Genomic DNA, 53,601 nt, shown 5'->3' with positions numbered 1-53,601 from the left:
TGCGCAGCTGCTGCTCGCGCACCGATGCACCCAACTGCATGCCTTTGAAGGGCGAAATCACCGCGCTCGAAATCCTGGTGCGGCTGGCGATGATGTCGAGCAGGCCCGGCAGCACCGCGCAACCGCCGGCCAGCCAGATCTGGTCGATGCGGGTGTACGGGGTCGAGGTGAAGAAGAACTGGATCGCGCGCGTGACTTCCAGCGCGGCATTCTCCAGGAAAGGCGCCAGCAGATCGGCGCCGTAGTTGTCCGGCAGGTCGCCGGCCTTCTTGCGCGCTTCCGCCTCCTCGAAGGACAGGCCGTAGGCGCGCACGATATCCTGCGTCAGCTGGATCCCGCCGAAGGGCTGCTCGCGTTCGTAGATGGTCTCGCCGTTCTGCAGCACCGAGATGTGGGTGGCCTGGGCGCCGATCTGGAAGAGGGCCACGATCTGGCCTTCGGGCGCAGCGCCCGCCTCGATGATCGCACGCTGGGCCGCGCTGCGCGCCGCATACGATTCGATGTCCATCACGGTGGCCGTGAGGCCGGCCGCTTCCGCGATCGCGACCCGGTCCTCGACCTTCTCGCGGCGCGCCGCCGCCAGCATCACTTCCATGTCTTCCGGCGAATTCGGGGCCGCGCCGATGACGTCGAAGTCCAGGCTGACCTCGTCCAGCGCGAATGGGATGTACTGGCTGGCTTCCGATTCCACCTGCACTTCGAGCTGGTCTTCGGCCAGGCCGGCGGGCAGGATGATTTTCTTGGTGATGACGGCGGCCGGCGGCATGCCGAGTGCGACATGCTTGATCCTGGTGCCGCTCTTTTTCCAGACGCGCAGCACCGCTTCCGACACTGCTTCGATGTTTTCGATATTGCCGTCGACGACAGTGCCGCGCGGCAGCGGCTCGGATGCATAGCGCTCCAGCCGCACTTCGCCTTTGCCGGCATCCGCCAGCTCCACCAGGCGCACGCCGGACGTACTGATGTCGATCCCGATCAACGGCGGGTTGGACTGTCCGAACAAGGAACCTAGACTGATCACGAGCGTTGCTCCCTCTTTTACGACTGCTGCGTTCCTCGGAACGGCTTGTTGAACGCCCGGGCGGGGAATGTTTTATTTGAAGAATTAGCCACTTACTGCAGCTAATTTATGTAGACGCTTAAGGCACTGCGTTAAATCGTAGCAATAAGGATGACCACAGACAAGAAATTTCTGCACAGGAACATATTTGTCCGAAGCGGGAAAGAGACACTTCGTGTTAGGCGCTTTTCCGCTGTGATAGCTCAATCTTGACGCTCTTTACACACCTGTTATCGACTTGACCAGTCGTGTTTCCGGATCGCCCCTGCCTTATAATGAATCCGGTCAACACAGCGAACCATTCATGCGCATGAAAGCATCTTCGAACGGGGCGCCGCCCCCGCCGTCCCAGCCGTCTTCAAACAAGCACAGCCCGAAGCGAATCATCCTCACCCTGCTCGCCGCCCTGTCCGGGCTGGCCGTGTGCGGGGTGCTGGTGGTCGTGTTCGCGCTGGCGATGGCCTACCCCAACCTGCCCGCCCTGGATACCCTGACCGACTACCGGCCGAAAATGCCGCTGCGGATCTTCACCGCCGATAACGTCCTGATCGGCGAATTCGGCGAGGAGCGCCGGACCCTGGTGCACTTCAAGGACATTCCGGACGTGATGAAGAAGGCCGTGCTGGCGATCGAAGACACCGGCTTTTACGAGCACGGCGGCGTCGATTACTGGGGCATCCTGCGTGCCGCCCTGCACAACGCCACTGGCGGTGCGCGCCAGGGTGCGTCGACCATTACCCAGCAGGTCGCGCGCAACTTCTTCCTGTCCTCGGAGCAGACCCTCAAGCGCAAGGCCTACGAGGCGCTGCTGGCCTGGAAGATCGAGAAAAACCTCAGCAAGGACCAGATCCTCGAGGTCTACATGAACCAGATCTACCTGGGCCAGCGCGCCTTCGGCTTTTCGTCGGCGGCGCAGATCTACTTCGGCAAGGACCTGCGCGATATCACCGTGGCGGAAGCGGCCATGCTGGCCGGCCTGCCGAAGGCGCCCTCGGCCTACAACCCGGTGGTGAATCCGAAGCGCGCGCGCCAGCGCCAGCAGTACATCCTGCTGCGCATGCACCAGCTGGGCTACATCACCGACGCGCAATACGAGACCGCGAAGAACGAGGAACTCAAGATCAAGATGGACAGCACGGCCTTCGGCGTGCATGCCGAGTACGTGGCCGAGATGGCGCGCCAGCTGGTCTACGAGCAGTTCAAGGAAGACACCTACACGCGCGGCCTGAACGTGTTCACCACCATCACCAAGGCCGACCAGGACGCCGCCTACCTGGCGCTGCGCCGCGGCGTGATGGACTACGAGCGCCGCCACGCCTACCGCGGCCCGGAAAAATACATCGAGATCCCGTCCGGCAAGGGCGAGGCCGACGAGGCGATCGAGGCCGAGCTGGCCGAGCATCCGGATTCGAACGACATCGTCGCCGCCATCGTGCTGCAGGCCTCGCCCACGCTGGTGACGGCGGTGTTGGCCTCCGGCGAGGAGATCAGGATTTCCGGCGCCGGCCTGGCCTTCGCCCAGGGCTGGCTGTCGCCGAAAGCGGCCGAGACCCGCCGTGTGCGCCGCGGCGCCGTGATCCGCGTGACCCAGGATGGCGGCTCGAGCTGGAGCATCACCCAGATGCCGGAAGTGGAATCGGCCTTCGTCGCGGTGAGCCCGGACGACGGCGCGATCCAGGCCCTGGTGGGCGGCTTCGACTTCAACCGCAGCAAGTTCAACCACGTCACGCAAGCGTGGCGCCAGCCAGGTTCCTCGTTCAAGCCCTTCATCTATTCGGCTGCGCTGGAGCGCGGCTTCTCGCCGGCGACCCTGATCAACGACGCTCCGATCTCCTTCGACGCCGGCTCCACCGGCGGCCAGGCCTGGGAGCCGAAGAACTACGACGGCAAGTACGAAGGCCCGATGACGATGCGGCGCGGCCTGACCAAGTCGAAGAACATGATCTCGATCCGCATCCTGAACAAGATCGGCGCCCGCTACGGCCAGGAATACGCGACCCGCTTCGGCTTCGACGCGGAAAAGAATCCGCCCTACCTGACCCTGGCGCTGGGCGCCGGCGCCACCACGCCGCTGCAGATGGCCGGCGCCTATTCGGTGTTCGCCAACGGCGGCTACCGGGTGATGCCTTACCTGATCTCGAAGGTGACGGACGCGGACGGCAAGGTGCTGTCGGAAGCGCGCCCGGAACGCGCCGGCGTCGACGCGAACCGCGTGATCGACGAGCGCAACGCCTGGCTGATGGACAGCATGCTGCGCGACGTGGCGCGCTACGGCACCGCCGCCAAGGCCCAGGCGACCCTGAAGCGGCCCGACATCGCCGGCAAGACCGGCACCACCAACGACTCGATCGACGCCTGGTTTGCCGGCTACCAGCCGCACCTGGTCGGCATCGCCTGGATGGGCTACGACCAGCCGCGCAACCTGGGCAACCGGGAAACCGGCGGCGGCCTGGCGCTGCCGATCTGGATCGGCTTCATGCAGAAAGCATTGAAGAACGTGCCGGTCGAGGACCGTCCGGCGCCTGCCGGCCTGGTGCAGTACGGCGACGAGTTCTATTACATGGAGAACCCGCCGGGCACCGGCGTGCAGTCGCTCGACGTCGGGGTACCCGCGCCCGCTACGGAGCAGAAAGCGCGCGATGCCGTCCGAAACGAGTTATTCTGACGAAACTGACGAAATCGAGCGGAAGGCAATCCATGAGTAACCAGAACACCTCCAGCACGGCATTCATCTCGACCGGCATTCCCGGTCTCGATAATGTGCTTGGCGGCGGCCTGACCCGGGACAGGCTGTACCTGGTTGAAGGCGACCCGGGGGCCGGCAAGACCACGCTGGCGCTGCAGTTCCTGGCGGAGGGCGCGGCGCGCGGCGAGACCGTGCTGTACATCACCCTGGCCGAGACCGAAGTCGAATTGCGCGCGGTGGCGCAGGCGCACGGCATGTCGCTGGAAGGCGTGACGGTGCAGGAAGTGATCCCGGACGAAAGCCTGCTCGACCCGAGCGAGCAGTACACGGTGCTGCATCCATCGGAAGTTGAACTGGGCGAAACCAATAACCTGATCCTCAAGCTGGTCGAGAAGCTCAATCCGAGCCGGGTCGTGCTCGACTCCCTGTCCGAGCTGCAGCTGCTGTCGGGGAGCCCTTTGCGCTACCGGCGCCACGTGCTGGCGCTCAAGCAGTATTTCGCCAAGCGTTCGTGCACCGCTATCCTGCTGGATGACAAGACCTCGGTGCAGGGCGACCAGCAGGTGCGCAGCGTCGCCCATTGCGTGATCTCGCTCCAGCACACCGATTCCGAATATGGCGCCGAGCGGCGCCTGGTGCGGATCCTGAAATACCGGGGCGTGGCTTTCCGCCGCGGCCCCCACGATTATTCGATCCTGACCGGCGGCCTGACCGTCTATCCACGCATCGTGGCCGCCGAAACGCGCGAATTGAAGCGGCGAGCCCAGATTGGCAGCGGCCTGCCGGCACTGGACAAGCTGCTGGGCGGCGGCATCGAGGAGGGGTCCAGCACCCTCGTGTCCGGCCCGCCGGGCACCGGCAAGTCCAGCGTGGCGATCCAGTTCGTGAAGGCGATGACCGACCGCGGCCAGCGCGCCGCCATCTTCCTGTTCGAGGAATCCTTCAATACCCTGCTGAACCGTAGCGAAGGCATCGGCATGGATCTGCATACGCCCTACGAAGCCGGTCTGCTGAAAGTCCACCAGATCGACCCCGCGGAAATGTCGCCAGGTGAATTCAGCCACGCCGTGTGCGGCGCCGCGGACGACGGTGCGCGCGTGATCGTGATCGACAGCCTGAACGGTTACATGAATGCCATGCCGGAAGCCGGCTTCCTGGCCACGCACTTGCACGAGATCCTGACCTACCTGGGCCAGCGCGGCGTGGTGACCTTCCTGGTCGGCGTCCAGCAGGGCATCGTCGGCAGCACCATGTCGACCGGGATGGATGTCAGCTACCTGGCGGACAATGTCCTGATCCTGCGTTATTTCGAAGCCCAGGGTGCGGTCCAGAAAGCCGTTTCCGTGTTCAAGAAGCGCGGCAGCGTCCACGAGACCACCCTGCGGCACTTCGAGATCACGCCGCGCGGCCTCACCGTTGGCCCGGTGCTCAGCAACTTCCAGGGCATCCTGACCGGCGTACCGACCATCCTCGATGCCGACAAAGAACCGGCCATCCCGATATCCGCTGCGTGATGTCCGAGGTTCACCTGGAATACCGCATCCTGATTCATGCGCCGGTAGGCAAGGACGCGAGGCTGGTCGCCGAACTGTTCGGACGCGCCGGCATCGACTGCTTCGTCTGCACCCAGCTTGGCCAGCTGATGGAAGAACTCGGGCGCGGCGCCGGCGCGCTGCTGGTCGCCGACGAAGCGATCACGCCGGAGTTCGTGCGCGCGGTGGGCCATTACATCGAACACCAGCATGGCTGGTCCGACTTGCCCCTGCTGGTCATGAGCCGGCGTGAAGCCGCCTCGACGGGCCTGCAGCACCGCTACCTGGAACTGGGCAACGTCTCGCTGCTGGAGCGCCCGGCGCAGGGCGTGACCCTGGTGAGTGCGGCGCAGTCGGCCCTGCGCGCCCGCCGGCGCCAATACGCGATGCGCGAAGTCGACCAGCGCAAGGACGAATTCCTGGCCATGCTGGGGCACGAGCTGCGCAATCCACTGGCGCCGATTCGCGCCGCCTCCGACCTGCTGCGCCTTCCCTCGCTGGACCGCGACAAGATCCAGCAGACCAGCGAGATCATCTCGCGCCAGGTGAAGCACATGACGGGCCTGATCGACGACCTGCTCGACCTGTCGCGCGTCTCGCGCGGCCTGGTCACGCTGAGCGAGACCCTGCTCGACGCCAGTCAGATCGTCACCGGCGCCGTCGAGCAGGTGCGGCCGCTGGTCGACGCGCGCCGGCACCGCGTCACCATCCAGATGCCGCACGAAGCAGCCTTCGTGCACGGCGACCAGAAGCGCCTGGTTCAGATCGTCGCGAATGTGCTGAACAACGCCGCCAAGTACACGCCCGAGGGCGGGGAGATCGTGGTGGCGCTGTTCGTGGATGAGGACACCGTCAGCTACACCGTCAGCGACAACGGCATCGGCATGGCGCCGCAGATGATCGAGCACGTGTTCGACATGTTCGCCCAGGCCGAGCGTTCGTCCGACCGGTCGCAGGGCGGGCTCGGGATCGGCCTGGCGCTGGTGAAAAACCTGGTGGCGCTGCACGGCGGCCGGGTCGCGGCCTACAGCGAGGGCATCGGCAAGGGCAGCCGCTTCACGGTCACCCTGCCGCGCGCCGAGGCCCCTGGCCGGGCCGCGGTCCCGGAACAGCAGGACCTGGCGCCGGCGCAAGCGCAGGGGCTGCGCCTGCTGGTGGTCGACGACAACGACGATGCCGGCCAGATGCTCGGCCTCTACCTGGAAGCTGCCGGCTACCGGGTGACGGTGGTGCAGAGCGCGCGCGCCGCGCTGGAGACCGCGCGGACGGACCCGCCCGATGCCTGCCTGCTGGATATCGGGCTGCCCGACATGGACGGCAACGAACTGGCGCGGCAATTGCGGCAGCTGCCGCCGCTGCGGGCGGCGACCCTGGTCGCGATCACCGGCTACGGCCAGGACGCGGACCGCGCCAGGACCGCGCAAGCCGGTTTCGACCACCACTTCGTCAAGCCGGTGGATATGCAGGCTTTATTGGAAGTGCTGGCCGGCCAAGGTGGGCACAGGGTGCCCACGCCGATCGTTAGCGGAGTTTGACCGGCGCCCCGCCCTGCTGGGTGGCGTAATCGGACAGCGAGGTAAACAGCTCGCTGTCGTCGCGGGTGTTGCGCCATTCATCGCCGACGCGCTTGTAGTGGAAGCCGCCGGCGCGCGCCGCCACCCACATCTCCTGCAGCGGCGCCTGGCTGTTGACGATGATTTTCGAACCGTTGTCGACGAATTCGATTTCGAGCACGTTGCCGCTGCGCTTGCATTCGACGTCGACCACGTCCTGCTCGAACAAGCGGTCGAAGGCCAGTTCGATCTCGTTCAGGGTGGCGTCGGCCAGGTCCAAAAATTCGGTTTCGGTCATGCTACACTCCAAGGTCTGCTAATCAAACCGTGATTCTAATCGTGAAGTCCCCATTTGCGCTCCCGGCCGCCGGTATTGCCCTCGCCGCCCTGCTGTCCGCCTGCGGCCAGCCCGGCCCGCTCTACATGCCCAAGCCGCCGGCGCGTGCCGCTGCCGCCACCGCGCCCGCCGCGCCCGCCGCGCCGGCGGCTCCGGTGACGACCGCCTCGCCGCCCGCGCCGGCAGCCGGCATGAGCACGCCGCCTGCGGGATCGAACGCCAACAACACGCAAGCTCCGCAATCCCCTTCTCCCGCCACCCAACAGTAATCATGTCGCATTTCTCGTACCAAGACGGCGTCCTGCACGCCGAAAGCGTTCCCCTGCCCGCCATCGCCCGGCAGTTCGGCAGCCCGACCTACGTCTATTCGAAGGCCCAGCTGCTGCAGAACTTCCGCGGCTATGCAAAGCCCAGCCAGGGACGTGACGCCCTGGTCTGCTATGCGATGAAGGCCAACTCGAACCTGGCCATCCTCGACATCCTGGCGCGCGAAGGCGCGGGCTTCGACATCGTCTCGGGCGGCGAACTGCTGCGCGTGATCGCCGCCGGCGGCGACCCCGGCAAGGTGATCTTCTCGGGCGTGGGCAAGACCGTGGCCGAGATCGAGCTGGCGCTGGAGAAGGGCATCCTCTGCTTCAACGTCGAGTCGATCCCGGAACTGCACCGCATCAACGACGTGGCCGGCCGCCTCGGCAAGCGCGCGCCGGTGTCGCTGCGCGTGAACCCGAACGTCGACCCGAAGACCCATCCCTACATCGCCACCGGCCTGAAGGCCAGCAAGTTCGGCGTGGCCTTCTCGGACGCCCTGGCCACCTACCGCAACGCCGCCGCCCTGCCGCATCTGGACGTGGTCGGCATCGACTGCCACATTGGCTCGCAGCTGCTGGACGACGCCCCGCTGCTCGAAGCCCTGGACAAACTGATCGAGTTGATCGACACCCTGGCGGCCGAGGGCATCCTGCTGCACCATCTGGACGTCGGCGGCGGCCTGGGCATCGACTACGGCACCGGCGACCACGCCCCGGTGGCGATCGGCGACTACGTGTCGCGCGTGTTCGCGCGCGTGGACGCCTGGCGCGCCGAGAAGTACGAGGGCAAGCCGATCAAGGTGATCTTCGAACCGGGCCGCTCGATCGTCGGCAACACCGGCGTGCTGCTGATGTCGGTGGAGTTCCTGAAGCCGGGCGAGGAAAAGAATTTCTGCGTGGTCGACGCGGCGATGAACGACATGGCGCGCCCGGCCCTGTACCAGGCCTGGATGGACGTCAAGCCGGTGCAGCAGCGCGAAGGCGCCACCGTGAAATACGACCTGGTGGGCCCGATCTGCGAATCCGGCGACTGGCTGGCGCGCGACCGCGACCTGACGGTGGAACCGGGCGACCTGCTGGCCATGATGACCGGCGGCGCCTACGGCTTCACGATGGCCTCCAACTACAACACCCGCGGCCGCGCCGCCGAGGTGCTGGTCGACGGCGACAAGGTCCACCTGATCCGCCGCCGCGAGAATCCGGCCGAGCTGTTCGAGCTGGAATCGGTCGTCAAGTAAAACCACGTCGTCCCCGCGCAGGCGGGGACCCAAGGTCAATCTTTCGAGCCGGGCGTGATCGACTTGCTGACCTTGCCCTGCTCGTCCAGCATCCGGATCTCGGCCTTGCCGTCCGCCGACACCAGCAGCATCAGCGCCGCCCGCCGCGGTGACCGCGTCCGCCGCCCCAGCCATGTCCGCCACGCCAGCCGCGTCCGCCGTAATGGCCGTAGCCACCGCCGCGGTAGCGGTGCTCGTAGTAGCCGAAGCTGAGCGACAACGGCGGTCCGACATAGGTCGGGTAACCGTAGGCGTAAGGGCCGTAATAATAGGGGGCGCTGGACACCGGCGCCCCGTCGTAGGCCGCATACGGCGGCGGTGCGTACACGCAGCCCGCAAGGAGTCCGCCTGCAGCCAGCGAAAGAATCAGGCGTTTCGCCGCGCCTTGTCTGTAAAGTTCCATGTCGACGTCCTCATCTGCCGCCTGCTTTGATTCTAGGCGAGGAGTCGCCGATTGCAATCGCATTTACTTTTCTGCGCGCTTGCATGAGTGCTAAGCTAGTCCGATCCTTTTTCGAAGGCAGCCCATGCAAGCACTCGATCCTTCCGACAGCCCATCCCTGCCCGCGCTGAGCCTGCCCGGGGTCGGCAGCCGGCGCATCCTGGTCGGCCTGGTGCAGGGCCTGCTGCTCTACCTGCTCTACCGCGCCGGCAAGGAGCAGGCCTGGCCTGCCACCGTTTCGCTGCTGTTCGTGCCGCTGGTGCTGGCAGCCCTGATCGTGCCCGTGATCCTGGTGTCGGGCCTGGGCCACATGCCGCGCCGGCAGTTGCTCCTGTGGGGCGGCGCCGCCCTGCTGCTGCTGGCCGGCCTCGGCTGCTACGACGCCTGGCGCGTGGCCGACCTGCCCTTGCCGCCGACCAGGCAGGATGGTCCCTTCCCGCCCTCGTCCGGCATCTACCGCTCCCTGTATCCCTCGCCGCCGCTGGTGTCCTTCGCCATGGCCGGCTTCTTCATCGCCCACACCCTGGTGCTGGCCGCCGTGCGCGACAAGCGCCGCATCGCCGCCTACGCCACCTATTTCGACATCGCCTGGAAGCACGGCGTGCAGCTGGCCTTCAGCGGCCTGTTCACCGGCGTGACCTGGCTGGTGCTGGCCCTGGGCTCGCAGCTGTTCGAACTGGTGAAGCTGACTTTTCTTACCGAACTGATCCGTGAGGAATGGTTCGCGATTCCCGTCACCGCCTTCGCGTTCTCCTGTGCAATGCACCTGACCGACGTGCGCCCGGCCATCGTGCGCGGCATCCGCAGCCTGCTGCTGGTGCTGCTGTCCTGGCTGCTGCCCGTGATCGTGCTGCTGGTCGGCGGCTTCCTGCTGGCCCTGCCCTTCACGGGCCTGGAGCCGCTGTGGGCGACCCGCCGTGCGGCGGCGGTGCTGCTGGTCGCCGCCGCCGGCCTGGTCGTGCTGATCAATGCGGCCTGGCAGAACGGCGAGGACGGCAAGGCGGTCGCGCGCGTGGTGCGGGTGGCCGCGCGCGCAGCAAGCCTGCTGCTGGCGCCGCTCGTCCTCATCGCCGTGTACGCCCTGAGCCTGCGCGTGCGCGACTACGGCTGGACCGGCGACCGGGTCAGCGCCGCGGCCTGCATGCTGGTCGCCGCCTGCTATGCGGCCGGCTATTTCCGCGCCGCCCTGCGTCCCGGCTGGCTACCCGCGCTGGCGTCGGTGAATACCGGTACCGCCTTCGTCGTGCTCGGCCTGTTGGTGCTCCTGTTTTCGCCTTTGCTCGATCCGGCCCGGGTCTCGGTGTCCAGCCAGGCCGCGCGCCTGGCGTCCGGCAAGGTGCAGGCGGAGCGCTTCGACTTCGCCTTCCTGCGCTTCGACGGCGAACGCTACGGGCGCGCCGCGCTGGACCGCATCGAGCGCGAGGCCGCTGGAGCGCAGGCGGCGCTGGTGCGGCGCCGGATCGCCATCGTGCGCAACATGAAAAGCCGCTGGAACCGCATTGCGCCGGCGGCGCAGCCGGCCGACCTGGGTGCGAACCTGCTCCTGCGCCAGCCCGGCGCGCGGCTGCCCGACAGCTTCCTGCGCACCGACTGGGCGCTGAAGGACGATCCCTTCCTGTATCCGGATTGCCTGCGCGAGCCGGGCAAGCACTGCGATGCCTTCCAGCTGGACGTGAACGGCGACGGCAAGCCGGAAGTCTTCCTCAGCACCCGCAACGAAGTCGCCGGCGCCGTGCCGAATACCGTCGTGCTGGCCGAGGACGCCCAGGGACAGTGGACCGCGCTGGCCCGCGTGATGCTGCCGCGGGTCGATTGCCAGGCCTTGCGCGAGGCTCTGGCGGCCGGCAAGGTCGCGACCGCGCCGCCGGCCCTGGCCGACATCGAGATCGGCGGCGCGCGTGCGCGCTTGCAGCCGGTGGCGCCTGGCTACGGCTGCATCTCCCGCAAGCGCTAAGCGGCGCTTTGGCTACAGCGTAGTAAGCGACGTATGCAGTCCCCGACGGCTGCGTGCAGTTCGGGCGGCTGGCGGATCTCGAAATCGAAGGGCATGCCGGCCAGCTGGCGCGCGAACCAGTCCAGCTCGTCGGACTGGGCATGGAGCACCACGCCCTCCGCGGTTTCCTCGAGCACCCCGGCCTCGGCGAACAGGTGGGCCCGTACCGAGGCCGCATCGGTTTTCAGCAGCACCTCGATCGTGATCGCGCGCGGCAGGGTGGCCACCGCCTGCACCACATGGGCCATCGTATCGAAGCCTGGCGGGCGCTCGAACTGCTCCGCCAGCGGCTCCACCTCGACCACCCTGTCCAGCCGGAAGGTGCGCAGCGCCTGCCGCAGATGGCACATGCCGGCCGCGTACCAGCGCCCGTGGCGCAGGGCCAGGCCGTAGGGATCGAAGCGGCGCAGCGATACGTCGCCGCGCTGGTCCCGGTAGCGCAGCAGCACCTGGCGGCAAGCCTGGGCGGCGCCGGTCAGCGCCACCAGCGCCTGGTTGTTGTCCGGCGCAATCGTGCGCGCCGCGTCCAGTTTCACCGTCTCGTCGACCGCGCGCACGCGCCGCTTCAGGCCATCCGGCATCACGCGCTCCAGCTTGGCCTGGGCGCTGGCCACCGCCGGCGCCGCCTCGGCCAGGCCCAGTCCGCGCGCGGCGAGCAGGCCGAGCGAAAGCGCCAGGGTCTCGTCCTCGGTGAACATCATCGGCGGCAGTTTGAAACCCGGCATCAGGGCGTAACCGCCCGCCGGCCCGCGCTCGGCCGTGATCGGAATGCCGATGTCTTCCAGCTTGCCGATGTAGCGCCGCAGGGTGCGGCGGTCCACGCCCAGGCGCGGCGCCAGCTCGGCGCCGCTCATTCGGCCATGGGTCTGCAGCAGCTCCAGCAAGGCGAGGACGCGGGTGGTCGGTCGGTACATAGGACCGATTATGACCTATATAGCGCTTACGCTGCCATTTTGACCATGGAGACCGACGTGAACGCAACTGCAACGCTGTGGCTGTATTTTGTCCTTGTATTCGGCATCATCGCCCTGCCCGGGCTCGACATGGCCTATGTGCTGGCCAATGCGCTGACCGGCGGCCGCGGCGCGGGCCTGGCCGCGGTGGCGGGCATCGTCGCCGGCGGCATCTGCCACATCGCGATGGGCGCGCTCGGCGTGGCGGCCATCGTGCGCCTCTGGCCAGCGCTCTTCAACCTGCTGCTGGTCGCCGGCGCAGCCTACATCGCCTGGATCGGCTGGCAGCTGACGCGCGCGGGCGCGACCACGCTCAAGGTGCGCCTGGATGCGCCAGCGCGGCCGCCGGCCTCGGTATTCCTGAAAGGGATGCTGACCTGCCTGCTCAATCCCAAGGCCTATGTGTTCATGCTGGCGGTGTTCCCGCAATTCCTGAAACCGGCGCAGGGGCCGATCTGGGCCCAGGCCACGGCGCTCGGCCTGATCACGGCCGGCACCCAGGCCGGCGTGTATGGCGGCGTGGCCCTGCTGGCGCAGCGCGCCGGCGGCTCGCTCGGGGCCAGCGGCCTGGCCACGCGTGCAGTCGGCATGCTGCTGGTCGGCACCGGCGTGCTTACTGTCGTCCAGGGGTGGCAGGCATGAGCCGCCGTCTGCTGAACGGCGCCGCGCTGGCCTGCGCGCTGTCCATGTCGCCCGTCACCGCGGCCCTCGCAAGCGACTGCTGTCCGGTCGTCGAACTGCGCCAGTACACCATGTATCCCGGCAAGCGCGACGAGCTCATCTCGCTGTTCGAGGAACGCTTCGTCGAAAGCCAGGAAGCCGTCGGCATGCGCATCGCCGCCACCTTCCGCGACCTGGCCGGCCCGAACCGCTTCGTCTGGGTGCGCGGGTTTACGGACATGCAGGCGCGCCACGAGGCCCTCACCGCTTTTTATTACGGGCCCGTATGGCAGGCGAACCGCGAGCGGGCCAATGCCACGCTGGAGGACAACGACAACGTGCTGCTGCTGAAGCCCGCCTTTGCCGGCAGCGGCTTCGTGCTCGATGGCCTTGCGCGGCCCGCCCTGGGTGCAAGCGCCGGCGGCCGGCTGGTGGTGGCCACCATCCACTATCTGCGGGCAGATACCCTGCCCGGCTTCGCCGCTGCCTTCAGGCGCGACATGGCGCCGCTGCTGGAACGAAGCGGCGCGCGCATCCTCGCGCAGTATGTGTCGGAGAAAAGCCGGAACACCTTCGCGCGTTTGCCGGTGCGCGAGAAGGAATACGTGTTCGTGAGCTTTGCCGCCTTCGACGATGCAGATGCCTATGTCAGGCAGCAGCGGGCGCTGGCGGCGGATGAAAGCTGGCGCGGTGTGCTGGCCGCGCATGCTGCGGAGATGGCGCGGGCGCCGGAGACCTTGTTGTTGGAGCCGACCGGGCGTTCGCTGGTGCGCTGAAAGACCAGCCTTTGCCTAGGCAGGCCGGGTGTCGACGGCCTGCCTGCGTGGCCAATGGCCCCACAGGACGCCGAACAGGCAGGCCAGCAGGATGAATCCCCACTCCATGCCATGTTCGCCCGGGCCGGTGACATACCAGCCATGCGGGCGATGGAAATGGACGATGCCGAAGCTGACGATGACGATGTGGCCGAGGCAGGCAGGAACGACGGCGCGGCCGGCGATGAGCGCCACGCTGCATAGCGTCTGCAGGAGCAGCACCAGCCAGGCCAGTGCGCCTCCCATTGGATAGCCCAGGCTGCTGAGGTAGCCGCCGAAGCCAGGCGCGACATCGGCATAGTGGAAGTAGCCATGCAGGGGATGCATGAGGATGATCAGGGCGACGCCGATCCTCACGATGGCCAGCCCCTGGCCGGCATTGCCCGGCGTTGCTTCGAACCATTTATTCAGCATGAATCAACACCAATCCTTATCCGGCCGCATCTTGAGCCTTTTGGCCGCATCGATCACATCCTGCAGCTCCACCGGGTCGCTGAACGGATCCACGTCCAGCTCCGTCACCCGGTTCAGCTCCTTTTGCCAACGCCGCAATTCGGCGATGTATTCCTCATCCGGCACCCGTTTCAAATCGCCGTTTTCCTCGCACAGGTCGCAGATGCCGTTGTGCACCCACTCGCCCGTATGCCAGTCCGGCATGTCGACCGCGGGGAACAGGCAGATGCCCTGCAGGTCGATGCCGCGGTCCACGGCCGCCAGCGATTCCTGCATCACGTCCCGGAGCCAGCTGTCGCGTCCCTGGCCGAGGCCGCTGGTTTCGCCGATGATCATCGGCCGGTGGTAGCGCTGCCAGGCCATTTCCAGCATGTCGCACAAGGGGGCGATGCGGTCGTCGCCGGGCGGCAGCGGGGCGTGCGGGCCGTGCTCGCGGTATTCCATCTGGCCGAAGGAATACACATTGGCGCCGACGATATCCAGGATCTCCGGCGCGCCGCCGAATTCCGGGTGCTCGCGTCCGGCGATGATGTCCCAGGCCATGAAGGTGTCGACGCAGGTCTCGTGGTGGGCGGCCTCGATCTGGTCCGGGCGGTCGCGCGGGGCCACCACCCGCACCAGCGGATCGACGTGCACCATGCGCGCCTCCGGATCGACTTCGCGGATCGCCTTCACGCCGGCGATCGCGGCGCGGCACAGCGCCAGCCGCAGGCGCATGCGGTCTTCGCGGCGGCAGTGGTAGGGCGCGGCCCAGCCCCATTCGCCGGCGCAGAAGGAGAAGAAGGTGATCTCGTTGATGGGCGTGAAGAAGTGCGGGCCGCGGACTTTCGGCACGACGTATTCGGCGGCGGCGCGGCAATACCTGGCGAAGCGGTCGACGAATTCGTCGGAAAAGGGATCGAGATCGTCCGGATAACCGTAGTGGCAAAGGTCCCAGATCGGGATGACTTTCGATGCATTCATGGCCTCGATGAAGGGATCGACGTGCGAAAAGTCGTAGCTGCCGTCCTTGTCCACCGTCGGCCACGGGATACCTTCGCGGGCCACGGCGATGCCCAGGCGGCTCAGCTGCCGGTAATCCTCGGCGGCGTGGCGGTCATGCCCGGTTTCCGCGACCAGGTTGCGGCGCACGCCCTCGCCCCACAGGAAGGTCGAGCATTCGAAGCCGGACAAAAAGAATGTTGGAAAGATCCCCGGACGCTGTGCCACCCGACTCCCCTTTCGGTCATTCCCGCTCGCGCGAGCGGTCTTCCGGCCAGGCCTGGCGCGCGCAGGCGGCGGCCTGCTCGTTCCAGCGTCCATCCAGCACCATGCAGCGCTCGACCGAGGAACCGGTGCGGAAGCGCGACACCGCCAGCACCAGCACCAGGGCGAGTACCAGCAGCAGGCCGATGACGGACGGTCCCTTCATCATGCTAGGTGACCGATCGGGACGTGGCGGGACTGCGCGACCGGCTCCAGCTCCAGTATACGCGCAGGCCGAGCAGCACGGCGACGACCGTGCCCCAGACGATGGGCTGCTCGAAGTTGTGCTTGCCCGCTTTCATCCACCAGTAATGCAGGATGGCCAGCGGCGCGATCACGTAGATCAGGCGGTGCAGCTGGGCCCAGCGCCGGCCGAGGCGCTTGATCATGGCGTTGGTGCTGGTGGCGGCCAGCGGCAGCAGCAGGACGAAGGCGATGAAGCCGACCGTGATGAAAGGCCGCTTGAGCACGTCCTTCCACATGGCGCCGACATCGAACTGGTGGTCGGCCCAGAGGAAGGTCAGGAAGTGCATCAGGGCGTAGAAGAAGACGTACAGGCCCAGCATGCGCCGCAGGCGGATCAGCCAGTTCCAGCCGGTCAGGCGGCGCAGCGGCGTGATCGCGAGGGTGGCGCACAGCAAATAGAGTGCCCAGTCGCCGGTGCCGTGGGTGACGAATTCGACCGGCTCGACGGGCACCTGCTGGACGATCAGCCAGACGATGCGCGCAAACGGCAGCAGCGCCAGCACGAACAGCAGGCTCTTGATGGCGGCGAGCTGCTTCGGCGATGGGCTGATGCCCGGTCGTACTGGCGCGTTCTTTGTCATCGGGCCTCGCTCAGAAGTACTTCTTCAGGTCCATCCCACTATACAGGGAAGCGACCTGGTCGTAGCCGTTGAACATCAGGGTCTTGCGCTTGGGCGCGAAGAAGCCGCCTTCGCCGATGCGGCGCTCGGTGGCCTGCGACCAGCGCGGGTGGTCGACGTTCGGGTTCACGTTCGAATAGAAGCCGTATTCCTCGGGGGCAATGCCGTTCCAGGCGGTGCGCGGCTGGTCTTTCACGAAGCGGATGCGCACCAGCGACTTGGCCGACTTGAAGCCGTATTTCCAGGGCACGACGATGCGCACCGGGGCGCCGTTCTGGTTCGGCAGCACCTGGCCGTACATGCCCACCGTGAGCAGGGTCAGCGGATGCATGGCTTCGTCCATGCGCAAGCCTTCCACATAGGGCCATTCCAGCACGCGGCTGCCCACGCCCGGCATCTGGCGCTTGTCGGCCAGGGTCGTGAATTCCACGTACTTGGCAGACCCTAGCGGCTCGACCTGCCTGATCAGGTTGGCCAGCGAGTAGCCGACCCAGGGGATCACCATCGACCAGCCCTCGACACAGCGCAGGCGGTAGATGCGCTCTTCCAGCGGCGCCAGCCTGGTCAGCTGGTCGATGTCGAGGGTCAGCGGCTTCTTGACTTCGCCCTCGATCCGCACGGTCCACGGCCGCGTGCGCAGCGTGTGCGCGTTCTGAGCCGGGTCGGATTTATCCGTACCGAATTCGTAGTAGTTGTTGTAGTGGGTCGCGTCTTCGAAGGAGGTCTGCTTTTCCGTGGTCGACAGGCCGGCGTTGCGGGCCGCAGCCAGCTTTGCGGCCGGCGTGCCCTGGGCGAAGGCTTCGCGATTGGCGAGCTCCCACAGCGAGGAGCCGGCCGCGGCGGTGGCCGCGATCTGGGCAATGAACTTGCGCCGGCCTTCATAGACCTCGCGCGGTGTGATTTCGGATGGGAACGGCAGATCGAGTCCGTTCGGGTTACGTTTGAAAAGCATGGCGGCTCCCGCAAAGCATGCCGGGCGCACACTTGCGCCCGACATATCAACCTTACACTATTTGGCGGGATTCAGCCGCGCAGGCAAGGCGTCAGAGCTTGCCGTAGCTGTGCAACCCCGACAGGAACATGTTCACGCCCAGGAAGGCGAAGGTGGTGACCAGCAGGCCGATCAGCGCCCACCAGGCGGCGACGCGGCCGCGCAGGCCGGACATCAGGCGCATGTGCAGCCAGGCCGCATAGTTCAGCCAGACGATCAGGGCCCAGGTTTCCTTCGGGTCCCAGGACCAGTAGCCGCCCCAGGCCTCGGCAGCCCACAGCGCGCCCAGGATGGTCGCCACCGTGAAGAAAGCGAAGCCGACCGAGATGGCCTTGTACATCACGTCGTCCAGCACTTCCAGCGCAGGCAGGCGGTCGGCCAGGATGCCGTGCGACTTCAGCAGGTAGGCGCAGCCGACCATGGCGGCCAGCGCAAAGGTGCCGTAGCCGATGAAGTTGGCCGGCACGTGGATCTTCATCCACCAGCTCTGCAGGGCCGGCACCAGCGGCTGGATCTCGGCGGCGTCGCGCGCCACCGTGTACCACAGCAGGAAGCCAACCGCGGCCGAGATCACCAGCAGCACGAACGGGCCCAGCTGGCGGGTGGCGTAGCGCTGTTCGTAGTACAGGTAGAACAGCGCGGTGATCATCGAGAACAGGATGAAGACTTCGTACAGGTTCGATACCGGAATGTGGCCGACGTCGCTGCCGATCAGGTAGGACTCGTACCAGCGCACCATCATGCCGGTGAAGCCCAGCACCACGGCGGCCCAGCACAGGGTCGAGCCGACGCTGGCGCCGAACGGCGACCTGGCGATCAGGCCGCCCCAGTAGAACACGGTCGAAAACACGAACATCGCGCTCATCCACAGGATCGCGGACTGGCTCGACAGCATGTATTTGAGGAAGAATTTCTGGTTGGCGGCATCGAGCGCGCCGCCGTACAGCGAGACCGCCAACAGCGACAGCACCGCGATCAGCGGGATCAGCCAGCGTACCGGCTTCCAGTGCCAGCCGAGAAGGGCAAAGGTGGGCGCGGCCAGCACCAGGATCGCCTGTTCGTAGACGTCCATGAAGCTGCCGTAGCGCTGCAGCGCGAACAGGCTGGCGGCCAGCAGGCCGGCGCCGAACAGCCAGTCGATGGCGGTGAGGCGCTTGAAGAAGCCGGGCGGCTGGGTATACACCGCCTGCGAGGAGGTGCCGGGGGTATGCGTTGCTTGAGACATAGATTCTCTCTCTTGTGTTCCAGGCCTAGCTTACGCCGATTTGCGCGGATTGCGGCAGCCTGGTCTTCAAATCGTCGAACTCGCGCTCGAAGTCGAGCGTCTTGCGCTGGGTGCTCATCGCCATAATCGCATGTGCATCACCGCCCTGTTCCTTCACCCACACCCAGATGCGGCGCTCGCGGATGTAGAACATCGAGAAGATGCCCAGCACCAGCAGCAGGCAGCCCAGGTAAACCACTTTCTTGCCCGGCGAGCGCGTCACCTGCAGCACCGAGGCCTTTACTTCCGTAAAGTCTTCGAGCGACAGATAGACCGGCGCGCCGTAGAAGAAACTGTCCGACAGCGCATTCGTCGCCAGCTGCAGGAAGCGGCCGTGCGCCTCGGTCGGCTCGACCGGCGCTTCGCCCGCGCGCGCATGGGCAGCCTGCCACAGCTCCCACATCGCGCCGTTGAGCATCTTCATGAACACATTCGCCGCCTTTTCCTGTTCCGCCGGCGGAATCCGCTCGAGGAATTGCGAGACCGCCAGGTAACCGCCGCCTTTGCCATTGCTGCCCTCGCCCGCGAAGATCGCCAGGGTCTTGGCCGCCGATTCCTGTAGCTGGCGCGCCAGCGTGGCGTCTTCCTTGGCCTGCGGCATGGCGCGCTCGGCATAGCGGCGCGCGGCTTCCTCGCGCAAGGCCGGGTCGGCCAGCGCGGCGCGCAGGCGCATCCATTCGCGCACGCCGTGCTGGTCGTCGGCGGGAATGCGCAGGAAGCTGAAGGGGTCGCCCGGATTGCTGCGCACGCCGGCCAGGTAAACCTCTGCCCCTTCGAGCGTCACCGGCTGCATGTAGTTCATGAATTCGCGCGCCTGGCCGGTCTTGTCGCGCAGCTTGTATTGCACGCTGGGGCCAACGTTTTTCAGATCCTTGTTGTTGGCGTTCTTGGCCGCCGAGCCGGTGTGCTGCGACAGGGTGCGCGCCAGCTGCGCCTCCAGCGACTCGCCCTTCTTGACGTCGCGCACGTCCTGGCCCTGACCCTCTTTCGTGTTCTCGACGTTGAAGGCGCGGAAGCCCGACCACTCGACGGTGTAGGGGTCGTCGCCGTGCTTCAGCTCGGTCGCATTGCCGACTTCGCCCTCGATATTGAAAGCCTTGTCGGACGCGCCGCTCATCGGATAGCCGGTCAGCTTCAGCTTGCTGCCGCCGTCCTCGATGCCGGACTGGTAGACCGCCACGCCGCGGTAGATCAGCGGCTGGTTGACCTTGATGCTGGCCGGGAAGGTCTTGCCGGTCTCGTGGTCGCGGATCGTGACCTCGCTGGCGAACAGCTTGGGCATGCCGGTCGAGTAGAAGTCGACGATGAACTTGTTCAGGTGGATCGTGAACGGCAGTTCCTGGATCAGCACGCCGTTCGCCTGCTGCAGGATGGCGGTGCTGCTGTTCTGCCCTTCCGGGATCATGGTGTTGCCGCGGTAGCTGGGATTGCCCAGGCCGAGGCGGTGCTGCGGCGGGATGGCCGAGATCAGGCCGGCGCCCATGTAGGGCGTCTTGCCCATAAACCATTGTTGAAAGCGGATGGGCAGGTCGGAATCGAGCAGGCCGCCCAGCAGGATGATGACGATCGCCGAGTGCGCGAAGATGTAGCCGAACTTGTTGGCGGCGCCCTTCTTGGCCGCCACCAGCACCCCGTTCGGCTTGTCGACCATTTTTACCCGGTAGCCGGCATTGCCGAGGCGCTGGGCGGTCTGGCTGGCCAGCGCCACCGCGCTGCCGTCCGCGGTCCACTCGGTCTTGTGATGGAAGTTGCGCAGCGATTCCTCGCGCACGTTCTCGCGCCAGCTGCGCATGTCGCGCAGCATCTTGGGCGCGTTGCGCGCGATGCACAGGCTGGTGGAGACGATCAGGATGGCCAGGATCAACAGGAACCACCAGGCGCTGTAGACCGCGTACAGGCCGAGTTTACGGAAGATCTCGAACCAGAACGGGCCGAACTGGTTGATATAGTCCGGTTCGGCCTTGTTCTGCTGCATGATGGTGCCGATGATGGCGGCGATCGCCAGCATGACCAGCAGGGCGATCGCGAAGCGCATCGACGACACCAGTTCGACCGCCTCGGCCAATGCGCGGCGGCGCGTCTTCAGTTCAATTCCGGTGGTGCTCATCGAATTCCTGGCGGGCGCCAGGCGCCCGGGTTGCTTCTGCTTACTTCAGGCCGGCGATGTAGTCGGCGACGGCTTTCATTTCCTCGTCCGACATGCGCTTTGCAAGCGCGCCCATCTGTGGGCTGTTGTTGCGCGCGCCGCTCTTGAAGGCCTGCAGCTGGTTGATGGTGTAGTCCTGGTGCTGGCCGGCCAGGCGCGGGTACTGGGCCGGGATGCCCGAACCGGTGGCGCCGTGGCAGCTGGCGCAGGCGGCCACGCCGCGGTCGGCGATGCCGCCGCGATAGATCTTGCGGCCCAGTTCGACCGTGTCCTTGTTCTTCGCCGCGCCCTGCTTCGGCTGCTGGGTGGCGAGCCAGGCGGCGATATTCGTCTTTTCTTCGTCGCTCAGCATCTTGGCGTAGGTGGTCATCACCGGCTGCTGGCGGTTCGGGGTCGTGAAGTCGACCAGCTGCTTGTGGATGTAGGTGTCGACCTGGCCGGAAAGCTTGGGATTGGCGACGATGGTGGAGTTGCCGCCGGCGCCGTGGCAGGATGCGCAGGCCGGCAGGCCGCGTGCGTTGTCGCCGGTGTCGTACAGGGAACCGCCCTTGGCGGGGTCGGCTTTCGGGGCCGCTGCGCCATGGGCCGCATCGGCGGCGGAGGCGCTACCGGCAAACGCCAGGGTCGCGAGCAGCAAAGACTTTACGATTGCCGCGCCAGCGGCCGGGAAAAACACACGATTCATTCAAGCACCCTGAAAAAGTAGAAATATTCTTGCAGTTACAGTGCAGCGGCCATGCTCGTGTCCTGCCGATCGACTTACAAACGACAGGTAACTCCCTATTGTACAATAGCTTTGTTTCCGAACCGCCTTTTTCGTTGCCTTTTTCGCTTCACTTTCCGCATACTCTCCCATGTCCAAACTCTGGCAAGCCCGTTTTTTCACGACCGTCAACCAGCTGCGCGACCTGCCGCGCACGCAGGCGCCGGAAATCGCCTTCGCCGGACGCTCCAATGCGGGCAAGTCGACGGCGATCAACATCCTGACCAACCAGAAGGGTCTCGCCTTCGCGTCCAAGACGCCCGGCCGCACCCAGCACATCAACTTCTTCTCGATCGGCGGCGCGCACATCGCGATGCACCGCAAGGACCCGACGAACGTCGACGAGATCCGCGCCCTGCTGGTCGACCTGCCCGGCTACGGCTATGCGGAAGTGTCGGGCGACGCCAAGCTGCACTGGCAGCGGCTGCTGGGCGACTACGTGCAGCGCCGCGAGCAACTGGCGGCCCTGGTCCTGATCATGGATTCGCGCCGCCCGTTCACCGAACTGGACATCCAGATGCTGGAATGGTTCGCCCCGACCGGCAAGCCGATCCACTGCATCCTGACCAAGGTCGACAAGCTGAACCGCAACGAATCGACCAATGCCCTGCGCCAGGCGCGCCAGGTGCTGGACAGCTACGTGGACGAGGAAGGCAATGGCTTCCCCTTCACCGTGCAGCTGTTCTCGGCCCTGAAGCGCGTCGGCATCGACGAAGCGAACGACAAGATCATCGAACTGCTGGGTCTCGAAGACGACGAAGAAGACGATAGCGCCGCCCCGCAGGACGATTCACTCTGATTATTTTCCGAGGACCGACATGACTATCATCACGCCATCCCAGTACCCTGCCGTCCGCATGCGCCGCATGCGCCGCGACCCGTTCTCGCGCGCCCTGATGCGCGAAAATACCGTCACCTCGTCGGACCTGATCTATCCGGTCTTCATCCTCGACGGCCAGAACCAGCGCCAGCAGGTGGCCTCGATGCCGGGCGTGGAACGGGTCTCGGTGGACCTGCTGATGAAGGTGGCCGAAGAATGCGTGAACCTCGGCATTCCGGTGATGGCGCTGTTCCCGGTGGTCGACCAGTCGCTGAAGACTTATGACGGCGTCGAAGCCACCAATCCTGCCGGCCTGGTGCCGCGCGCAGTGAAAGAGCTCAAGCGCAACTTCCCGCAGCTGGGCATCATGACCGACGTCGCGCTCGATCCCTACACGACCCACGGCCAGGACGGCCTGCCGGACGAGAACGGCTACATCGTCAACGAGAAGACCATCGCGATGCTGACCCGCCAGGCCCTGGCCCAGGCCGAGGCCGGCGTCGACATCATCGCCCCGTCGGACATGATGGACGGCCGCATCGGCGCGATCCGCATGGCGCTGGAAGAGAAGGAATTCATCCACGCGCGCATCATGGCCTACTCGGCCAAGTATGCCTCCGGCTACTACGGTCCCTTCCGCGAAGCGGTGGGCTCCAGCGCCAACCTGGGCAAGGCCGACAAGAACACCTACCAGATGGACCCGGCCAACAGCGACGAAGCCCTGCGCGAAGTGGCGCTGGACATCGCCGAGGGCGCCGACATGGTGATGGTCAAGCCCGGCATGCCCTACCTGGACGTGGTGCGCCGCGTAAAGGACGAGTTCAAGGTGCCGACCTTTGCCTACCAGGTCAGCGGCGAATACGCGATGCTGCAGGCCGCTTTCCAGAACGGCTGGCTGGACCCGGACAAGGTCCTGCTCGAGACCATGATGTCCTTCAAGCGCGCCGGCGCCGATGGCGTGCTGACTTATTTTGCGTTGGACGTGGCGCGCCGCCTGAAGGCGATGGCCTGAGTTTTATGTAATCAGATCCTGCCGATCCGCATGGCGATCGGCCAGGACACGGGGCGCCTGCGATTCGGGTCGCCCCACAGCGCCGCGAGGTCGTTCGCGAATGCCATCAGCAGTTCTTCCCGCCCCGCTTCCCTGGCGCTGCGCACCGCGGACCAGGTCGTCAGATAGCCGAGGAATTCGGACAGGTGCCAGTCGAGGCGGATCGCCAGCGCGGGCGGCGCCAGTTCTTCGAACGGAAACTCGATCGTCGCGTAGCCGTTATCGACCAGCTTGCGTTCCGGCGGCCAGTACGGCCCGATCTCTTCCCAATAAAATGCCTGGAAGCGCGCATCGAGCGCCGGTTCGAGCTCGAGCACGCCGTAGCTGACCAGCGCCAGGATGGCGCCCGGCACGGCGATCCTGCGCACTTCCTTATAAAAGGCCGGCAGGTCGAACCAGTGCGCAGCCTGGGCTGCGGTAATCAGGCTGGCGCTCGCGTCGGGCAGTGGAAGCTGCTCGGCCGGCGCGCAGCGGTAATCGATGCGTTCGTTCGGGACCGCGTTGGCGATCTGGTCGGCGCTCGGGTCGAGCCCGACGACCTTGTCGAAGCAAGGCGCGAGAAGCTGGGTCAGCTGGCCGTTGCCGCAACCGACGTCGACGGCCAGCCTGTTATCCGGCGCCATCGAGGCCAGGCGCGTGGCGAGCTGGCGGGGGTATTCCGGCCGGAAGCGGGCGTAGGCGCGGCCGCCCTGGTCGAACCAGTTGCGTGCGGTTTGCGTATCAGTCGGCATGCAAATGTTTCCTTTCCATTTCGGCTTTCGCCGCAGTGACACGGGCTGAAAATCCTTCACGCTCCAGGGCTTCGGCCGCCGCTTCCAAAACCTGCCGCAAGGGGTAGCCGAGTTCCGCCTCGAGCCTGTCGATGGCGGCGAAGGTCGCCACCCAGTGCCGTTCGAGCTTGCCGACCAGGGTGCGCCCGGCGGCGGTGAGGCGGATACCGCTCTTGCGCCCATCCTCGAGGGCATGGCGCGCAATCAGTCCGCCGTTTTCGAGGAGGGCGACGGTCTGGCTGATCGCGCCCTGGGTCAGGCGGGTGCGCTCGGTAATCGCGGTCACCGTCTGCGCGCCGGCGTGCAAGGCGCGCAGCACGGGGGTGTAGCGCGCCCGGTAGCTCAGGCTCATCGCGCGGTAGTGCTCGTCGGCGCCCTGCTCCACCAGCTCGCCTACATAGCGGAGCAGTTCGCCGAGGCCCGGATCCTGTTTGAAGTCCATGCGCCCCATAATACATTAGCGCTAATGTAAATTCAACGCGCAAAAAAAACCGCGCATGACGCGCGGCTTTGCTCATTTCGGCGGCTTATAGTCCGGGAACATTTCCTTGTACAGGAAGTCCATCAGTTCCTTCGTGTCCGCCGGTCTTGCCGACAGGGTCACGACCTTGTTCAGGCGGTGCGAATCCCATTCGAAGTCGCCGTTCTTTTCCTTGCGGATCAGCTCGATCATCTTCTTGACGATGGCGGTCTCGATGTCCGGCTCGCTGCCGCGGTCGACCGAGGCCGTGGTCAGCCAGCGCCGCTTGAAGTTCGGATTCCAGCCGCGGAACTTGACGTCGGCATGGCTGAAGGTTTTATTGGTGACGCTGAACACGCCGCCGGTCTCGTTCGGATCCTGGCCGCCGCGGCCGTTGATGGCGGCGATGTTGGCGAGGGCGTTGCGCATGCCGCGCTGGGCGTCGCTTTCCTCGGCCGGCTGCTCGCTGCGGGCGCCGCGCGCCTGGCGGCGCTTTTCGATGAAGGCCGCCATGTCGGTTTCGTCCGGCTGCAGCCTGGTCTCTTCCTTCGGCTGCGGCTTGGGCTGCTCGACCGGCTTCTCGTTCGGCAGCGTGATCGTGTCCGGCAGGCGCGGCACGATGATCTTCGGCTGCGTGAACTTCGGCATGGCCGGCGCTTTCGACGGGGTCTGCTTCGGCGCCGGCTCGGCGGCTTGCGGGGTCGGTTTGTTCGGTTTTAAAGGCGGCAGCCAGACGACGGCTTCGCCGGCCTTGGGCGGCGCATGCTTCTCGGTCTTGGGCTGGAACAGGTAGACCGCCACCAGCAGCAGGTGCAGGCCGACCGTGACGATCAGGCCGGTACGGTTCGGCTTCCGTTGTCCGTAAGTGACCACTGTCCGTCCGGGCAGCGGCTGGCCGCAATGTGCGCAGACATCGCTGTCCTCCGAATGGATGTGGGAATGGTCACGCAAGATGGTTGAACAACTTTCCGGGAAGTAGCAAAGAATGGTCCGAGGGCCGCAGTCTAACCTGTTTTGGGTAAGCCGCACATGTTTGTTGGACCTTCGCTAACAGCTTACAAGCTGCCGGAATTGATGGTTGTTACAGAATGTATCCGTGACGCGACAACGGGTGGTGCCCACCCTACCGTGTCGTAGGGTGGGCACCCCGAGCCCACGCACCGGATCAAGCGGCCTTGGTCAGGACGACCTTCGGCGCCTCATGATGATGCTGAGTTTCCAGCGCCGCCAGGTGTTCATCCGTCATCGGCCCCTTGCCGCTGTACCGGTCGAGGTACAGGTAAATGACCGGGGTGATGTACAGCGTGATGACCTGCGAGAAGATCAGGCCGCCGCACACTGCCAGGCCCAGCGGCTGGCGCAGCTCTGCGCCGGCGCCCAGGCCGAGTGCGATCGGCAGCGCGCCCATCAGCGCAGCCAGGGTCGTCATCAGGATCGGACGGAAGCGCAGGATGCAAGCTTCGCGGATCGCCTGCTCCGGGCTCATCCCCTGGTTGCGCTGGGCGTCCAGGGCGAAGTCGATCATCATGATCGCGTTCTTCTTGACGATACCGATCAGCATCAGGATGCCGATCATGGCGATCATCGTCAGGTCCATGTTGAACAGGCGCAGGGTCAGCAGCGCGCCCACGGCCGCCGACGGCAGGCCGGCCAGGATGGTGATCGGGTGGATGAAGCTCTCGTAGAGCACACCCAGCAGCACGTAGATCACGCCCACCGCCGCGATGATCAGGATCAGCTGGCTCGACTGCGAATCCTGGAAGACCGCCGCGTCGCCGCCGTACTTGGTGATGATCGCGGCCGGCAGCTTCATGTCGCGGCCCATCTGCTCGATCGCCGCGGTGGCGTCGCCCAGCGGCGCATCCGGCGCCAGGTTGAAGGACAGCGTGATCGCCTGCAGCTGGCCCTGGTGGTTGACGGCGATCGGGCCGACCGTGCGCTTGACGGTGGCGAGGCTGGACAGCTGCACCAGCTGGCCGGTCTTGCTGCGCACGGACAGGCGCGACAGCGCGTCCTCGAACTGGCGGTCTTCGGTGGCCGTCTCCAGGATCACATAGTAGCTGGCCGCGGTCGAATAGATCGTCGAGACCTGGCGCTCGCCGAAGGCGGCGTACAGCGCAGTGCGCACGTCGCCCAACTGGACGCCCAGCAGGTTGGCCTTGTCGCGGTCGATGTCGAGGGTGGCCTGCAGGCCCTTCTCCTGGGTGTCGCTGGTGACGTCGCGGAACAGCGGGTTGTTGCGCATCCGCTCCTGGAACTCGTTGGCCCAGTGGCTGATGTCGCCGCCCGACACGCTCTGCAGTGTGTACTGGTAGCGGCTCTTGGACTGGCGGCCGCCCAGCTGCAGGTTCTGCACCGGCGACATGTAGACGTTGACGCCGGCGACCCCGCGGGTGGCCTTGCGCAGGCGCTCCATCACCTGCGGCATCTTGTCGCGCTGGTCGCGCGGTTTCAGCACCACGAACATGCGGCCATTGTTGCCGCCGCCCGAGAAGGCGGTCGTGTCCTGCACCGCCGGATCGGCCTGGACGATGGCCGCGACGCGGGCGTGCAGCGCCTGCATGGCGGACGACGAGATGTCTTCGGCGGCCTCGGTGGACACACGCAGCTGGCCGATGTCTTCTTCCGGGAAGAAGCCTTTCGGGATGGTCGTGTACAGCAGCACCGTCAGCGCGAAGGTGCCGAAGGCGATCAGGAGCACCACGAAGCGGAACTTGAGCGCCACGTCGAGCGTTTTCGCGTAGGCGTTGCGAACCTTGGCGAAGCCGCGCTCGAAGTGGCGGCCGATGAAGCTCTTTTCTTCGTCGGGGCCGTGGCCGTGCTCCGGCAGCAGGCGCGAGGACAGCATCGGCACCAGGGTCAGCGAGACGATCGCCGACACCAGGATCGCCAGGCCGACGATCACCGCGAATTCGTGGAACAGCAGGCCGATCACGCCCGGCATGAAGAAGATCGGAATGAACACCGCCACCAGCGAGACCGAGATCGAGATGATGGTGAAGCCCATCTCGCGCGCGCCTTCCAGCGAGGCGCGCAGCGGCTTCTTGCCCATTTCGATGTGGCGCACGATGTTCTCCAGCACCACGATCGCGTCGTCGACCACCAGGCCCACCGCCAGCGTGATGCCGAGCAGCGAGATGTTGTCGAGGCTGTAGCCGAAGGCGTACAGCAGGCTGAGCGCGCCCAGCAGCGAGATCGGCATCGTGATGGCCGGGATGAAGGTCGCCGACACGCGGTGCAGGAACAGGAAGATCACCAGCACCACCAGGCCGACGGTCAGCGCCAGCGTGAAATTCACGTCGTGGATCGCTTCGCGGATCGACTTCGAGCGGTCGTTGACCAGGTTGATCTTGATCGAGGCCGGCAGCTGCGACTGGAAGCGCGGCAGCAGGTGGCGCACGTGGTCGACCACGGCGACGGTGTTGGCGTCCGGCTGGCGCTGCACCAGCAGCACGATCGAACGCTCGCCGTTGTAGGAACCATAGGCCTTGGTCGACTGGTAGCTGTCCTCGACGGTGGCGACGTCCTTCAGGCGCACCGGCTGGCCGTCGCGGACGGCGACGATCAGCTCGGAGAAGTCGGCCGCTTTCATCATCTGCGGCGGGCCCTGGATGGTGAGCGTCTGCTGCGGGCCGTCCAGGATACCGAGCGCGGCGTTCGAGTTGGCCGTGCGCAGCGAAGCCGCCAGCTCGTCCATCGTCAGGTTACGCGCGTTCATCAGGTCGGTCTTGGCGCGCACGCGCACCGCGAACTTCTTGCCGCCGTTGACCGACACCTGGGCCACGCCCGGCAGGGTCGAGATGGCCGGCGACACCAGGTTCTCGGCGTAGTCGTTCAGCTCCGACAAATTCATCGACGGCGAGGTCATGGTCATGAACAGCACCGGCGCGTCGGCCGGGTTGACCTTGCGGTAGGACGGCAGGTCCGTCATTTCCTGCGGCAGCTGGCGCTGGGCGCCCAGGAGCGCGGCCTGGACGTCGACCGCCGCCTTGTTGACGTCGATCGAGGAATCGAATTCCAGCGTCAGCGAGGTGTTGCCCTGGGTGCTGGTCGAGGTGATCAGGTTGATGCCGGCGATGGTCGAGAACTGCTTCTCGAGCGGCAGCGCCACCGACGAGGCCATGATCTCCGGGCTCGCGCCCGACAGGTTGGCGTTGACGTTGATGACCGGGGTGTTATAGCTGGGCAGCGCGGCGACCGGGATGTGCATGTAGGCCAGCACGCCGACCAGGATCAGGCTGATCGACAGCAGCACGACCATGATCGGCCGGCGGATACAAAGTTCCGAGAGACTCATGCGGGACCACCTTTTTTGCCGCCCTTGTCCATGTCGGACGCCAGGCGCACCTTGTTACCCGGGCGGACGTTCTGCTTGCCCTCGGTGATGATCTGCTCGCTGCCGGTCAGGCCGCTGACCGCGGCATCGGTGCCGGCGCCGTACAGGCGCTGCACCGGCACTTGTTTTGCCGAATGGTCAGGATTCAGCACGTAGACGAAAGTGCCCTGGGCATTCGTGATGATCGCGTTCTGCGGCACCACCACGGCGTCCTTGATGGTCTGCACCGTCACTTTCGTGCCGACGTACTGGCCCGGCCACAGCGTGGTGTCGCGGTTGGCGAATTCGGCCTTGACCTTGATGGTGCCGGCGGCCGGGTCGACGGTGTTGTCGATGAAGCTGAGGGTGCCGGTGACCGGCGCCATGCCGGCGCCCGGGCTTGCCTCGACCTCGATCTTGCCGCGCTTTTGCGCCGCCAGCAGGCCGGGCAGGCTCGACTCCGGCAGCGTGAAGGCGATCGTGATCGGGTCGAGCTGGGTGATGGTGGTGAGCGAAGTCGCCGGCTGCACCAGGCTGCCCGGGTAGACCGCGATGCCGCCGACGCGGCCGGACATCGGCGCACGGATGGAGGTATAGCTGGTGCTGACGCCGGCCGCGCGCGCCGCCGCGGTATCGGCCTGCAAGGTGGCCCTGGCCTGGTCGACCTGGGCCTTCAGCGTGTCCACGGCGCTCTGGGCGATGAACTTCTGGGCCACCAGCTCCTGGCTGCGCTTGAGCTGGCGCTCGAGGTCGGCCACCTGCGCGCGGTCGCGTTCGACCTGGGCCTGGGCCTTGTCCTGGTTGGCGCGGTCGGCGCGGTCGTCGAGCGAGAACAGCAGCTCGCCGGCCTTCACGAACTGGCCTTCCTTGATGTGGACCTGGCGGATGGTGGCCGTGGTCTGCGGGTGCAGGTCGACGGTGCGGATCGGCGTGACGGTGCCGTTGGCCTGCTGGACCACCGGCACGTCGCGGCGTTGCGGCGCCACTACATTGACGACGGCCGGCGGCTGGCCGCCCTTGCCCTTGGCGCCGGCGGCACCGGCGTTCGCGCCTTCTTTTTCCTGGCTGCAGCCGGTCGCGCCGGCAATGACGATGACGGCGGCGGCGATGGCGCCGAGATGATGCTTTTTCATTCCACTCCCTGTGCCGCCTATGCCGGCGGCTTCGTTTTTATAATGTTCGATGAGGATGCTTGGGAAGCCTCCGCGGCGATTTTCGCACATCGGAATGACCGCGGCATTACTTCCCTGGGTAGTACTCCGGCAGCATGAGGGTTGCTTCCAGGCCGCCGTCCGGATGGTTCGCCAGCGTGATGCTCCCGCCATGCTGCTCGGCGATGTTGCGGGCGATCGTCAGTCCGAGGCCGGTGCCGCCCGACTCGCGCGAGCGCGAGCTTTCGACGCGGTAGAACGGGTCGAAGACGCGCGCCAGCTCGGTTTGCGGGATGCCGGGGCCGGCGTCGCGGATGCGGATCCGCGCGGCACCATTGATGCGGTCCACCGTGACCCTGGCCGACTGGCCGTACTTGACGGCGTTGTCGATCAGGTTGACCAGGCAGCGGCGCAGGTCCATCGGGCGTCCCAGCATCGCCATGTTGGCGGTGCCGGACAGGCTCACGCGCTGGCTGGCGTCGGCGGCGTCGGCGCACACGGAATCCAGCAGCGAATCGAGATCCATCATCTGCATGGTCTCGGTGGTGTCCATGCTGCGCGCCAGGTCCAGGCCTTCGCGCACCATCGCCTGCATTGCCGACAGGTCGCCGATCAGGCGCCCCTGCAGTTCCGGCTCGCTCACTTTTTCCAGGCGCAGGCGCAGGCGCGTCAGCGGGGTTTGCAGATCGTGGGTGATCGCAGCCAGCATCTGGGTGCGCTGGAAGATGTACTGGCGGATCCGCGCCTGCATCGCATTGAAGGCGGCGCTGGCCTGGCGGATCTCGTCGGCGCCGGTCAGGTCCAGCGGCGGATGGTTGATGTCGTTGCCGAGGTCCTTCGCGGCCTGGGCCAGCTGCTTGAGCGGACGGATGGTCATGCGCGCCACCAGGTAGGCCAGGAAGCCGATGCTGACCAGCAGCAGCGCGATGGTGCCGGTGTAGTCGGCGCGTTCCGGCGAGGTGGCCGAGCGCGGCGGCAGCACCGACAGGATCAGCGGGGTGCCGTCGCGCAGGCTCACCAGGATGCTTTCGCAGGTGCCGCGCCACTTCATGCGCAGCAGGCCGAACACCACCGGCTGCTCGCGCGCCAGCGCGCAGGCGGCCGGGCGCACGGCCAGCGACTGCAGGCGATAAGGCTTGCTGGCGCCCGCCTTGTTCATGCGTGCGATCAGCAGCTGGGTGAATTCGGTGGGCGCCGGCATCAGGGCCGGCAGGCTGGGCGCCACTGATTCGAGGCGCATGCCGGGACGGTTCGCCACCTGCAGGTAGGCGCTGCGCGCGGATTCGGGGACGATCTCGGTGGCCATGATCAGCTGTTCGGCGCGGTCGAGGTTGTGCAGGTCGCGGAATTCGTCGATGACGCGCTGGCGCTCGGCGTCCGCCAGCAGCTGGGTCAGCGCGGCGGTCAGCAGGACACCCAGCAGCAAAGTAATGAACACGCGGCCCGTCATCGAGCCGAAGAAAGCCTTCACGCGCCGGGCTCCACGCTCACCTGTCCGGCCAGCACGTAGCCGCCGTTACGGACCGTCTTGATAATCTGGGGCATGCGCGCATCCTCGCCCAGCTTCTGGCGCAGGCGGCTGATCTGGATGTCGATCGAGCGGTCGAAGGGATCGGCGTCGCGGCCCTGGGTCAGGTTCAGCAGCTGGTCGCGGTTCAGCACGCGGTTCGGGTGCTCGAGGAACACGCGCAGCAGGCGGAACTCGGCGCCCGACAGCATGATGACCACGCCCTGCGGATTGACCAGGTGGCGCGCGGTCAGGTCCAGGGTCCAGCCGGAGAATTTCATCTGCTGCACGCTCTCGGTCTGCGAGTTCGGCGGCATCGCATGGCTGCGGCGCAGGACGCTGCGGATGCGCGCCAGCAGTTCGCGCGGCTCGAAGGGCTTCGGCAGGTAGTCGTCGGCGCCCATCTCGAGGCCGAGGATGCGGTCGAGCGGCTCGTTGCGGGCCGTGAGCATGATCACCGGCAGGGTCGAGGTCGCGCGCAGCTTGCGGCACAAAGTCAGGCCGTCGTCGCCGGGCAGGTTCAGGTCGAGCACGATGAGGTCGGGGCGCGCTTCATCCAGCGTCTTCCACATCGCGGTGCCGTCGGCGGCGGCCAGCGCACGGTAGCCGTTCGCTTCAAGGTAATCGGCCAGCAGCGAGCGGATATCGCGGTCGTCATCGACGATCAGAATGGTAGATGGAGTGTCCATGTCACCATTATCGCGACTTCACTGTCCCCTGAACAGCCACTTTGTATCGGCTTGTATATGGATGGCGTAGGGAAACAAATTGATACAAAGGGCGAGACAGCGGACACGCTGCACTTACACTTTTCACCGAAGATGGACTCACCGTGCAGCGAGATGTTCTCACGATGATGCACGCAGCCGTGGCAGCCGCCACATCAACCTGACTAGGAAAAAGAGATGAACACCTTACGCAAAACCATTTTTACCGCCATCGCCGCACTGTCCCTGGGCGGCGCGATGATCGGCGCCCAGGCGCAATCGCAGGCGCCCGATTCGCACCCGAAAGCGCACCTGAGCAAGGAAGAACGCCAGGCCAGACACGCGGAGTTTGCCGCCAAACGCGAACAGAAGCGCGCCCAGCGCGTGGCAAAACTGCACGACGAGCTGAAGATCACCCCGGCCCAGGAAAACGCCTGGAACGCCTTCGTGGCCTCGATGAAGCCGGCACACCGTGCCGGTGACCGCCAGCACGGCGACCGCGCGGCCCTGGCCAAGCTGTCGGCGCCCGAGCGTGCACAGAAGATGATCGAGCGCCGGAAACAGCGCGCGGTCTTCATGGAGCAGCGCCTGGCTGCGCTGAACAGCTTCTACTCGGTGCTGTCGCCGGACCAGAAGAAGGTGTTCGACGAGAAGGCGGCGCGCATGCAGCACCGTTTTGGGCGCCATGGCGGTGGTCATGGCGGCTGGCAGCATGGCGGGCAGCGTGGCGAGACTGCGCGCGGTTAAAATTAGCCGATAAAAATAGCACGTCGTTCCCGCGAAAGCGGGAACCCATGCTGAGCGTCTTCGTTCAGCTCAGTATGGATTCCCGCCTGCGCGGGAATGACGTGCTGCTGTTGCGGTATTACTGAAGCTTTGCCAATGAAGCCAGGAACTTTGCACTATCCTGGTAGCCGATCACCCGCCCATCCGCAATCTCCCGCCCACTCCGGTCGAACAGGATGATCCCCGGCGGCCCGAACAGCCCGAAACGCTTCAGCATCGCCCGGTCCGCCGCATCGTTGGCGGTTACGTCCACCTGCAGCAGCACGGTATCCGCCAGCCGCGCCTTGACCGCCGGATCGACGAAGGTCAGCTTTTCCATCTCCTTGCAGGACACGCACCAGTCGGCATAAAAGTCGAGCATGGCGGTCTTGCCATTGGTCGCGGCCAGCGCCTGGTCGAGCTGCTCGACGGTCTTGATGCGGGTGAAGGCCAGTTGCTGGGCCGGCGCGCCGCCGGTAAAGCGCGCCAGCGGCGCCAGCGGGTCGCGCGCACCGCTCGCCAGGCCGACCAATTGGACCGCACCCAGCACTGCCAGGGCCGCGCCCAGGGCCATGCCGGCCCAGTGGCGCTTCACACTGCCGCGCAGCAGGTAGAAACCATAGCCCAGCAGCAGCGCGGCCCACAGCAGCATCTGCAGCAGGCCCGGGAGCACCGGCGCCGTCATCCACAAGGCCATCGCCAGCATCAGCACGCCAAAGAAGCGCTTCACCGATTCCATCCACATGCCGGCGCGCGGCAGCAGCGAGCCGGCCGAGACGCCCACCAGCAGCAGCGGCACGCTCATCCCGATCGCCATCGCGAACAGCGCGGCGCCGCCGATCAGGACATCACGGGTCTGGCTGATGTAGACCAGGGCGCCGGCCAGCGGCGCGGCCACGCAGGGGCCGACAATCAATGCCGAGATCGCGCCCATCACGAACACGCCCGCCAGCTTGCCCGAGGCCTGGCGCCCGGAAGCGTCGGCCAGGCGCGTCTGCAGCGCAGCCGGCACCTGCAACTGAAACACGCCGAACATCGACAGCGACATCGCCGCAATCAAGAGGCCGAAGGCGCCCAGCACCCAGGGGTTCTGCAGCGCCGCAGCCAGGCCCTCGCCGAGCAGGCCGGCGGCCACACCCAGCAGGGTGTAGACGATCGCCATGCCGAGCGAATACGAGAGCGACAGGATGAAACCGCGTCCGCGGCCGGTCTGCTGGCCTTCGCCGACGATGATCGACGACAGGATCGGCACCATCGGCAGCACGCAGGGGGTGAAGGCCAGGCCCAGCCCCAGCAGGATGAAGGCGGGGACAATGGCGAGCAGGCGGCCGCCTTGCAGCAGGGCGGCGATACCGGAGAGTTCGGAGGGGGCGGTGGCGACGGTGGTCGCGGCCGCCGGGGTCGTTGCGGCGTTGCTTGCGGCTGGGACATTTGCCGGTGCGACGGCGGCGAGCGTTGCCTCGGCGCTCGGCGTTGCCGCGCCGGCGGCGGCTGGCTGCGCACCCGCTGCCGGCTGCCGGCCAGCCGGCAGCTGGACCGCGGCCGGCGGCGTCGACGAAGGCGTCAGCCTGAAGCCGGATGCGCCCTCGGCGGCCGGGGTCGAACCGAGGGAACCGCTACCGGACTGCCCCGGCGGCACGCTCGTCTGCGGCAGCGACTGCCCTGCCCCGCCGCCGCCCGCCACCAGGCGCACGCTGGCGTCCTGCGGCGGATAGCACAAGCCCTTGTCCGCGCAGCCCTGGCCGGTGACGTTCAGCGTGAACGGCCCCTCCCCTTGCACCGGAATGCGGATCGCCACGCTGTGGTGATAGGTTTCGACGTCCTTGTTGAAGGTCTCGTCGAATTTCACTTTGCCGGGCGGGATCTGCGGCTCGCCCAGCTTCGCGCCGGCGGCGCTGAACTTGAAGCGCTCGCGGTACATGTAGTAGCCGTCGGCGATCGCATAGCTGACCTCGGCCGTATGCGGGTCGAGCATGCGCGCGGAGAGCCTGAACGCCTGTTCGGGCGGCAGGAAGTCGTCCTCGGCATGGGCGGGAGCGAGCAGCACGAGGCTGGCGAACAGCGAGAGCAGAAATCTGAGCATGGGGAACAGGTGTTGGTTCAACGCAGCAGCATGGTACACCCGGCTTGCGGCCAATGCACGGGCGAAAAAAAACCAGGCACGAAGCCTGGTTTTTTCATACGCGGACTGACGATTACTCGGCGGTCGGTGCGTTTTCGTCGACGCCGACTTCCGGACGGTCGGTCAGCTCGACGTAGGCCATCGGTGCATTGTCGCCAACGCGGAAGCCCATCTTCAGGATACGGGTGTAGCCGCCATTACGGTTCGCGAAACGCGGGCCGATGTCAGCGAACAGCTTCTGGACGATCTCACGGTCGCGCAGGCGGGCGAAGGCCAGACGCTTGTTTGCCAGGGTGTCTTTCTTGCCCAGGGTGATGATCGGCTCGACGACTTTGCGCAGTTCCTTTGCTTTCGGAACGGTGGTCTTGATCGCTTCGTGACGCAGCAGCGAAACGGTCATGTTGCGCAGCATGGCCAGGCGGTGGGACGAAGTACGGTTCAGCTTACGGAGGCCGTGACGGTGACGCATGGTAAATCCTTTCGAGTTTTAAATTCCAGTTCTTCGATCGTTCATGCAAACGAATGCATGACCGCGGACCGGTTCTAAGTGAGATGAAACGCCCGCGCAACATTGCGCGGGCGGGTACTGCAAATTACTTTTCCAGACCTGCGGGCGGCCAGTTTTCCAACTTCATGCCCAGGGTCAGACCACGGGAAGCCAGGACTTCCTTGATCTCGTTCAGCGACTTGCGGCCCAGGTTCGGGGTCTTCAGCAGTTCGTTTTCCGAACGCTGGATCAGGTCGCCGATGTAGTAGATGTTCTCGGCCTTCAGGCAGTTTGCCGAACGGACGGTCAGTTCCAGGTCGTCCACCGGACGCAGCAGGATCGGATCGACCAGCGGTGCGCGCGACGGCGCTTCCGCAGCGGCTTCGGTGCCTTCCAGGGCGGCGAACACGTTCAGCTGGTCGACCAGCACGCGTGCCGATTGACGGATCGCCTCTTCCGGGGTGATGACGCCATTGGTCTCGATGTTGATGATCAGCTTGTCCAGGTCGGTACGCTGTTCGACACGGGCCGATTCCACGGCGTAGGACACGCGGCGCACCGGCGAGAACGATGCATCCAGGATGATGCGGCCGATGGTCTTGTTGGTGTCTTCCGACAGGCGGCGCACGTTGCCCGGCACATAGCCACGGCCCTTCTCGACCTTGATCTGCATGTCCAGCTTGCCGCCGGCGGTCAGGTGAGCGATCACGTGTTCCGGGTTGATCAGTTCGACGTCATGCGGCAGGTCGATGTCCGATGCCAGGACGGGGCCTTCGCCTTCCTTCTTCAGGGTCAGGGTCACGGAGTCACGGTTGTGCACCTTGAACACGACGCCCTTCAGGTTCAGCAGCAGGTCGACCACGTCTTCCTGCACGCCGTCCAGCGACGAGTACTCGTGCACGACGCCGGCGATCGTCACTTCGGTCGGCGCGTAGCCGATCATCGACGACAGCAGGACGCGGCGCAGCGCGTTGCCCAGCGTATGGCCATAACCACGTTCGAACGGCTCCATCACGACTTTCGCGTGGCCGGCGCCGAGGGTCTCGACGTCGATGATACGTGGCTTCAACAGACTGTTTTGCATGAAAGGTCCTTTATCAATACCCTCGGCTCGTTACACCGATAAGGCTGATGGCATCAGTGAAAACGCCCGCGACGTGCGCGGGCGGTACAACTACAGCGTTACTTATTAACGCGAGTACAGTTCGACGATCAGTGCTTCGTTGACGTCAGCGGCGATCTCGTTACGCTCCGGGAACGAACGGAAGGTGCCTTCCATCTTCTTCGCATCGACCGACACCCAGCTCGGCATGCCGACTTGTTCGGCCAGCGACAGGGCTTCGACGATACGGGTCTGCTTCTTGGCCTTTTCGCGGACAGCGACGACGTCGCCGGTCTTGACCTGGTAGGAAGCGATGTTCACGACCTGGCCGTTCACGGTGAAGGCTTTGTGGCTGACCAGCTGGCGCGCTTCAGCGCGGGTCGAGCCGAAGCCCATGCGGTAAGCGACGTTGTCGAGACGGGCTTCCAGCAGCTTCAGCAGGGTTTCGCCGGTGTTGCCCTTGCGGCGCGACGCTTCGGCGAAGTAGCGGCGGAACTGGCGCTCCAGGATGCCGTACATGCGCTTGACCTTCTGCTTTTCACGCAGCTGGTTGCCGTAGTCCGAGGTACGGGCGCCCGACTTGACGCCGTGCTGGCCCGGCTTGACGTCCAGTTTGCACTTGGAGTCGAGCGAGCGGCGTGCGCTCTTCAGGAACAGGTCGGTGCCTTCACGGCGCGACAGTTTTGCTTTTGGTCCGATATAACGTGCCACGTTAAACTTCCTTTGTTTGAATGATCACGCCCCGGATGCGATTCTCGATCGCAACAGGCGCTAGTCCAGTTCTGCATGAGACCGGACGTGGCTTACAAAAACCCTGCATCGGGACGACGCAAGGCGACAATAGCCGGGCAGTATAACCCATTTCTGGGCTCACTGCACCGGCGATTCTTTGACGACGATCTCGTCGCGTATCTGCCACACATGCGGGCTGGGCCCGACTGTGTGGCGTACAACTTATTTAGATACGACGGCGCTTCGGCGGACGGCAGCCGTTGTGCGGCACCGGCGTCACGTCCTGGATCTCGGTGATCTTGATACCCAGGTTGTTCAGCGCGCGCACAGCCGACTCACGGCCCGGGCCCGGGCCCTTGATGCGCACTTCCAGGTTCTTCACGCCGTATTCCTGAGCGACCTTGCCAGCTGCTTCAGCTGCGACCTGGGCCGCAAACGGGGTCGATTTACGCGAACCCTTGAAGCCAGCACCGCCGGAGGTAGCCCACGACAGGGCATTGCCCTGACGATCGGTGATCGTGATGATGGTGTTGTTGAACGATGCGTGGACGTGTGCGATGCCTTCGGCGACGTTCTTTTTGACTTTCTTACGGATGCGAGCTGCAGCCGCAGAGCTTTGTTGCTTAGCCATGGTCGGTTCCTAGATTATTTCTTCAGCGATTGAGCGGCTTTGCGCGGGCCCTTGCGGGTACGTGCATTGGTACGGGTACGCTGACCGCGGACCGGCAGGCCCTTACGGTGACGCATGCCGCGGTAGCAGCCCAGGTCCATCAGACGCTTGATGTTCATGGACAGTTCGCGACGCAGATCGCCTTCGACCACGAACTTGCCAACCTGCTCACGCAGCTTTTCCAGTTCGTTGTCGTCCAGGTCCTTGACCTTCTTGTTGGTTGCAACGCCGGTCGCTGCGCAGATCTGCTGCGAACGGGTACGGCCAATGCCGTAGATCGCCGTCAGGCCGATGACGGTGTGCTGATGATTGGGGACGTTGACCCCTGCAATACGTGCCATTCGATATTCCTCGTATTAACCTTGACGCTGCTTGTGACGCGGCTCGACGCAGATCACACGGACCACGCCCTTGCGCTTGATGATCTTGCAGTTGCGGCAGATCCGCTTGACTGAAGCGTTAACTTTCATTTTGCACTCTCTTCCAGATTCGATTACTAAATGTTTTACTTGGTGCGGAACACGATGCGGGCCCGGGACAGGTCGTACGGCGTCAACTCAACCGTCACCTTGTCGCCCGGCAGAATGCGGATGTAATTCATCCGCATTTTACCCGAGATATGTCCCAACACCACGTGCCCGTTTTCCAGCTTCACGCGAAAGGTCGCGTTCGGGAGATTCTCGAGAATCTCCCCTTGCATTTGGATGACGTCGTCTTTTGCCATTCGGTCTGCTCACTCCTGGGTATCGGCCGCCGCTCAACGCGACGGGATACCGCCTTTGAAATTCGCCTTGCGCAGCAGCGATTCATATTGCTGCGACATGACGTAGTTCTGTACTTGCGCCATGAAGTCCATGGTTACCACCACCACGATAAGCAGTGAGGTGCCGCCGAAATACACTGGAACTTTCCAGTACGACGTCATGAATTCGGGCAGCAGGCACACCAGGGTGATGTAGACCGCACCGGCCAGGGTCAGGCGCATCAGGATCTTGTCGATGTAGCGCGCAGTCTGCTCGCCCGGACGGATGCCCGGAACGAATGCGCCGCTCTTCTTCAAGTTGTCCGCCGTTTCCTTGCTGTTGAATACCAGCGCCGTATAGAAGAAGCAGAAGAACACGATCGCCACCGCATACAGCAACGCATGGATCGGTTCGCCCGAGCCCAGCGACGCAGCCAGATCCTTCAGGAACCCGATGAAGGGGCTGTTGGAGTCCTTGCCGCGCGTGAACCAGTCGACGATCGTGGCCGGGAACAGGATGATCGACGAAGCGAAGATGGGCGGAATCACACCGGCCATGTTCAGCTTCAGCGGCAGGTGGCTGGTTTGGCCACCGTAGATCTTGTTACCGACCTGGCGTTTCGCGTAATTCACCAGGATCTTGCGCTGGCCGCGTTCAATGAACACGACCGCGTAGGTCACCAGGGCCACCAGAATCACGATGAGGATTGCGGAGAAGCTATTGATCGAACCTTGGGACACCAGGGTGAACAGATTACCCAGTGCGCTCGGCAGACCAGCCGCAATACCGGCAAAGATGATGATCGAGATACCGTTGCCAAGACCACGTTCCGTGATCTGCTCACCCAGCCACATGAGGAACATGGTGCCGGTCAGCAGGGTCACGACAGTCACAAGGCGGAAAGCCATGCCCGGATCGAGCACGAGGCCTTGCTGGGCTTCCAGCGCGACCGCGATGCCGAATGCCTGGAACAGAGCCAGTGCCACCGTAAAATACCGGGTGTACTGGGTGATCTTGCGGCGTCCGGCCTCGCCTTCCTTCTTCAGCGCCTCCATCTGCGGCGAGACGATCGATGCCAGCTGCATGATGATCGAAGCCGAAATATAAGGCGTGATACCGAGAGCGAACACAGCAAAGCGGGACAAGGCGCCGCCCGAGAACATGTTGAACATGCCAAGGATGCCGCCTTCGTTCTGCTTGAACAGCTGGGCCAGGGCGACCGGGTCAATCCCGGGGACCGGGATGTGAGCGCCGATACGGTACACGACCAATGCCCCAAGCAGGAACCACAACCGACCCCAGGGGAATCCGGAAGCGGCGCTTTTACCAAGTTGTGAATTAGTCGCCAATTTTTGCTCCGATCAGGCAGCGGCCGCGTTTAGGCGACCGAACCGCCAGCTGCTTCGATCGCTGCCTTCGCGCCAGCGGTGGCTTTGATGCCTTTCAGGTTCACCGCTTTGGTGATTTCACCCGACAGGATCACGCGCACATCGCGAGCGACGACCGACAGCACGCCGGCTTGCTTGAGCACCAGGATGTCGACATCGCCGACGGCCAGGTTGTTCAGGTCCGACAGACGAACTTCAGCCTTGAACGTAGCGTTCAGGGACTTGAAGCCGCGCTTCGGCAGACGGCGCTGCAGAGGCATCTGACCGCCTTCGAAGCCGACTTTGTGGAAGCCGCCCGAACGCGATTTCTGACCTTTGTGACCGCGGCCGGCAGTCTTGCCCAGGCCCGAGCCGATACCGCGACCGACGCGACGCTTAGCGTGCTTGGCGCCGTCAGCAGGTTGAATGGTATTGAGTTGCATATTTTCTCCGTTAACCAAGCCGCGGCTTAGTCGACAATTTTCACGAGGTAGTTGACCTTGTTGATCATGCCGCGGACCGACGGGGTGTCCTGCAGCTCGGAAACCGAGTTGACACGACGCAGACCCAGACCACGCACGGTGGCGCGGTGATCCTGACGGGTACCGATCAGGCCTTTGACCAGCTTGACTTTAATGGTGTTTGCCATGGTAATTCCCCTTAACCCAGGATCTCTTCGACCGACTTGCCGCGCTTGGCAGCGATGTCAGCCGGGGTGCTCATCTTCGCCAGACCGTCGAGGGTGGCGCGAACCAGGTTGTACGGGTTCGACGAACCGGTGGACTTGGCGACCACGTCGGTCACGCCCATCACTTCGAAGATTGCGCGCATTGCGCCGCCGGCGATCACGCCGGTACCCGGCTTGGCCGGAGCCATCAGGACGCGCGAGGCGCCGTGACGACCGGTAACGGTGTGCTGCAGGGTACCGTTCTTGAGGGGCACCTTGATCAGGTTGCGGCGGGCTTCTTCCATCGCTTTCTGCACGCCGACCGGAACTTCCTTCGACTTGCCTTTGCCCATGCCGATGCGGCCATCGCCGTCACCGACAACGGTCAGCGCTGCAAAACCCATGATACGACCACCCTTGACCACTTTGGTCACGCGGTTGATCGCAATCATTTTCTCGCGCATGCCATCATCCGGCTTGTCGCTTGCCATTTTCGCTTGCATTTTTGCCATGACGATTCTTCCTTAGAACTTCAGACCGGCTTCACGCGCGGCTTCTGCCAGCGCCTTCACACGGCCGTGGTAACGGAAACCCGAACGGTCGAATGCGACTTCGGTGATCCCTGCTTTCAGTGCTTTCTCTGCGACGCGCTTGCCAACCAGTGCGGCTGCAGCAGCGTTGCCGCCTGCACCCGACTTGCCGCCCAGCTCGGCGCGCACTTCTGCTTCCAGCGTCGAAGCCGAAACCAGGACCTTCGCATCCGGGCTGATCAGGTTCGCATAGATATGCAGGTTGGTGCGGTGAATCGACAGGCGATTCACGCCCAGCTGCGCGATCTTGATGCGGGTTTGGCGTCCGCGACGCAGACGCGATTGTTTCTTGTCCATGTCAGCTCCGATTATTTCTTCTTGGTTTCTTTAAGCTTCACCACTTCGTCCGCATAACGGACACCCTTGCCCTTGTAAGGCTCAGGCGAGCGGTAAGCACGCACTTCTGCGGCAACCTGGCCGACCTTTTGACGATCGATACCCTTGATCAGGATTTCGGTCGGGGTCGGGGTGGTTGCAGTGACGCCTTCCGGCATCGCGTGCAGAACCGGGTGCGAGAAACCCAGCGACAGGTTCAGGGCGTTGCCCTGCACTGCTGCCTTGTAACCCACGCCAACCAGGGTCAGCTTGCGCTCGAAGCCCTTGGTCACGCCGGTCACCATGTTGTTGACCAGTGCACGCAGGGTGCCCGACATTGCGTTCGATTCGCGGGAATCGTCGATAACGTCGAACGACAGCGTGCCGTTGTTGTTTTCCACTTTGACCAGGCCGTTCAGCGGCTGGGTCAGGGTGCCCAGCGGGCCCTTGACGGTGATCGACGACGCGTTGATCGCGACATCGGTACCGGCCGGGACGGCGATTGGCATCTTAGCTACTCGAGACATCGTCTACTCCTTAAGCCACGTAGCAAAGCACTTCGCCACCGACGCCGGTTGCACGTGCTTTACGGTCGGTCATCACACCCTTCGGGGTCGAGACGATTGCCACGCCCAGGCCGTTCATGACCTGAGGGATCTCGTCTTTGCCCTTGTAGATGCGCAGGCCAGGACGGGACACGCGCTCGATGCGCTCGATAACCGGACGGCCAACGTAATATTTCAAACCGATGTTCAGTTCCGACTTGCCACCTTCGGTGGACACGGCGAAATCTTCGATGTAACCCTCGTCCTTCAGGACGTTGGCGATCGCAACTTTCACTTTCGAGGACGGCATCGACACGTTGGTCTTTTGCACGCCTTGTGCGTTGCGGATGCGGGTCAGCATATCGGCGATAGGATCGCTCATACTCATTGCTTATTCTCCTATTACCAGCTAGCTTTGGTCATACCCGGGATTTCGCCTTTCATGGCGAATTCGCGGAGTTTGGTACGGGCCAGACCGAATTTACGGAAAGTACCGCGCGGACGGCCGGTCATGGCGCAGCGGTTACGCTGGCGGGTCGGGGCCGAGTTACGCGGCAGTGCCTGCAGTTTCAGGCGTGCTTCGTAACGCTCTTCTTCGGTCTTCGACTGGTCGTCGATGATTGCTTTCAGAGCGGCACGCTTTGCGGCGAATTTCTCCACCAGGTCTGCACGCTTCTGTTCGCGGTTGATCAGTGCAAGTTTTGCCATGCTCTTAGTTCCTGAACGGGAATTTGAAGGCGGCGAGCAGCGCTTTGGCTTCTTCGTCGGTCTTAGCGGTGGTGGTGATCGAGATGTTCATGCCACGCAGCGCATCGATCTTGTCGTAATCGATTTCCGGGAAGATGATCTGCTCTTTGACGCCGATGTTGTAGTTACCACGACCGTCGAAGGACTTGCCGCTCACGCCGCGGAAGTCACGCACGCGCGGCAGGGCCACGGTGATGAAACGGTCCAGGAATTCGTACATGCGGGCGCCACGCAGGGTCACCATCGTACCGATCGGGTAGCCTTCGCGGATCTTGAAACCTGCGATTGCCTTGCGAGCCTTGGTCACGACCGGCTTCTGGCCGGCGATCTTGGTCAGGTCGCCAGTGGCGTGCTCGATGATCTTCTTGTCGGCGACAGCTTCCGACAGACCCATGTTCAGGGTGATCTTGGTCAGGCGCGGCACTTCCATCACCGACTTGTAGCCGAATTTCTCGGTCAGTTCGGAGACGACTTTGTCTTTATACAGTTGTTGCAGACGGGCCATTTCTTATTACCCCTTCACTACTTCGCCGTTCGACTTGAAGACGCGGACTTTTTTGCCATCCACTTCTTTGAAGCCAACGCGATCAGCCTTGCCGGACGCTGCATTGAACAGCGCGACATTCGACACGTGAATCGGCATGGTCTTGTCGACGATACCACCAGTTACGCCGGTCATCGGGTTCGGCTTGACGGCCTTCTTGGCCACATTCACGCCTTCAACGATGACGTGCTCAGCATCTACACGCTGCTGAACGACACCGCGCTTGCCTTTGTCTTTACCGGCCAGAACGATGACTTCGTCGTTTTTACGAATCTTATCCATTACGACTCCCTTACAGAACTTCAGGTGCCAGGGACACGATCTTCATGAACTTTTCGGTACGCAGTTCGCGCGTCACCGGTCCGAAGATACGGGTGCCGATCGGCTCCAGCTTGGCGTTCAGCAGGACGGCAGCATTGCCGTCGAACTTCACCAGGGAACCGTCCTGACGGCGCACGCCCTTGGCGGTACGCACGACCACGGCATTGTAGATTTCACCTTTCTTGACGCGGCCGCGCGGGGCAGCCTGCTTCACGGTGACCTTGATCACGTCGCCAATGCTGGCGTAACGGCGCTTGGAGCCGCCCAATACCTTGATGCACAGAACTTCCTTGGCACCGGTATTGTCGGCCACTTCGAGCCGGCTTTCGGTTTGAATCATGATATTTTCTTTCCCAACTTAAGCCGTAGAAAATCCCACGGAAATCCGTGGGCCTGCGGTCAGTCTTGGTCCCGCCGCACCGCCCCTGCTGGAGCAATACGTTTGGGTGATTGGACTTTCCAATACTTCATTGCAGGCCGCAGACATCGCGGGGACAACTGCGGCAACACATGAACGAAGCCCGCTAGTATCCCAGATACCAGCGGGCCACGCAAGACAAATTTTCAGGCTTTACAGAACCTGTGCGACCTGTACAACTTTGGTCAGGGTCCAAGCCTTCGTCTTCGAGATCGGGCGACCTTCCTGGATCTCGACCGTGTCGCCGGTCTTGGCCTGGTTGGTCTCGTCGTGCGCGTGATACTTGTTCGAGCGCACGATGATCTTGCCGTACAGCGGGTGCTTGACGTGACGCTCGACCAGCACGGTTACCGTCTTGTCCATCTTGTCGGACACGACCTTGCCGACCAGCGTACGCTTCAGCGCCGTTTTAGTGGTGTCGTTCATTTGGCTTCCTTCTGGGTCATCACGGTTTTGACGCGGGCGATATCGCGGCGCACCTTCTTGAGCTGGGCGGTGTTGCTCAGCTGCTGCGTTGCGATTTGCATGCGCAGGCCGAACTGTGCCTTCAGCAGCTCATTCAGCTCTTGCTGCAGAGCTGCCTGGTCTTTGCCGCGGAGTTCCGTTGCTTTCATTCTTAACTCCTGTTATTGGCCGACCTGGCGCACCACGAAAGTGGTTGCCAGCGGCAGTTTGGCAGCGGCCAGGCGGAATGCTTCGCGCGCCAGTTCTTCTGCGACGCCGTCCATCTCATACAGGACCTTGCCCGGCTGGATTTCTGCGACGTAGTACTCAGGGTTACCCTTACCGTTACCCATACGGACTTCAGCCGGCTTGTTCGAGATCGGCTTGTCCGGGAAGATACGGATCCAGATACGGCCGCCACGTTTGATGTGACGGGTCATGGCACGACGTGCCGCTTCGATCTGGCGAGCCGTGATACGGCCGCGGGCAACGGCCTTCAGGCCGAACTCACCGAACGACACAGCGGTGCCGCGGGTGTGCGAAATGCCGGTGTTACGGCCCTTCTGCTCTTTACGATACTTTCTGCGGGATGGCTGCAGCATGCTTATTCTCCTGCTTTCTCAGCAGCCGGCTTGGCAGCGCGGCGGCCTGCTGGTGCGGTACCTGGCTTGGCGCCCGGGCGGCCACGGCCAGCCGGTTTGCCGTCGTCACGACGCGGACCGCGCGGCTTTTTCTCGTCGGCCGGCACGTCGATCACCGGAGCTTCGCCCGTTGCCGAACGATCGCCCTTGTAGACCCAGACCTTGACACCGATGATGCCGTAGGTGGTCGAGGCTTCGCTGGTGCCGTAGTCGATATCGGCGCGCAGGGTGTGCAGCGGCACACGGCCTTCGCGGTACCATTCGGTACGTGCGATCTCGATGCCGTTCAGACGGCCCGACGACATGATCTTGATGCCGACAGCGCCCAGGCGCATGGCGTTCTGCATCGCGCGCTTCATGGCGCGACGGAACATGATGCGCTTTTCGAGCTGCTGGGCGATCGAATCGGCGATCAGCTGCGAGTCGATTTCCGGCTTGCGGATCTCTTCGATATTGACGTGCACCGGCACGCCCATGATCTTCGCCAGCGACGACTTCAGCACTTCGATGTCTTCGCCCTTCTTGCCGATCACGACGCCAGGACGCGACGAGTAGATGGTGAAGCGCGCGTTCTTGGCAGGACGCTCGATGACGACGCGGCCAACCGAAGCGTTCTTCAGCTTCTTCTTCAGGAAAGCGCGAGCTTCCAGGTCTTCCTTCAGCATGTCGGCAAAATTGCCGTTGCCAGCGTACCAGCGCGATGCCCAGTTACGGGTGACCGCCAGGCGGAAGCCGGTTGGGTGGATTTTCTGACCCATCGTGTGACTCCTTAGTTACCGACAGTCACGTAGATGTGACAGGATTGTTTCGAAATGCGATCACCGCGGCCTTTGGCGCGAGCCGTAAAGCGCTTCAGGATCGGGCCCTTTTCGACATAGATCTGAACGACCTTCAGTTCGTCGATGTCGGCACCATCGTTGTGTTCCGCGTTGGCGATTGCCGACTCGAGAACCTTCTTGATGATGGTCGCGCCCTTCTTCGGGCTGAACTGCAGGATGTTCAGCGCAGCGTCGACCTTCTTGCCGCGGATCAGGTCCGCAACCAGGCGGCCCTTCTGTTCCGACAGGCGAACGCCTTTGAGGATTGCTTTAGTTTCCATTATCGTTTCGCCTTCTTGTCAGCAGCGTGGCCCTTGAACGTACGGGTCAGCGCGAATTCGCCGAGCTTGTGGCCGACCATGTTCTCCGAGACGTACACCGGGACGTGGACCTTGCCGTTGTGCACGGCAATGGTCAGACCGATGAAGTCAGGAGTGATCGTCGAGCGGCGCGACCAGGTTTTGACAGGCTTCTTGTCTTTGGCAGCTTGCGCGGCTTCGACTTTCTTCACCAGGTGGGCGTCGATGAACGGCCCTTTTTTCAATGAACGAGTCATGTTTTATCCTTATTTCTTGCCGCGACGCGAGACGATCATCGACGAAGTGCGCTTGTTCGAACGCGTCTTCTTGCCCTTGGTCTGCTGGCCCCATGGCGACACCGGATGACGACCGGCTGCCGTACGACCTTCACCACCACCGTGCGGGTGGTCGATCGGGTTCATGACGACACCGCGGACGGTCGGGCGGACACCGCGCCAACGCATCGCACCGGCTTTACCGATCTTGCGCAGGCTGTGCTCGGCATTGCCGACTTCACCCACGGTTGCACGGCACTCGATGTGCACGCGACGGACTTCACCCGAGCGCAGGCGAACCTGGGCGTAGGTGCCTTCGCGGGCCATCAGCACGACAGCGGCGCCGGCGGTGCGGGCCATCTGTGCGCCTTTACCCGGCAGCATTTCGACGCAGTGCATCACGGTACCAACCGGGATGTTGCGGATCGGCAGGCAGTTACCGGCCTTGATCGCTGCTTCCGAGCCGCTCATCAGCGTGTCGCCGACAGCAACGCCCTTCGGGGCGATGATGTAAGCACGTGCGCCGTCGGCGTAGCACAGCAGGGCGATGTGGGCGGTACGGTTCGGGTCGTATTCGATACGCTCGACCTTTGCCGGGATGCCATCCTTGCTGTTGCGCTTGAAGTCCACGACACGGTAGTGGTGCTTGTGACCACCGCCGATGTGACGGGTCGTGATGTGACCGTTGTTGTTACGGCCAGCGGTCTTCGATTTCTTCTCAACCAGGGCTGCGAACGGACGACCTTTGTACAGGTCGCTGTTCACAACCTTCACCATGCCGCGGCGGCCTGGGGAGGTTGGCTTCATCTTAACGAGTGCCATTATTTAGCCTCCTCGACAAAATTGATTTCCTGACCCGGCTTCAGGGCCACGAAAGCACGCTTGGTGTGGTTGCGACGACCGACGAAACGACCCGAACGCTTTTGTTTGCCTTCGCGGTTCACGGTCTGCACCGACTCGACTTCCACCTTGAACAGCAGTTCGACGGCGGCCTTGATTTCCGGCTTGGTCGCGTCCGGCAGAACCTTGAACACGATCTGTTCGTTCTTTTCAGCGACGAAGGTCGCCTTTTCGGAAATGACCGGAGCCAGCAGCACCTTCATCAGGCGCTCTTCGCTGAATTTGATTGCGGCGCTCATGCGTACATCTCCTCGATCTTGGCCAGAGCAGCTTTGGTGACCAGGACTTTCTTGTAGAACACCAGCGACATCGGGTCAGCATGCTTCGGCTCGACAACCAGCACGTTCGGCAGGTTGCGCGATGCCAGCAGCAGGTTTTCGTCGATGGTGTCGGTGATCACCAGGACCGATTCCAGGCCCATGCTCTGCAGCTTTTGCGACAGCAGCTTGGTCTTCGGGGCTTCGATCGACAGGTTCTCGACGACGTTCAGACGCTCTTCGCGGGCCAGTTGCGACAGGATCGAGCACATACCGGCGCGATACATCTTCTTGTTGACTTTGTGCGAGAAGTTCTCGTCAGGCGAGTTCGGGAAGATACGACCACCACCACGCCACAGCGGCGACGACGACATACCGGCACGGGCGCGGCCGGTGCCTTTCTGACGCCAAGGCTTCTTGGTCGTGTGGGAGACTTCTTCACGATCCTTCTGCTTGCGGTTACCCGAGCGCGCGTTGGCGGCATAGGCGACCACGATCTGGTGGATCAGTGCTTCGTTGTAATCGCGACCGAAGACTTCATCGGTGGCGTTGACGTTCGAGCCGGCTTGGCCTTGCTCATTCAGGAGCTTCAGTTCCATCGTTTACGCTCCTTTCTTTGCTTTGACCTTGACGGCCGGCTTGACAACCACTTGGCCGTTCTTGGCGCCAGGAACGGCACCCTTCACCAGCAGCAGTTGACGATCGGCGTCGATACGGGCGATTTCCAGGTTCTGGGTGGTGACGGTAACGTCGCCCATGTGACCGGTCATGCGCTTACCAGGGAACACGCGACCCGGATCCTGCGCCATACCGATGGAGCCAGGAACGTTGTGCGAACGCGAGTTACCGTGGGTTTGACGACCCGAAGCAAAGTTGTGACGCTTGATGGTACCGGCGTAGCCTTTACCGATCGAGGTGCCTTGCACGTCGATCTTCTGGCCGACTTCGAACATCGACACATTGACTGCGTCGCCTGCTTTGAATTCAGCGGCTTGTGCGGCTTCGATGCGGAATTCCTTCAGCAGCGTACCGGCTTCGACGCCAGCTTTGGCGTAGTGACCCGCACTGGCCTTGTTCACGCGGGAAGCGCGACGTTGACCGAATACGACCTGAACAGCGGAGTAACCGTCAGTTTCAGGAGTTTTTACTTGCGCAACACGGTTGTTCGACACGTCCAGCACGGTGACAGGAATCGAATCCCCATCATCCGTGAAGATGCGCATCATGCCAACCTTGCGACCGAGGAGGCCCAGGCTCATTTTTTCTCCATTCCCACCTACGATTGGGCGGGGCTAATTGAACTACAAAAACGCATGGGCAAAAAAAGACTAGCCCATACCGAAGCCGGCTAGTATAGCGCGCGCGTCGAGTAGGCGCAACAGGAGAATGCGAGGAGTAACGCGCTCTGTTGCGTTTTACGCTTTTGTCATGGAGAAGAAAGGAATCCGTTCTTGGCGAACGGCACAGAAAAGCCTTACTGCAACTTTTCTCTGCAGGCTCAGGGCCTGCGATATGGAGGAATTCTGGTGGGCGGTGCAGGATTCGAACCTGCGACCCCTTGGATGTCGACCAAGTATTCTAACCAGCTGAACTAACCGCCCGGGGAGGCCGCATTATACGAAATGGTTTTATTGTTGCGCAAGGCTTTTGTTGCGAAATTTTTCGCGTGGGCCTGTCTCTCCCCTGCCCGCTACAATGTGCGCATCTGACAAGAGGGGTAGCGGATGCATCACGTCTTCTTCGGTAACACGGTCTATCAATGGCTCAGCGCCCTCGGCGTGGCCCTCGTGGTCATGCTGTCGCTGTGGCTCATCAAGCATGTGCTGGTGCGGCGCCTGGGCGTGATCGCAGCCCGTACGGCCACGCGGCTGGACGACGTCGCCGTCGCCGCGCTGGAGTCGACCAAATTGCTGGTGATGGCGGTGATCGGCCTGTACGCCGGCTCGCTGATGCTGGTGTTGCCCGAGGGCGTGCGCGTGATCGTCACCCGCACCGCCATCACCATTGGCCTGGTGCAGGGCGCGATCTGGGGCAACGCCGCCCTGCGCAGCTGGCTGCAGCAGTACTACGAGAACCGGGCCACCGATCCGGCGCGCGCCACCTCGGCGGCGGCGGTCGGTTTCATTGCGCGCATGGTGCTGTGGGTCGTGATCCTGCTGATGATCCTGGATAACCTGGGCGTCAACATCACCACCCTGGTCGCCTCGCTGGGCATTGGCGGCATCGCGGTGGCGCTGGCCGTACAGAATATCCTCGGCGACCTGTTCGCTTCCCTGTCGATCGTGCTGGACAAGCCCTTCGTGATCGGCGACTTCATCGTCGTCGACAAATACCTGGGCACGGTCGAATACGTGGGCCTCAAGACGACGCGCATCCGCAGCCTGGGCGGCGAGCAGCTGGTGTTCTCGAATGCCGACCTGCTCAAGAGCCGGCTGCAGAACATGAGCCGGCTGGAAACGCGCCGCGCGGCCTTCACGGTCTCCGTCACCTACGACACGCCGGCGGCCACGCTGCGCGCGATCCCGGCCATGCTGGCGGAGATCGTCAAGGCCCAGCCCAAGACCAGGCTCGACCGTTCGCACTTCACGGGCGTCGGCGCTTCGTCGATGAACTTCGAGGTCGTGTACTTCTATGAGTCGCCGGATTACCTCGCCTTCATGGACGTGCAGCAGGAGATCTGGCTGCGCATCGTCGAGCGCTTCGATGCGGAAGGGATCGAGTACGCCTACCCGACCCAGACCCTGCAGGTACGCAACGGTGCAAAAGAAATTCCGGGGATCACGCCGGACGCCGGCGGCGCGCCTGCCGCGAGCTGATCAGTGCAAGGGCGCGGTCGAGGCCCGCACGACCAGTGAGGTGGCCAACGCGATATTGCGCAGCGGCTCATGCCCGCCGCGGATACGCTCGATCAGCTGGACGATGGCCTGGCGCGCCATCTCGCGCTTGGGCGGCGCCATCGTGGTGAGCGGCGGCGTCGCATAACAGGCGGCGCCGATATCGTCGTAACCCACCACCGACAGCTCGCCCGGCACGCGCACGCCGGCGCTGCTGGCCGCGCACAGGCCGCCGATCGCCATCAGGTCGCTGGTGACGAACACGGCGGTAGGACGGCGCGGCCGCGCCAGCAGGCTGCCGAAGGCCGCGTGGCCGCCGGCGCTGGTGAATTCCACGTACAGGATCTCGCTCTCGGGCACGGCGATGCCTGCCTCGCGCATCGCGCGCATGAAGCCGCCGACCCGTTCCCGGCTGCGCGGCAGGTCGGCCGGGCCGGAGACGCAGGCGATGTCGCGGTGGCCCAGCTCGATCAGGTGGCGCGTGGCCTGGTAGGCGCCCTCCTCCTGCCCGGCCAGCACCAGGTCGGCGTCCAGCCCCGGCAGCGCGCGCTCGAGCTGGATGATGGGCACGGATTCGTGGCGCAGCAATAAATCGTGGTCCTCGTCGGCGCCGCTGGCCACCAGGACCAGGCCGTCGATGCGCTTTTCCATCAGCAGGCGCAGGTAGGCGGCCTGCTTCTGCGCACCGCCATGGGCGTTACAGAGGATGATGTGATAGCCGAGCTCGAAAGCAGTGTCTTCGATCCAGCGGATCAACTCGGCAAAATAGGGGTTCGAACTGTTGGGCACCAGCACGCCGATGGTGTTGGTCTTGTCGTTCTTGAGGCTGCGGGCGACGGCGCTGGGCACATAGCGCATCTCGTCGATGATGCCGAGCACCCGCTTGCGCACCTCGTCGCTGACGGCGCGCGTATTGTTGATCACATGCGAAACGGTCGAGATCGACACCCCGGCCCGTTGCGCCACCTGCTTCATTGTCGCCATCGCGTTCCCCCTGAGGCGCGATTATCGCCGATATGTTTCAATACTTACAACATCTGAATACGGCTTTGCAGTTCTTGCGGGCGATCCAGGTAGAGGAAGATGCAGCTCGGGCCGGTCCGCTCGACGCCGAGGTGGGTCAGGCGCACCCGGCTGCCTGGTTTCAAGATCAGGACGGTATTCGGCTTATCAAGAGGTGACGCCTTGATCGCGCTCCGGCGCTCGATGCCGCGGCGGCGCAGCCAGGCGGCAACCGGTTCGTCGATGCGTTCGCAGGCGGCGATCGCATCGAGGGGGATACTGCCCTGGGTGCGGGCGCCGATGCTGATGTGCAGAGCCTCTTCCGTCAGCACGTGCTCGCCCGCGCCGATCAGCCAGCGGTCGCCCAGCATGTAGACGATCGAGGACAGTGCGCCGCCCAGCATCAGCAGGTGGATCGCCAGGCGCTCGCCTTCGCCATGCACCAGCAGCGGCACGATGGCGGCATCGAGCGGCAGTTCGACCAGGGAGGAAAACAGCACGAAGGCGCAGGCGGTGCGGTAGGCGCCGAACTTCAGGTAGCCGAGGGCTTGCCCGGCCGGCGCTACGTCGGGGCGCGGCCGGCGCAGCAGCCACGCCATGAAGCCGCGGCGCAGTGCACGGTCGAGGCGCAGCATGCCGATGAGTTCCGGCGGCAGCCAGGCAGCGGGCAGCTTGCCCCAGGCGGGGGCGCGCAGGGCAAGCCGGGTACGCTCGAGTGCGTCAGGGAGGTGGGACAGGTCCTTGGCGATCAATACCAGCAGCGGCGCAAGCAGGGACAGCGGGCGCAGGCTGTGGACGAGCCACCTGGGCAGAACCAGCATGAGGAACATGCCACCGACAAAGACCAGCCAGGCGGCGCCGATCACGTCGAGCCAGGAAGTGCGGCGCAGGCGCTCGGCCTGCCGGGAGAGGGAAAGAGTTGTCATGGCAATACGATCATAACATTGCCATTACAAAAGAAAACGGGGCTGGATCACAGAGTGATGCCAGCCCCGTCCTCACCGGCAGACGAATCCGCCGGGCGACACGAGATTATTGCAGCTTGATTTCGACGTCGACGCCAGCCGGCAGGTCCAGCTTCATCAGTGCGTCAACGGTCTTGTCGGTCGGGTCCACGATGTCCATCAGACGCTGGTGCGTACGGATTTCGAACTGGTCGCGCGAGGTCTTGTTGACGTGCGGGGAACGCAGCACGTCGAAACGCTGGATTCGGGTCGGCAGCGGGACCGGGCCCTTAACGACGGCGCCGGTGCGCTTGGCGGTGTCGACGATTTCCAGAGCGGACTGGTCGATCAGTTTGTAGTCGAACGCTTTCAGGCGGATACGGATTTTCTGATTCGGAGCGGACATGCTAATTCCTTTAAAAGAACGTTCCGGCGAGGCCGGCAATGTGTAAAAGGTGCTTCGGGTACTGCTCAAGAGGCGGGAGTATATCACCGTTCTCACTTAAACAGATGGGGACAGCTTGAAAAGTCTGTCCCCATCCGTTGTGCCGGCGGTACGCACCGTCGGCGAATCACGCTAACCGAAATTAGGCGATGATCTTGGCAAGCTCGGCCGGGGTTTCGCGGGACATGTCCCGCGCCGGCCGGGCGGCCTGCCCTTGCAAGGGCAGGCTAAGTGGCGTTCTTAGGCAATAATTTTCGCCACGACGCCGGCGCCGACGGTACGGCCGCCTTCGCGGATTGCGAAGCGCAGACCTTCTTCCATCGCGATCGGAGCGATCAGCTTGACGGTGATCGACACGTTGTCGCCCGGCATGACCATCTCTTTGTCGGCCGGCAGAACGATCGAACCGGTCACGTCGGTGGTACGGAAGTAGAACTGCGGACGGTAGTTGTTGAAGAACGGGGTGTGACGGCCACCTTCGT

Annotated in this window: 64 protein-coding genes and 1 tRNA gene (1 of these 65 only partly in view); 12 read left to right on the top strand and 53 right to left on the bottom strand. The window is 64.2% G+C overall.

Translation table 11 applies throughout. The features are described from left to right. Nucleotides 1-1,021 carry the 5' portion of a pilus assembly protein PilM gene (locus tag LQV39_RS08875; protein ID WP_230024048.1) on the bottom strand. Its footprint begins 56 nt before the window's first position, so the window shows 1,021 of its 1,077 coding nt (coding positions 1-1,021); its start codon is at nt 1,019-1,021; the stop codon falls past the left edge of the window. A 349-nt stretch (nt 1,022-1,370) separates the two neighbouring features. On the opposite strand from LQV39_RS08875, the gene LQV39_RS08870 reads away from it, so the two are divergent. From LQV39_RS08870 to LQV39_RS08860, 3 genes are read left to right on the top strand one after another with little or no spacing between them, the layout of a single operon-like run. Beyond that, a complete protein-coding gene (locus LQV39_RS08870; RefSeq protein WP_230024045.1) occupies nt 1,371-3,725 on the top strand; it encodes a penicillin-binding protein 1A in 2,355 nt (784 codons plus the stop codon). 32 nt (nt 3,726-3,757) lie between these two features. Continuing rightward, a complete protein-coding gene (locus tag LQV39_RS08865) occupies nt 3,758-5,260 on the top strand; it encodes an ATPase domain-containing protein (RefSeq protein WP_230024042.1) in 1,503 nt (500 codons plus the stop codon). Beyond that, nucleotides 5,260-6,813, top strand: coding sequence for an ATP-binding protein (locus tag LQV39_RS08860; RefSeq protein WP_230024009.1), 1,554 nt, complete (start codon nt 5,260-5,262; stop codon nt 6,811-6,813). The genes LQV39_RS08865 and LQV39_RS08860 overlap by 1 nt, the downstream gene beginning before the upstream one ends. On the opposite strand, the gene cyaY is transcribed toward LQV39_RS08860, so the two are convergent. Continuing rightward, a complete protein-coding gene (cyaY, locus tag LQV39_RS08855; RefSeq protein ID WP_230023996.1) occupies nt 6,800-7,129 on the bottom strand; it encodes an iron donor protein CyaY in 330 nt (109 codons plus the stop codon). The two genes, LQV39_RS08860 and cyaY, sit on opposite strands and share 14 nt — an antisense overlap. A gap of 41 nt (nt 7,130-7,170) precedes the next feature. Between cyaY and LQV39_RS08850 the strand changes: the two genes are divergently transcribed. Together LQV39_RS08850 and lysA are read left to right on the top strand one after the other, a co-directional pair. Next, entirely contained in the window at nt 7,171-7,437 is a 267-nt protein-coding gene (locus LQV39_RS08850; RefSeq protein WP_230023971.1) for a lipoprotein, read from the top strand. Nucleotides 7,438-7,439: 2 nt separating this feature from the next. Further along, the gene (gene lysA / locus LQV39_RS08845; RefSeq protein ID WP_230023963.1) at nt 7,440-8,714 is read left to right on the top strand and encodes a diaminopimelate decarboxylase; all 1,275 of its coding nucleotides are present in this window, start codon (nt 7,440-7,442) and stop codon (nt 8,712-8,714) included. Nucleotides 8,715-8,844: 130 nt separating this feature from the next. Here lysA and LQV39_RS08840 read toward each other — a convergent pair whose 3' ends face one another. Continuing rightward, on the bottom strand, nt 8,845-9,156 hold the full coding sequence (locus LQV39_RS08840; RefSeq protein WP_230023951.1) for a hypothetical protein: 312 nt from the start codon (nt 9,154-9,156) through the stop codon (nt 8,845-8,847). Between the two features lie 124 nt (nt 9,157-9,280). Here LQV39_RS08840 and LQV39_RS08835 point away from each other — a divergent pair, with 124 nt between their 5' ends. Further along, on the top strand, nt 9,281-11,149 hold the full coding sequence (locus LQV39_RS08835; RefSeq protein ID WP_230023947.1) for a DUF4153 domain-containing protein: 1,869 nt from the start codon (nt 9,281-9,283) through the stop codon (nt 11,147-11,149). On the opposite strand, the gene LQV39_RS08830 is transcribed toward LQV39_RS08835, so the two are convergent. Then, a complete protein-coding gene (locus LQV39_RS08830; protein ID WP_230023940.1) occupies nt 11,146-12,102 on the bottom strand; it encodes a YafY family protein in 957 nt (318 codons plus the stop codon). The two genes, LQV39_RS08835 and LQV39_RS08830, sit on opposite strands and share 4 nt — an antisense overlap. 57 nt (nt 12,103-12,159) lie before the next feature. Between LQV39_RS08830 and LQV39_RS08825 the strand changes: the two genes are divergently transcribed. Beyond that, nucleotides 12,160-12,783: a LysE family translocator gene (locus LQV39_RS08825; RefSeq protein WP_230023931.1), complete on the top strand. Its 624-nt coding sequence runs from the start codon at nt 12,160-12,162 to the stop codon at nt 12,781-12,783. Next, nucleotides 12,780-13,577, top strand: coding sequence for an NIPSNAP family protein (locus LQV39_RS08820; protein WP_230023919.1), 798 nt, complete (start codon nt 12,780-12,782; stop codon nt 13,575-13,577). The genes LQV39_RS08825 and LQV39_RS08820 overlap by 4 nt, the downstream gene beginning before the upstream one ends. A 15-nt stretch (nt 13,578-13,592) precedes the next feature. Here LQV39_RS08820 and LQV39_RS08815 read toward each other — a convergent pair whose 3' ends face one another. The 8 genes from LQV39_RS08815 to LQV39_RS08780 form a co-directional block, all read right to left on the bottom strand. Continuing rightward, nucleotides 13,593-14,030, bottom strand: a complete 438-nt coding sequence (locus tag LQV39_RS08815) for a DoxX family protein (protein WP_230023910.1) — start codon at nt 14,028-14,030, stop codon at nt 13,593-13,595. 3 nt (nt 14,031-14,033) lie between these two features. After that, nucleotides 14,034-15,242, bottom strand: a complete 1,209-nt coding sequence (locus LQV39_RS08810) for a b-glycosidase (RefSeq protein WP_230023898.1) — start codon at nt 15,240-15,242, stop codon at nt 14,034-14,036. 52 nt (nt 15,243-15,294) lie between these two features. Beyond that, complete coding sequence (locus tag LQV39_RS08805; protein ID WP_230023886.1) at nt 15,295-15,483, bottom strand: hypothetical protein; 189 nt, start codon at nt 15,481-15,483, stop codon at nt 15,295-15,297. A 1-nt stretch (nt 15,484) separates the two neighbouring features. Further along, the gene (locus tag LQV39_RS08800; protein WP_230023876.1) at nt 15,485-16,141 is read right to left on the bottom strand and encodes a sulfite oxidase heme-binding subunit YedZ; all 657 of its coding nucleotides are present in this window, start codon (nt 16,139-16,141) and stop codon (nt 15,485-15,487) included. 10 nt (nt 16,142-16,151) lie between these two features. Next, nucleotides 16,152-17,132, bottom strand: a complete 981-nt coding sequence (gene msrP / locus LQV39_RS08795; protein WP_230023852.1) for a protein-methionine-sulfoxide reductase catalytic subunit MsrP — start codon at nt 17,130-17,132, stop codon at nt 16,152-16,154. 91 nt (nt 17,133-17,223) lie between these two features. After that, nucleotides 17,224-18,396: a c-type cytochrome biogenesis protein CcsB gene (gene ccsB, locus LQV39_RS08790; RefSeq protein ID WP_230023831.1), complete on the bottom strand. Its 1,173-nt coding sequence runs from the start codon at nt 18,394-18,396 to the stop codon at nt 17,224-17,226. A gap of 25 nt (nt 18,397-18,421) precedes the next feature. Continuing rightward, nucleotides 18,422-20,542 (bottom strand): cytochrome c biogenesis protein ResB, encoded by a 2,121-nt coding sequence (locus LQV39_RS08785; RefSeq protein WP_230023821.1) that lies wholly within the window; start codon nt 20,540-20,542, stop codon nt 18,422-18,424. A gap of 40 nt (nt 20,543-20,582) precedes the next feature. Continuing rightward, nucleotides 20,583-21,266: a cytochrome c gene (locus tag LQV39_RS08780; RefSeq protein WP_230023814.1), complete on the bottom strand. Its 684-nt coding sequence runs from the start codon at nt 21,264-21,266 to the stop codon at nt 20,583-20,585. A 169-nt stretch (nt 21,267-21,435) separates the two neighbouring features. Between LQV39_RS08780 and yihA the strand changes: the two genes are divergently transcribed. Next, nucleotides 21,436-22,143 carry a ribosome biogenesis GTP-binding protein YihA/YsxC gene (gene yihA / locus LQV39_RS08775; RefSeq protein WP_230023808.1) on the top strand — a complete coding sequence of 236 codons (708 nt, stop codon included), beginning with the start codon at nt 21,436-21,438 and terminating at the stop codon, nt 22,141-22,143. A 19-nt stretch (nt 22,144-22,162) separates the two neighbouring features. Further along, complete coding sequence (hemB, locus tag LQV39_RS08770) at nt 22,163-23,176, top strand: porphobilinogen synthase (protein ID WP_230023789.1); 1,014 nt, start codon at nt 22,163-22,165, stop codon at nt 23,174-23,176. Between the two features lie 11 nt (nt 23,177-23,187). On the opposite strand, the gene LQV39_RS08765 is transcribed toward hemB, so the two are convergent. The 7 genes from LQV39_RS08765 to LQV39_RS08735 all read right to left on the bottom strand — a co-directional run bounded on the left by LQV39_RS08765 (nt 23,188) and on the right by LQV39_RS08735 (nt 32,107). Further along, nucleotides 23,188-23,946: a class I SAM-dependent methyltransferase gene (locus LQV39_RS08765; RefSeq protein ID WP_230023781.1), complete on the bottom strand. Its 759-nt coding sequence runs from the start codon at nt 23,944-23,946 to the stop codon at nt 23,188-23,190. Beyond that, nucleotides 23,936-24,427, bottom strand: coding sequence for a MarR family winged helix-turn-helix transcriptional regulator (locus LQV39_RS08760; protein ID WP_230023769.1), 492 nt, complete (start codon nt 24,425-24,427; stop codon nt 23,936-23,938). The genes LQV39_RS08765 and LQV39_RS08760 overlap by 11 nt, the downstream gene beginning before the upstream one ends. A gap of 72 nt (nt 24,428-24,499) precedes the next feature. After that, on the bottom strand, nt 24,500-25,318 hold the full coding sequence (locus LQV39_RS08755) for a hypothetical protein (protein WP_230023757.1): 819 nt from the start codon (nt 25,316-25,318) through the stop codon (nt 24,500-24,502). Nucleotides 25,319-25,610: 292 nt separating this feature from the next. Then, the gene (locus LQV39_RS08750) at nt 25,611-28,742 is read right to left on the bottom strand and encodes an efflux RND transporter permease subunit (RefSeq protein WP_230023744.1); all 3,132 of its coding nucleotides are present in this window, start codon (nt 28,740-28,742) and stop codon (nt 25,611-25,613) included. Next, a complete protein-coding gene (locus LQV39_RS08745) occupies nt 28,739-29,893 on the bottom strand; it encodes an efflux RND transporter periplasmic adaptor subunit (protein WP_230023733.1) in 1,155 nt (384 codons plus the stop codon). The genes LQV39_RS08750 and LQV39_RS08745 overlap by 4 nt, the downstream gene beginning before the upstream one ends. A 106-nt stretch (nt 29,894-29,999) precedes the next feature. Beyond that, entirely contained in the window at nt 30,000-31,382 is a 1,383-nt protein-coding gene (locus tag LQV39_RS08740) for an ATP-binding protein (protein WP_230023721.1), read from the bottom strand. Next, on the bottom strand, nt 31,379-32,107 hold the full coding sequence (locus tag LQV39_RS08735) for a response regulator (RefSeq protein ID WP_230023714.1): 729 nt from the start codon (nt 32,105-32,107) through the stop codon (nt 31,379-31,381). Before LQV39_RS08735 ends, LQV39_RS08740 begins: the two co-directional genes overlap by 4 nt. Nucleotides 32,108-32,323: 216 nt before the next feature. Here LQV39_RS08735 and LQV39_RS08730 point away from each other — a divergent pair, with 216 nt between their 5' ends. Further along, on the top strand, nt 32,324-32,872 hold the full coding sequence (locus LQV39_RS08730; RefSeq protein WP_230023703.1) for a Spy/CpxP family protein refolding chaperone: 549 nt from the start codon (nt 32,324-32,326) through the stop codon (nt 32,870-32,872). 118 nt (nt 32,873-32,990) lie between these two features. Here the strand turns inward: LQV39_RS08730 and dsbD are convergent, their stop codons facing one another. The 30 genes from dsbD to LQV39_RS08580 form a co-directional block, all read right to left on the bottom strand. Next, complete coding sequence (gene dsbD, locus LQV39_RS08725) at nt 32,991-34,973, bottom strand: protein-disulfide reductase DsbD (RefSeq protein ID WP_230023696.1); 1,983 nt, start codon at nt 34,971-34,973, stop codon at nt 32,991-32,993. 112 nt (nt 34,974-35,085) lie between these two features. Continuing rightward, entirely contained in the window at nt 35,086-35,481 is a 396-nt protein-coding gene (gene rplQ, locus LQV39_RS08720; RefSeq protein ID WP_047826107.1) for a 50S ribosomal protein L17, read from the bottom strand. A gap of 124 nt (nt 35,482-35,605) precedes the next feature. Then, complete coding sequence (locus LQV39_RS08715) at nt 35,606-36,583, bottom strand: DNA-directed RNA polymerase subunit alpha (RefSeq protein ID WP_036240374.1); 978 nt, start codon at nt 36,581-36,583, stop codon at nt 35,606-35,608. Nucleotides 36,584-36,688: 105 nt separating this feature from the next. Continuing rightward, entirely contained in the window at nt 36,689-37,312 is a 624-nt protein-coding gene (gene rpsD / locus LQV39_RS08710) for a 30S ribosomal protein S4 (protein WP_230023674.1), read from the bottom strand. 247 nt (nt 37,313-37,559) lie between these two features. After that, entirely contained in the window at nt 37,560-37,964 is a 405-nt protein-coding gene (rpsK, locus tag LQV39_RS08705) for a 30S ribosomal protein S11 (RefSeq protein WP_036172227.1), read from the bottom strand. Between the two features lie 14 nt (nt 37,965-37,978). Next, nucleotides 37,979-38,344, bottom strand: coding sequence for a 30S ribosomal protein S13 (gene rpsM, locus LQV39_RS08700; protein WP_047826109.1), 366 nt, complete (start codon nt 38,342-38,344; stop codon nt 37,979-37,981). Between the two features lie 15 nt (nt 38,345-38,359). Continuing rightward, on the bottom strand, nt 38,360-38,473 hold the full coding sequence (gene rpmJ / locus LQV39_RS08695) for a 50S ribosomal protein L36 (protein WP_005663407.1): 114 nt from the start codon (nt 38,471-38,473) through the stop codon (nt 38,360-38,362). Nucleotides 38,474-38,508: 35 nt separating this feature from the next. Continuing rightward, complete coding sequence (gene infA, locus LQV39_RS08690) at nt 38,509-38,727, bottom strand: translation initiation factor IF-1 (RefSeq protein WP_005663428.1); 219 nt, start codon at nt 38,725-38,727, stop codon at nt 38,509-38,511. A 33-nt stretch (nt 38,728-38,760) separates the two neighbouring features. Further along, nucleotides 38,761-40,095 (bottom strand): preprotein translocase subunit SecY, encoded by a 1,335-nt coding sequence (gene secY, locus LQV39_RS08685; protein ID WP_230023654.1) that lies wholly within the window; start codon nt 40,093-40,095, stop codon nt 38,761-38,763. A 29-nt stretch (nt 40,096-40,124) separates the two neighbouring features. Next, nucleotides 40,125-40,556 (bottom strand): 50S ribosomal protein L15, encoded by a 432-nt coding sequence (gene rplO / locus LQV39_RS08680; RefSeq protein ID WP_047826111.1) that lies wholly within the window; start codon nt 40,554-40,556, stop codon nt 40,125-40,127. A 26-nt stretch (nt 40,557-40,582) separates the two neighbouring features. Further along, on the bottom strand, nt 40,583-40,762 hold the full coding sequence (gene rpmD / locus LQV39_RS08675; RefSeq protein WP_230023643.1) for a 50S ribosomal protein L30: 180 nt from the start codon (nt 40,760-40,762) through the stop codon (nt 40,583-40,585). 11 nt (nt 40,763-40,773) lie between these two features. After that, nucleotides 40,774-41,292 (bottom strand): 30S ribosomal protein S5, encoded by a 519-nt coding sequence (gene rpsE / locus LQV39_RS08670; protein WP_047826112.1) that lies wholly within the window; start codon nt 41,290-41,292, stop codon nt 40,774-40,776. Between the two features lie 12 nt (nt 41,293-41,304). Then, nucleotides 41,305-41,667, bottom strand: a complete 363-nt coding sequence (gene rplR, locus LQV39_RS08665; protein ID WP_230023636.1) for a 50S ribosomal protein L18 — start codon at nt 41,665-41,667, stop codon at nt 41,305-41,307. 11 nt (nt 41,668-41,678) lie between these two features. Continuing rightward, nucleotides 41,679-42,212 (bottom strand): 50S ribosomal protein L6, encoded by a 534-nt coding sequence (gene rplF, locus LQV39_RS08660; protein WP_230023625.1) that lies wholly within the window; start codon nt 42,210-42,212, stop codon nt 41,679-41,681. A gap of 10 nt (nt 42,213-42,222) precedes the next feature. Next, nucleotides 42,223-42,618, bottom strand: coding sequence for a 30S ribosomal protein S8 (rpsH, locus tag LQV39_RS08655; RefSeq protein WP_230023611.1), 396 nt, complete (start codon nt 42,616-42,618; stop codon nt 42,223-42,225). Nucleotides 42,619-42,632: 14 nt separating this feature from the next. Further along, on the bottom strand, nt 42,633-42,938 hold the full coding sequence (rpsN, locus tag LQV39_RS08650) for a 30S ribosomal protein S14 (protein WP_036240351.1): 306 nt from the start codon (nt 42,936-42,938) through the stop codon (nt 42,633-42,635). 4 nt (nt 42,939-42,942) lie between these two features. Then, nucleotides 42,943-43,482, bottom strand: a complete 540-nt coding sequence (rplE, locus tag LQV39_RS08645; RefSeq protein WP_047826117.1) for a 50S ribosomal protein L5 — start codon at nt 43,480-43,482, stop codon at nt 42,943-42,945. 6 nt (nt 43,483-43,488) lie between these two features. After that, nucleotides 43,489-43,803, bottom strand: coding sequence for a 50S ribosomal protein L24 (gene rplX, locus LQV39_RS08640; protein WP_047826118.1), 315 nt, complete (start codon nt 43,801-43,803; stop codon nt 43,489-43,491). Nucleotides 43,804-43,813: 10 nt separating this feature from the next. Then, the gene (rplN, locus tag LQV39_RS08635) at nt 43,814-44,182 is read right to left on the bottom strand and encodes a 50S ribosomal protein L14 (protein WP_036172202.1); all 369 of its coding nucleotides are present in this window, start codon (nt 44,180-44,182) and stop codon (nt 43,814-43,816) included. A gap of 231 nt (nt 44,183-44,413) precedes the next feature. Next, a complete protein-coding gene (rpsQ, locus tag LQV39_RS08630; RefSeq protein WP_047826119.1) occupies nt 44,414-44,686 on the bottom strand; it encodes a 30S ribosomal protein S17 in 273 nt (90 codons plus the stop codon). Further along, nucleotides 44,683-44,874, bottom strand: coding sequence for a 50S ribosomal protein L29 (gene rpmC / locus LQV39_RS08625; protein ID WP_230023597.1), 192 nt, complete (start codon nt 44,872-44,874; stop codon nt 44,683-44,685). The genes rpsQ and rpmC overlap by 4 nt, the downstream gene beginning before the upstream one ends. A 12-nt stretch (nt 44,875-44,886) precedes the next feature. Further along, complete coding sequence (rplP, locus tag LQV39_RS08620; RefSeq protein WP_005663456.1) at nt 44,887-45,306, bottom strand: 50S ribosomal protein L16; 420 nt, start codon at nt 45,304-45,306, stop codon at nt 44,887-44,889. Between the two features lie 2 nt (nt 45,307-45,308). Then, a complete protein-coding gene (rpsC, locus tag LQV39_RS08615) occupies nt 45,309-46,103 on the bottom strand; it encodes a 30S ribosomal protein S3 (protein WP_027867256.1) in 795 nt (264 codons plus the stop codon). 11 nt (nt 46,104-46,114) lie between these two features. Beyond that, nucleotides 46,115-46,447: a 50S ribosomal protein L22 gene (gene rplV, locus LQV39_RS08610; RefSeq protein WP_171085678.1), complete on the bottom strand. Its 333-nt coding sequence runs from the start codon at nt 46,445-46,447 to the stop codon at nt 46,115-46,117. Continuing rightward, the gene (gene rpsS / locus LQV39_RS08605; RefSeq protein ID WP_047826122.1) at nt 46,444-46,719 is read right to left on the bottom strand and encodes a 30S ribosomal protein S19; all 276 of its coding nucleotides are present in this window, start codon (nt 46,717-46,719) and stop codon (nt 46,444-46,446) included. The genes rplV and rpsS overlap by 4 nt, the downstream gene beginning before the upstream one ends. 9 nt (nt 46,720-46,728) lie before the next feature. Continuing rightward, on the bottom strand, nt 46,729-47,559 hold the full coding sequence (gene rplB, locus LQV39_RS08600; RefSeq protein WP_230023585.1) for a 50S ribosomal protein L2: 831 nt from the start codon (nt 47,557-47,559) through the stop codon (nt 46,729-46,731). Beyond that, complete coding sequence (rplW, locus tag LQV39_RS08595; protein WP_230023578.1) at nt 47,559-47,876, bottom strand: 50S ribosomal protein L23; 318 nt, start codon at nt 47,874-47,876, stop codon at nt 47,559-47,561. The genes rplB and rplW overlap by 1 nt, the downstream gene beginning before the upstream one ends. Then, entirely contained in the window at nt 47,873-48,493 is a 621-nt protein-coding gene (gene rplD, locus LQV39_RS08590; RefSeq protein ID WP_230023572.1) for a 50S ribosomal protein L4, read from the bottom strand. The genes rplW and rplD overlap by 4 nt, the downstream gene beginning before the upstream one ends. Before the next feature lie 3 nt (nt 48,494-48,496). Beyond that, nucleotides 48,497-49,153 (bottom strand): 50S ribosomal protein L3, encoded by a 657-nt coding sequence (gene rplC / locus LQV39_RS08585; RefSeq protein ID WP_230023565.1) that lies wholly within the window; start codon nt 49,151-49,153, stop codon nt 48,497-48,499. A 265-nt stretch (nt 49,154-49,418) separates the two neighbouring features. Then, nucleotides 49,419-49,495: transfer RNA gene (locus LQV39_RS08580), tRNA-Val, on the bottom strand. A gap of 123 nt (nt 49,496-49,618) precedes the next feature. Here LQV39_RS08580 and LQV39_RS08575 point away from each other — a divergent pair. Further along, nucleotides 49,619-50,710, top strand: a complete 1,092-nt coding sequence (locus LQV39_RS08575) for a mechanosensitive ion channel family protein (protein WP_230023557.1) — start codon at nt 49,619-49,621, stop codon at nt 50,708-50,710. On the opposite strand, the gene LQV39_RS08570 is transcribed toward LQV39_RS08575, so the two are convergent. The 4 genes from LQV39_RS08570 to LQV39_RS08555 form a co-directional block, all read right to left on the bottom strand. After that, on the bottom strand, nt 50,711-51,712 hold the full coding sequence (locus LQV39_RS08570; protein WP_230023551.1) for a LacI family DNA-binding transcriptional regulator: 1,002 nt from the start codon (nt 51,710-51,712) through the stop codon (nt 50,711-50,713). Nucleotides 51,713-51,756: 44 nt separating this feature from the next. Beyond that, on the bottom strand, nt 51,757-52,656 hold the full coding sequence (locus LQV39_RS08565) for a hypothetical protein (protein WP_230023541.1): 900 nt from the start codon (nt 52,654-52,656) through the stop codon (nt 51,757-51,759). 106 nt (nt 52,657-52,762) lie between these two features. Continuing rightward, nucleotides 52,763-53,080: a 30S ribosomal protein S10 gene (rpsJ, locus tag LQV39_RS08560; protein WP_005663509.1), complete on the bottom strand. Its 318-nt coding sequence runs from the start codon at nt 53,078-53,080 to the stop codon at nt 52,763-52,765. 279 nt (nt 53,081-53,359) lie between these two features. Next, a partial coding sequence (locus tag LQV39_RS08555; RefSeq protein WP_230023530.1) for an elongation factor Tu occupies nt 53,360-53,601 on the bottom strand: 242 nt, incomplete at its 5' end.

Source organism: Massilia sp. Bi118 (assembly GCF_918697865.1).
In the GTDB taxonomy this organism is placed as follows: Bacteria; Pseudomonadota; Gammaproteobacteria; order Burkholderiales; family Burkholderiaceae_D; genus Telluria.
The sequence above is the reverse complement of the archived record's forward strand: the minus strand, read 5'-3'. Positions and strand labels throughout refer to the sequence as shown.

Bases quoted from the DNA above. Each gene is read 5' to 3' on its own strand.
- ccsB (WP_230023831.1), bottom strand. From the start codon at position 18,396: ATGTCTCAAGCAACGCATACCCCCGGCACCTCCTCGCAGGCGGTGTAT.
- rplB (WP_230023585.1), bottom strand. From the start codon at position 47,559: ATGGCACTCGTTAAGATGAAGCCAACCTCCCCAGGCCGCCGCGGCATG.
- LQV39_RS08715 (WP_036240374.1), bottom strand. From the start codon at position 36,583: ATGCAAAACAGTCTGTTGAAGCCACGTATCATCGACGTCGAGACCCTC.
- dsbD (WP_230023696.1), bottom strand. From the start codon at position 34,973: ATGCTCAGATTTCTGCTCTCGCTGTTCGCCAGCCTCGTGCTGCTCGCT.
- rpsQ (WP_047826119.1), bottom strand. From the start codon at position 44,686: ATGAACGACACCACTAAAACGGCGCTGAAGCGTACGCTGGTCGGCAAG.
- rplN (WP_036172202.1), bottom strand. From the start codon at position 44,182: ATGATTCAAACCGAAAGCCGGCTCGAAGTGGCCGACAATACCGGTGCC.
- rplO (WP_047826111.1), bottom strand. From the start codon at position 40,556: ATGCAACTCAATACCATTCAACCTGCTGACGGCGCCAAGCACGCTAAG.
- LQV39_RS08865 (WP_230024042.1), top strand. From the start codon at position 3,758: ATGAGTAACCAGAACACCTCCAGCACGGCATTCATCTCGACCGGCATT.
- LQV39_RS08570 (WP_230023551.1), bottom strand. From the start codon at position 51,712: ATGGCGACAATGAAGCAGGTGGCGCAACGGGCCGGGGTGTCGATCTCG.
- LQV39_RS08735 (WP_230023714.1), bottom strand. From the start codon at position 32,107: ATGGACACTCCATCTACCATTCTGATCGTCGATGACGACCGCGATATC.
- rplP (WP_005663456.1), bottom strand. From the start codon at position 45,306: ATGCTGCAGCCATCCCGCAGAAAGTATCGTAAAGAGCAGAAGGGCCGT.
- rpsE (WP_047826112.1), bottom strand. From the start codon at position 41,292: ATGGCAAAAATGCAAGCGAAAATGGCAAGCGACAAGCCGGATGATGGC.
- LQV39_RS08575 (WP_230023557.1), top strand. From the start codon at position 49,619: ATGCATCACGTCTTCTTCGGTAACACGGTCTATCAATGGCTCAGCGCC.
- LQV39_RS08780 (WP_230023814.1), bottom strand. From the start codon at position 21,266: ATGAATCGTGTGTTTTTCCCGGCCGCTGGCGCGGCAATCGTAAAGTCT.
- LQV39_RS08830 (WP_230023940.1), bottom strand. From the start codon at position 12,102: ATGTACCGACCGACCACCCGCGTCCTCGCCTTGCTGGAGCTGCTGCAG.
- cyaY (WP_230023996.1), bottom strand. From the start codon at position 7,129: ATGACCGAAACCGAATTTTTGGACCTGGCCGACGCCACCCTGAACGAG.
- rpsK (WP_036172227.1), bottom strand. From the start codon at position 37,964: ATGGCTAAGCAACAAAGCTCTGCGGCTGCAGCTCGCATCCGTAAGAAA.
- rplX (WP_047826118.1), bottom strand. From the start codon at position 43,803: ATGGATAAGATTCGTAAAAACGACGAAGTCATCGTTCTGGCCGGTAAA.
- rpsC (WP_027867256.1), bottom strand. From the start codon at position 46,103: ATGGGTCAGAAAATCCACCCAACCGGCTTCCGCCTGGCGGTCACCCGT.
- LQV39_RS08765 (WP_230023781.1), bottom strand. From the start codon at position 23,946: ATGCCGACTGATACGCAAACCGCACGCAACTGGTTCGACCAGGGCGGC.
- rplD (WP_230023572.1), bottom strand. From the start codon at position 48,493: ATGGAACTGAAGCTCCTGAATGAGCAAGGCCAAGCCGGCTCGAACGTC.
- rpmJ (WP_005663407.1), bottom strand. From the start codon at position 38,473: ATGAAAGTTAACGCTTCAGTCAAGCGGATCTGCCGCAACTGCAAGATC.
- LQV39_RS08760 (WP_230023769.1), bottom strand. From the start codon at position 24,427: ATGGACTTCAAACAGGATCCGGGCCTCGGCGAACTGCTCCGCTATGTA.
- rpmC (WP_230023597.1), bottom strand. From the start codon at position 44,874: ATGAAAGCAACGGAACTCCGCGGCAAAGACCAGGCAGCTCTGCAGCAA.
- rpsH (WP_230023611.1), bottom strand. From the start codon at position 42,618: ATGAGTATGAGCGATCCTATCGCCGATATGCTGACCCGCATCCGCAAC.
- LQV39_RS08750 (WP_230023744.1), bottom strand. From the start codon at position 28,742: ATGAGTCTCTCGGAACTTTGTATCCGCCGGCCGATCATGGTCGTGCTG.
- LQV39_RS08785 (WP_230023821.1), bottom strand. From the start codon at position 20,542: ATGAGCACCACCGGAATTGAACTGAAGACGCGCCGCCGCGCATTGGCC.
- LQV39_RS08745 (WP_230023733.1), bottom strand. From the start codon at position 29,893: ATGAAAAAGCATCATCTCGGCGCCATCGCCGCCGCCGTCATCGTCATT.
- LQV39_RS08820 (WP_230023919.1), top strand. From the start codon at position 12,780: ATGAGCCGCCGTCTGCTGAACGGCGCCGCGCTGGCCTGCGCGCTGTCC.
- rplF (WP_230023625.1), bottom strand. From the start codon at position 42,212: ATGTCTCGAGTAGCTAAGATGCCAATCGCCGTCCCGGCCGGTACCGAT.
- rplR (WP_230023636.1), bottom strand. From the start codon at position 41,667: ATGGACAAGAAACAATCGCGTCTGCGTCGCGGACGCCAAACCCGCATC.
- LQV39_RS08870 (WP_230024045.1), top strand. From the start codon at position 1,371: ATGAAAGCATCTTCGAACGGGGCGCCGCCCCCGCCGTCCCAGCCGTCT.
- infA (WP_005663428.1), bottom strand. From the start codon at position 38,727: ATGGCAAAAGACGACGTCATCCAAATGCAAGGGGAGATTCTCGAGAAT.
- LQV39_RS08800 (WP_230023876.1), bottom strand. From the start codon at position 16,141: ATGACAAAGAACGCGCCAGTACGACCGGGCATCAGCCCATCGCCGAAG.
- lysA (WP_230023963.1), top strand. From the start codon at position 7,440: ATGTCGCATTTCTCGTACCAAGACGGCGTCCTGCACGCCGAAAGCGTT.
- LQV39_RS08730 (WP_230023703.1), top strand. From the start codon at position 32,324: ATGAACACCTTACGCAAAACCATTTTTACCGCCATCGCCGCACTGTCC.
- LQV39_RS08835 (WP_230023947.1), top strand. From the start codon at position 9,281: ATGCAAGCACTCGATCCTTCCGACAGCCCATCCCTGCCCGCGCTGAGC.
- rpsJ (WP_005663509.1), bottom strand. From the start codon at position 53,080: ATGTCCGCTCCGAATCAGAAAATCCGTATCCGCCTGAAAGCGTTCGAC.
- rpsS (WP_047826122.1), bottom strand. From the start codon at position 46,719: ATGACTCGTTCATTGAAAAAAGGGCCGTTCATCGACGCCCACCTGGTG.
- LQV39_RS08805 (WP_230023886.1), bottom strand. From the start codon at position 15,483: ATGATGAAGGGACCGTCCGTCATCGGCCTGCTGCTGGTACTCGCCCTG.
- rplW (WP_230023578.1), bottom strand. From the start codon at position 47,876: ATGAGCGCCGCAATCAAATTCAGCGAAGAGCGCCTGATGAAGGTGCTG.
- LQV39_RS08815 (WP_230023910.1), bottom strand. From the start codon at position 14,030: ATGCTGAATAAATGGTTCGAAGCAACGCCGGGCAATGCCGGCCAGGGG.
- msrP (WP_230023852.1), bottom strand. From the start codon at position 17,132: ATGCTTTTCAAACGTAACCCGAACGGACTCGATCTGCCGTTCCCATCC.
- rpmD (WP_230023643.1), bottom strand. From the start codon at position 40,762: ATGGCAAACACCATTAAAGTCAAGCTGGTCAAAGGCCTGATCGGTACC.
- rplE (WP_047826117.1), bottom strand. From the start codon at position 43,482: ATGGCCCGTCTGCAACAACTGTATAAAGACAAAGTCGTCTCCGAACTG.
- rplC (WP_230023565.1), bottom strand. From the start codon at position 49,153: ATGAGCCTGGGCCTCCTCGGTCGCAAGGTTGGCATGATGCGCATCTTC.
- rplQ (WP_047826107.1), bottom strand. From the start codon at position 35,481: ATGCGTCACCGTCACGGCCTCCGTAAGCTGAACCGTACTTCGTCCCAC.
- rpsM (WP_047826109.1), bottom strand. From the start codon at position 38,344: ATGGCACGTATTGCAGGGGTCAACGTCCCCAATCATCAGCACACCGTC.
- LQV39_RS08840 (WP_230023951.1), bottom strand. From the start codon at position 9,156: ATGGAACTTTACAGACAAGGCGCGGCGAAACGCCTGATTCTTTCGCTG.
- yihA (WP_230023808.1), top strand. From the start codon at position 21,436: ATGTCCAAACTCTGGCAAGCCCGTTTTTTCACGACCGTCAACCAGCTG.
- hemB (WP_230023789.1), top strand. From the start codon at position 22,163: ATGACTATCATCACGCCATCCCAGTACCCTGCCGTCCGCATGCGCCGC.
- LQV39_RS08860 (WP_230024009.1), top strand. From the start codon at position 5,260: ATGTCCGAGGTTCACCTGGAATACCGCATCCTGATTCATGCGCCGGTA.
- LQV39_RS08565 (WP_230023541.1), bottom strand. From the start codon at position 52,656: ATGACAACTCTTTCCCTCTCCCGGCAGGCCGAGCGCCTGCGCCGCACT.
- rpsN (WP_036240351.1), bottom strand. From the start codon at position 42,938: ATGGCAAAACTTGCACTGATCAACCGCGAACAGAAGCGTGCAGACCTG.